This window comes from Microbacterium sp. H1-D42 (assembly GCF_022637555.1).
Classification (GTDB): Bacteria; Actinomycetota; Actinomycetes; order Actinomycetales; family Microbacteriaceae; genus Microbacterium.
On the sequence record NZ_CP093342.1, the window covers coordinates 959,241 to 1,014,879 of the forward strand.

The following is a 55,639-nucleotide window of genomic DNA, read 5'->3' on the forward strand; positions in this document are numbered from 1 at the left end:
CACAGCGACGACACGCCATTGGAAACACGATGAGCGACGACGAGAAGCCGACGCCCGCGCCGTCTCGCCCCGACGTTGAGGCCGTGTTCAGGGAAGTCATGGCATCGCGGCATGACGAGCCGAAGGGGCAAAGCGATGAGTGACGCCACGACATCCCCTCCCGCACAGACGCCAGGGCCCGCGTCTGCGTCGGCTCGTCCTGACGTGGGGATGGTGTTCGAGACCCTGCTTGCATCGGGCGACCCGGGATCGAAGGAGAAGCCGTGAATAGAGAAGCGAATCCGACTCCGCCGCCGCCCAAGCCCGCACGCCCGGACGTCGACCAGGTTTTTAAACAGGTGAGCGAGAACAAGCGTCCGCCGCGACCGCGCGAGGCTGATTCTCAGTCGGACTAGGGCCCGAGCCGCTGTTACCTCGGGCGGTTTGCGCGCTCTTGTGGGATCACATAGCCGGGAGAAGCCGTGCTTCTGATTGCCTTAGATGCGATGTTGGAGGCTTCTAGTACCCTCTTGTTTACATCGACGTGACTGGGAGTTGTTATGGATGACGATCTGGACCTCGAAATCGAGGCGATGGGGAAAGTGTCGAAGGCGATTGGCGGGCTCGAAGAAGAGGTGCGCAGCCGGGTCATTCGTTGGGCCGCAGAGCGATATGGGGTTGCCCTTGGTGCGGCACCACGCAAGCAAGCCGCTGGCGGCGGGGTGGGCGTAGGCGAGGGCCTCAACGGTGGGGGGCTCGATGATGAGGAAGCACTCGACGAGCCCAGCGTCAGCGAAGACCACACCTGGAACCATTTCGCTGAGCTCTACCACGCATCGGGCGCATCTACTCACCCAGAGGGAATGCTGGTAGCCGCCTACTGGGTCCAAGCGCTCCAGAAGCACGAGTCCTTCGGATCCTTTGAACTCAACCAGCTCCTCAAAGATCTGGGGCACGGGGTGACAGGCACTTCGAAGGTTATGACGTCGCTCATCGCCAAGAAACCCGCGCTGATCCTCCAGCTCAAGAAATCCGGTAAGACTCAGCAGGCGCGCAAGACTTACAAGCTCACGGACGCGGGCAAGAAGGCTGTCGAGCAGATGATCGCGAATGGCGCTTGACCCGAAAGAAGCGTTCAGCGCACTCCCGCCGACGCTCGTGGCGGATCTGCTCGACGCGTTTCAGCAGGTTGTCAAGAACTATGCCGAGCATCGGTGGGAGCCGTCCGAGCTGAACGGCGGGAAACTCTGCGAGGCCGCTTACACGATCCTCGCGGGTTACTTCGCGGGGGCGTATGAACAGCGTTCCCACAAGCCCAAGGACATGGTTAGCGCCTGCCGAAACCTGGAGAAGGAGCAGGGCCCGCGCTCGGCACGTATCCAGATTCCTCGTATGGTCATGGCGCTTTACGAAATCCGCAACAATCGCGGTGTCGGTCACGCAGGTGGTGACGTGGACCCGAACCACATGGACGCCACGGCAGTGATCTACATGAGCAAGTGGGTGGTAGCCGAGCTCGTCCGCCTGCTCCATGGGCTGACGACAGACGAAGCTGCCGATCTGGTAGATGCCCTCGTAGAACGTGAGGTGGCCCTGGTCTGGCGGAACGGCGACAAGCGGCGCGTATTAGCTACAGGTTTGAGCTTACGCAAGGGCACCTTATTGCTTCTGTCCGGTGTGGTGGACGCGCGAGAGTCAGACCTGGTTTCCTGGCTTGAGCAAAAACGCCCGGGCGACTACCGCAATAAGATCCTCAAGCCGATGCACAAGGAACGTCTGGTCGAGTATGACCAGGCTGCTGGGACGGTGGCACTTCTCCCGCCGGGCGTGGCGGCGGCTGAGGCGCTCATCCACGAGTTAGGGGAGCGTCGCTAGTGGCGATCAACAACTGGTGGGACTCCGACTCATCCGAGATCTACTGGATGGAAATCCGGCAGGAGCCGGTCGGTCTTGGCGACTACCTCCGAGCCCCGAAAATAGCCGGAGACGGCAATCCGTCGTGGTCGTACGAGCTTGTCTCCTACGTTCAGCCAGGTGACCGCGTCTTCCACTGGCACCGGACGAGCACTGGCGAACCTGGCATCCTCGGGTGGTCCGAAGCCACCGGACCATTGGAGACGATCACGTGGTCTTGGCAAGCGCGCGGCACGCGTGGGAGAGAACGCGGGGTGCCCACAGTTGGGCCAACCTGGGACATGCCGCTGACCAGGTATACCGAGCTGGATTCGCCCGTCACGCGATCCGCTCTGAACGCGCGCCGGGCTGACGTGTTGAGCGTGATCGAGGACGTAGCCAGGATCTACGGCAAGCCGGTCTACGCGCCATTCCAGAACTACGGCGGTCGTGAACTGCGCGCCCAGCAGGGCTACCTCACCAAGTTCCCGGCCGCCCTCGTCTCCCTGCTATTCGATCTCCCAGCCGTTGGCGAAGCCGATGCGCCAGCCACTCGGAAGCGAACAGCCCGAACAGGTCGTGGCCAGGGCTACCTCGCGGACGCCGAGAAGCGAACCGCGCTCGAACGCCACGCCGTCCGCATCGCCATCGACCACTATCGGGCGGCTGGCGCGACGAGCATTGAAGAGCTCGGGAAACCGTACGATCTGCGAGTGATCCTCGACGGAGTAGAACGCCATATCGAGGTGAAGGGGTCGGTCGGCCAGGACCTGGAGAGCGTGCAACTCACCCAGGGAGAGGTTGAACACGCTCGGAGTTATCAGCCCACTGACCTGTTCGTGGTTGACGGGATCAGCGCGACTCGTGGCGACGGTGGCAAGGTCGAGACCTCAGGCGGAAATGTTCGCATCTGGGCGGAGTGGGCTCCGAGTGACAAAGCGCTCCGCCCGACGCACTTGCGCTACAGTCTCCCGTCGTCCTAGACGTAACCGGCGCGCGTTCTCACGCGGATCGACGTACGACCGGGAAACAGGCGCGCGGGGATTGTGGCGAGGCATATGCGGATGCTGGAATGGACGGGTGCCGTTGTCGTGACGCTCCTTTCAGCGCTCCGCCCCCAGTCCTTCCCAGCTGGGGGCGGAGTCGTATCCGGCCAGAGCCCGCCCGCGCCCACCCGCTCGCGTGACGCATAGACAGAATCCCAGATGAAACGGTAAAATTGGGTCTGGCAGTGAGAGCCCTAGGGACCCTCGGAGGACGCCTACTCCGAGGGTCTCGCCATATCCCGGCGAGGGCATGCGACACGTCGGGGAGAACCGGGTTACTTGCGCTACACGTACTGGGGGTGATTTGATGGGTCCCGCAAGGCGCTCAGCGCCCCGAGAAGAAGAGACATCAGAGAGAGTCCGACCCCAGGCGTGGGCGAGGCGACGGGAACCGGCACCGTAGACCGGCGGCGAGGCACCACTCGGTGCAGTAGCTAGACGCCCTCCTAGAGGGACTCCTCCGTTGTCCGTTTCACCCACGTCCGCCGACTTCAAACCCGCTCCCATCGCTGACGCCGATCTGGCGTACCTGCTCCGGCTCCTGTTCGCTCCCGCCGAGGCGGTGGCCTCGTGACGCTCCACCAGGTCGGCGAGCGTCTGCTCATCGCGACCGGGACCACCCTCAGCGCCGGGTACCTCGCCGTCTACGCGGCCTACCTCATCCTCCGAGCTGTCGGAGGCCACTGGTGAGGCCCCCACGTCACGCGCTGGAGTCCAGCGAGCCTGGCGACAACCTAGCGCTGACCGCCGCTCTCGAATGGGCCGCGCACGGCTGGCCGGTGTTCCCGCTCCGCCGCAACGACAAGACCCCCGCGATCCCCAGCGCCCACAAGGGCGAGAAGGGTCCGAAGTGTGACGGGCGATGCGGCAAGCTCGGGCACGGCGTCCTCGACGCCTCGACCGACCCCGAGGCCATCCGGCGACTATTCGCCCGCTATCCGGACGCCAACATCGGCGGCGCGACCCTCGGACGTGTCGTCTTCGACTTCGACGTCCAACACGGTGGCAAGCAGTCCGACGTGTTCCCCACGACGAGGGAGCACCTCAGCGGGCGGGGCAACGGTAACTCGCACCTGATCTATCGGGTTGGCGGCGACCTCGCGCGCCTCATCCGGCCCGGAGCCCACGTCCTCGGGCACGGGATTGACATCCGGGCCACGCACGGCTCGTACGTGGTCCTGCCGCCGTCGCTTCACCCTGACACCCTCAAGCCCTACACGGTCGCCGACGAGTCAGTGCCGGAGCACACCCTGACTGATGACGAGGTGCGCGCGATCTTCGCCGCACACGGCAAGCCCGCCCCGGGCGAGCGGAAGACCCCCGACGCTGGGTCCTCCTTGGCCTCTCTCGACCTCCCGGAGGGCGGGGCATGGTTCGGTGGGTCCGGGGTCGTCCAGCTTCTCGGGAGCCCGCCGGAGCGCGGGACCGGAGAGATGAACGACTGGCTGACCCGCGTGGCCGGACATTACGCCCAGCAGTACCGGACGAAGCGCGACCTCTACGAATGGCACGTCAGGGACGCCGCCGCGAAGGTCGATCCCGACTACGAGGACACCGAGAAAGTCCTCGAATCGATCTGGGCAACGGAACAGGCAAAACCGGAGGATGCGGACGAGCGCCAACAGCGAGTCGCGGAGCGGGTGGAGTCAAAGCTCGTCGAGCACGAGGCGAAGGCACTGTTCGCCCGCACGCTCGCAGAACTCGAACCCGCCGAACCGTTCGACGTGGGCTCGCTCGCCGAGATCCTCGCCCGGCCCGACACTGAACGGTTCAGAGTCGACGGGCTCCTGCTCTCCGAGGGGTTTACGACCGTGGTGGCCGCACGGAAGACCGGCAAGACCACATTCAACCTGAACCTTGCAGACTCGCTCCTCAGCGGACGCGACTTCCTCGGGCAGTTCCCCGTCGAACCGGTCGAAGGGCGCATCGCGCTCCTCAACTTCGAGGTTGCGGCCAAGCAGGTGGCGCACTGGGCCAACCTCGTAGGCGTCGACCCTGACCGGTTCGACATCGTCACACTCCGAGGTCGCCGGAACCCGCTCCTGCACCCACAGGATCGAGCCGACCTCGCAGAGTACCTGCGCGGGCGGAAGGTCGAGTTCCTGTTCGTTGACCCGTTCAGCCGTGCGTTCTACGGCGAGAGCCAGCAGGACAACACCCAGGTGCAAGCATTCCTGTCAGATCTCGACGTGTTCGCCCGCTCGGAGGTCGGAGCCACGGACGTGGTACTGAACGTACACGCGGGCTGGAACGCCGACCGTTCGCGCGGCGCGTCCGCACTGGAGGACCACCCGGACTCGATCATCTGGCTCAAGCCCGGGGATCGGGAAAAGGGCGATAGGTCGACCTACATCGAGGCGAAGGGCCGCGACGTGGACATCGAGGAGATGCAACTGGCGTTCGACCCGACCACGTACCGGCTCTCGCTGACCGGCGAGGGCTCACGGCGCGAGGTGAAGCTCGCCCAGAAGCAGAGCGATCTCGAACCGGCGATCCTGCGAGCCGTCGCGGCAGAGCCCGGGATTAACACCAAGGGCGTCACCGAGAACCTGCGCACGGCGGGCGTGCCATTCCAGAAGGGTGACGAGACGAAGACCCTCAAGGCGATGCTCGAAGGTGGCCGGATCGGCTGGAAGAAGGGCGAGCGCAACGCCTCGCTGTGGTACCCGGCAGGACACCCGGACGCGGTGACGAAAGCACCTCTCGCGGGCGTCGGGGAGGTGGGGTTCTGATGCAATCTCCCCGGAATCTCCCCGCCCCAGTCTCCCCGGAATCTCCCCGAGCCGAGAGCCCCGTCATGACGGGACCTCCCCGAATCTCCCCGAGTCTCCCCGCCAGCGTCCCCACCCAATCTCCCCGCCCCCCTTTTAGGGGCGGGGAGACGGGGAGATTCACGGGGACACCGACGATGACCGCCGTTCCTGACACCTCGGCAACACCTGATGCCCACCAAGGAGGCGCGGAAATGACCGACCACCAGCAGGCCCCCGGCACTCTGCCCACCTGGCCTGCGTGGCTGGTCCCGCACGCCGACGAGGTGGCCTCATGGGGGCCTGCGCCGACCGCACCCGACTGCTGGGTGCCCGGATGCCAGAACAGCGCTCGTCTGCTCGGGCTCTGCAAGACCCACTACGCCCGGGCCGAGCGAACGTGGCGACCGCGGCCGTCGCATATCGCGCGAGGCAAGACCGGGCGCAAGCAGCCCACCACCACCGACGCGCCGAAGGACAAGAACCAGTGAGTGCCCTTCGCTTCTCGCAGGGCTCGGGGAGCTCGCACCCCGCCGAGAGTGCCCGGGTGGTGCGCGAGGTCACGGACAGCCCTACCGGAGGCCGGGGACGGTCACTCCCAAGCCTGGCTACGCCCCGGAGCCCACATGACCAGATTCCCGCCGAACAATCCGACGCGGCCCACAGCGCCGAGGAACGGCGCGTCGGCCCAGCGTCCGACTGCGAAACAAACGCGCGGGCACCTCCGCGCCGCCCGACCTTCGTTACCAACACCAACACCAACACCAACACCAACACCAACACCAACAAGGAGCACGACATGAGCAAGAACACCGAGACCCCGGTTCGGACGACCAAGATTCACACGCTGGATGACCTGCACGAGAGCGACTTTCAGGAGCTCTTACAGTGCGCCAGTGGCAACCCCGCCGCCACGCCTGCGTGGTTTGTCGAGGGTGGCTTTTTCAGTGAGGAGATGCTGGAGGACCGCCGCCGAGCTGTCCGCCACTTCGACTGCGTGACCGCTCCGGACGTCAAGCACGCGATCCGCCGTATCCGGGAGTCCCGATCTTGGAAGCTCTTCAGGCGAGTCGATGACATCGACATGGTGCTCACGTTCGCCTTCGCTGTGCTGGAGAAGATCGGGGCCGAGGACGAGTTCGCGGGTCTGGAGCAGTTCGGACCGATCAAGCGCTCGGTGAACAGGGCCCTGCGCGACTGGCAGTAACGAACTGGCCCGGTGCCGTTGCTTCGGTGGCGGCACCGGGCACCCGAGACGCTCACGAAAGGAGCACACGATGAACACGAATAACAACTGGGACAGGCTCACCCAGGAGCAGAAGGAGCGCGCCACGGGCGAGTTCGTCATGCACACCCGGGGCGGCGCAGACCCCCGGGCGCTAGCTCGGATGCTGGATCGGATGGAGTCGCTCGCGACTAGCGCGGCGCTGTGGAACCTCTGGGTAACCGAGCAGATCGAGGTCGCCTGGGACGAGGGGCACCAGGAGATCGCGTGGTACGTGCCGGAGCCTGACGAGGAGGACGAGCGATGACTGAGTCAGCGGAGAACGCGCCGAGCCTGGCAGGCATCAATATCCACCCCACGGTAAGGGGGGTGGGCCACCTCCAGCGGCTGTTGGAAGACCCCAAGTCAGTGTCAGGTTTCAAGCAGTTCTGGGGTGGCCCGAACTACCTTGACCTCGGCTACGTCGGGGGAAGCTTCTACTGGGGTATCTCTGGTCGGAGCGACTATCAGCGAGGCCTTACCGCCGCCGAGGTCGTCGTGGCGCTCACGCCGATCCTCGAACGTCCGGAGCTGGCGTGGACGTGCGCGAATTGCAGGGCGCGGATCGGCGAACGTTGCACGGGGCAGGGCGAGTCGCATGCCTCACGGGTCGCCAAGTTTGAACGGTACGAGCGCCGTCACGCCCCCGAGCCCGACGCGGTAGCCGCGTCGTGAGCGCGCTTCCCAGTCGGACTGCACCACGACCGGTGGCTACTCCGTCCGTGGCGTGTCGGGGCGCAGTTCACCGAGCGGCTCGCGACGCGACGACACGTCCGGACTGCACGGAATCTTGACGCGATATATCTCGATACATTTTGCTTGAAAGTGGATCAGGAAATACCTGGTCAGACAAAAGAACGGATACCCCATGAGCGCCAAGGCAATCGCCGTCGAGATCCCCCTCAATACCTGCGCCTGCGGCACCTGCCACGAGGCGGTCGGACCCAAGGCGATTTACCGCCCCGGGCACGACGCCCGCCACGTCTCCGCCCTGCTTGGCGGGCTCATCAACACCCAGCAGGACGGTAAGCCCGTCACCAAGGCCCTCATCAACGCGGAGGCCAAGGCCCTGCCGAGCGAGGCCCTTCGCGCGAAGTTCACCCGCGCCGCCGAGCGCCTCGTCGCCAAGCATGCCGAGGCCGACGCCCAGGAGGTGAGGGCCGAGTGAATCACGAATGGCGACCCGTCCCCGGGTTCGAAGGGCTCTACGAAGTCTCGGACTCCGGCCAGATCCGCAACGCCCGCCCCAGCCAGGGACGCCCCGCAGGGTACGTCCTGTCCACACCTGTCAACCCGACCACCGGAAACGCCATCGTGCGCCTCTACGGCCCGCAGGGCGGCAAGACCCTCGCGGTACATCGGCTGGTCGCTCGGGCGTTCCACGGGGAGCCGCCTGTGGGCGCGAGGGCCAAGCGCCTCAACGGTCACAAGGCCGACAACCGCGCCACCAACCTCGAATGGGAGGTCACATCGTGACGAAGAGCAAGATCACACGCGCCGCCGTGCTAACCCGCGTGTCAACGGATGAGCAAGCAGGGGAAGGCTCGACCTCCCTGGAGGACCAGGCCCGACTCGGAGTCGAGTTCATCGAATCGAAGGGTTGGGAGTTCACGGGCGAGGTCTACCAAGACGTGATGTCCGGCACCCTCCCGGTGAGGAGCCGACCCGAGCTCCGGCGCGCGATCCAGGACGCCGCGCGGGGCGAGTTCGACGTGCTGGTTGTGTTGAACCTGTCGCGGCTCTCCCGCAAGCTCCGAGTGTCCGCAGAAGTGGCCGACGACCTGGCCGAAGTGGGGGTCGGCATCGCGTCGGTGCAGGAATCGATGATCGACACCTCCACACCCTCGGGCCGGTTCGTATTCGCCCAGTTCTGCGCCATCGCGGAGCTCGACCGTGAGTCGATCCTCATCAAGACCGTGGCCGGTCAGCGGGCGCTCGCCCGTCAGAACCGCCTGCCCGGGGGCGAGCCGCCCTACGGGTATCGCCGAGTGGGGTCGAAGCGGGATTCTCGGGTGGTCGTCGACGAGGCAGAGCGCGAGGTCCTCCGGCTCGGGTATGACCTGTTGGTAAAACGCCGCAAGAACGCCTATCAGGTGGCCGAGCACTTCAATGATGCCGGAATCAAGCCGCGCAAGGCCGATCGGTGGTCCGCAGAGGTAGTCCGCCACATGTGGCGCAACCCGGCCCACTCCACCGGCAAGGTCATCTGGGGTCTGCCAAAGACCAGCGGAGCCGGAGGGCAACGCCGACACAAAGCCAAGGTGGACCGCCAGGGCAATCCGGTCTACGGCGCGCCAGTCGAGATCGACCTCGGCAACCCCGTGTTCACCGCCGCCGAGCACCGGGCGCTGATTCGCGCCCTCGAACGCCGGAGCACCGGGACGGTGGCAAACCCGGCGGTGTCTCGACTGCTGACGGGCAGGGTGTTCACCCACGAGGGCCACGCGATGTACGGCGTGAACTTGCCCCGTGAGGCGTGGCAGGGTGCCTACCGGTGTGCCACCCGCCGCCAGTCCGCTGGGGCCAACCGGTGCTCCTGCCCTCAACTTCGGGCGCTCCCGATTGAGGAGCTGGTCTGGGCCGAGGTGGTCCGCATCCTGTCGGACCCGGCGCGGCTGGAGGCGGCGGCTCGGGCTTACCTTGCCCTGCCAGAGGAGGGCGGCGACGCCGAGGCGGACCGGCGGGCGCTGGATGGCGTGCGGGCAGAAATCGAGCGCTTCGAACGTGGGCTCGCGAAGGCCGAACGGGGGGTGCTCCTCGCGGACTCGGATGAGGACGAGCGGCGACAGGCCGCGCTGGTGGCCGACCTCAAGCGGGAGCTTTCCGCCGCCCGCGAGCGGCTGGTCGGGTACGAGGCGTTGGTGTCCTCGGAGGAGGCGCGGAACCAGGCCCTCAGCGACGTGGCCGCGCTGGCGGACCGCGCACGGGGGCGGCTCCACACGCTGGCGGACGCGGAACGCGCCGAGGTGGTGCGGATCCTCCAGGTGTCCGTGGTCTGCTCGGGTCCGGTGGTTGCTGGGATGCCTGAATCGGTTGCGATCAGCGGGGTCATTGACCCGCGCATGTGGGGCACGGACTCGGGCACCAGCGGGTCGTCGGCTAGTCCGACCCCGGCTGATTCACCCAGCGGTGCTCAGTCAGCACCGGGGGTCGCTCCATGGCCGCGGTGGCCTTCGCCGGGTTGCTGGTCGTGATCATGCGCTCCGATGAGGTGCGTGGCATCCTCACCGATCTGGTCCGACGGGCGCTGACGGTGGCGTGATGCGCATCGGTCGGGAGAGCGACGGCGGCACGCGCGGAACACTCCGCGGTGAGCGCGGATCGGTCGCGGCCGAGCTCGCCGTCGCGCTCCCGGCGGCGCTGCTGGCACTGCTGCTCGGCGTCGGCGCCCTGAGCGCCGCGGCGACGCAGGTGTCGCTGCAGGATGCCGCTGCGGACGCCGCCCGGCTGCTCGGTCGTGGTGAGAGTCAGGCCAGGGCAGCCGGCGTCGTCTCGGCCTCCGTCGCCGGTGCCCGCTCTGACTCGCGCGCCGCCGGTGACCTGGTCTGCGTCACCGCATCGATCGATCTGAAGGTCGGCCGCATCATCTCGGTGCCGCTTCGGGCATCCAGCTGCGCGCTCGCGGGCGGCCTGTGAAGCAGACGGTCTGTGAGCGACGAGAGAAGAACGCAAGGAGGACAGGATTATGGCAGGAACAGCGCTCGCCGCGGGCGTGCTGACGGTCGCGGCGACCCTCTCACTCGGCCTCGCCGCCGTGGGCGGTGCCGCCGTCACCGCCCAGCGCGCGGCCGGCGCCGCCGATGCCGCAGCGCTCGCCGCAGCCGATGCCGCATCGGGCGCGATCACCACACCGGATGACCCCTGCGTGCTCGCGGAACGCGTCGCGGCAGCATCCGATGCGACCCTCTCGGCGTGTCGCATCGATGTATTCACGGCGACAGTCGAGGTCAGATCCGCGTACGCTGGTCTCGTCGCCGTCTCCCGGGCCCGAGCGGGCCCACCCGAGGATCCATGACGACGATTCCCTCACACCGCATCAGTGGTTTCGATGGCGCCCGTTCATCGATACTCTCGGCCCACACCGGGAATGCGGTGTGTATGGTGTGCTTCGAAGAAAGGACGCACCCTTGGCTGAAGGCAAGAAGCTCGTCATCGTCGAGTCCCCGACGAAGATGCGATCGATCCAGGGTTACCTCGGCGACGGTTACGAGGTGCTCAGCTCGGTCGGCCACATCCGCGACCTCGCCGACAAGAAGGACATCCCGGCCGACGACAAGAAGGCATACGGGAAGTACTCGATCGACGTCGAGAACGACTTCGATCCCTACTACGTCGTCTCCGACCGCAAGACCAAGACGGTCGCCGAGCTGCGCCGCGCGCTCAAGAGCGCCGACGAAGTCCTGCTCGCAACAGATGAGGACCGCGAGGGCGAAGCCATCGCGTGGCACCTGCTGGAGACGCTCAAGCCCAAGGTTCCCGTCAAGCGCATGGTCTTCCACGAGATCACCAAGGACGCGATCCAGGCAGCGGTCGGCAACACGCGCGAGCTCGACCTCGCCCTGGTCGACGCGCAGGAGACCCGACGCATCCTCGACCGCCTGTACGGCTGGGACGTCTCGCCGGTGCTCTGGTACAAGGTGAAGTCCGGGCTTTCGGCCGGCCGCGTGCAGTCCGCCGCCACCCGCATGATCGTCGAGCGCGAACGTGAGCGGATGGCCTTCGTCTCGGCCGAGTACTGGGACGTCGAGGCGATGGCAGCCGCCACCGGTCAGGCGTTCTCTACCCGCCTCGTGCGCGTCGACGGCGGCCAGCTGGCCCGCGGCACCGACTTCGACGACACCGGAAAGCTGAAGAAGGCCGTCGTCATCCTCTCGGAGGAACAGGCGAACGCCCTCGCCGCCGCGGTCGAGGCCGCAGGCAGTGCGACCGTCAGCAAGGTCGAGGCCAAACCAGGCACGCGCAGCCCCTACGCTCCCTTCACCACCTCCACCATGCAGCAGGAGGCCGGTCGCAAGCTCTCGATGAGCGCGAAGCACGCCATGGGCGTCGCCCAGCGTCTCTATGAGAAGGGGTACATCACTTATATGCGCACCGACTCGGTCGCGCTGAGCACGCAGGCGATCCAGGCCGCGCGCAGCCAGGCCGTCGCGCTGTACGGCGACGCCGCTGTGCCGCTGAAGCCCCGCGTGTACAAGTCCAAGAGCAAGAACGCGCAGGAGGCGCACGAGGCGATCCGCCCGTCCGGCGACACCTTCCGTACGCCGTCGTCGGTCTCGTCTGGCCTCGACCGCGACGAGCAGCGCCTGTACGACCTGATCTGGAAGCGCACCGTCGCGAGCCAGATGTCGGATGCCAAGTACGAGACCACCACGGTCACTCTCGAGGCCGACGCTGCCGGTCAGAAGGCCGAGTTCACGGCATCCGGCACCGTCTACACGTTCCGCGGCTTCCTCGAGGCCTACGAAGAGGGACGCGACGAGAAGCGCAACTCGCAGGACAAGGCCGATGACCAGTCGCTGCCCGCCGTCGCCGTCGGCGACGAGGTGGGGATGTCGGATGCTGTCGCCAAGGGACACCGCACCACACCGAAGCCGCGGTACACCGAGGCTTCGCTGGTGAAGGCGCTGGAGGAGCACGGCATCGGTCGTCCGTCGACCTTCGCCAGCACCATCGGCACGGTGATCGACCGAGGCTACGCCACCAAGCGCGGCCAGGCGCTCGTGCCGACCTGGCTGGCGTTCAGCGTGGTGCGGCTGCTCGAGCAGCATTTCGCCACCCTGATCGATTACGACTTCACCGCCGCTCTCGAGGACGACCTCGACGCGATCGCGCGTGGTGAGCAGAATCGCGTGGAGTGGCTGCGCCGGTTCTACTACGGTGCCGATGACCAGGTCGGGCTCCGACAGGTGGTCGACAACCTGGGTGAGATCGACGCGCGTGCGCTGAACTCCACCCGCATCACCGACACGGCCACGCTGCGCTTCGGCAAGTACGGCCCGTACCTCGAGGTCGTCGATCCGGCGAACCCGGACGCGAAGCCGCGCATCGTCAACGTGCCAGAGGATCTCGCGCCGGACGAACTGACGGCTGAGAAGGCGCAGGAGCTCGTCGACGCCCCCGTCGCCGGCGACCGCGTGCTGGGGGAGAATCCCGAGAACGGCAAGATCATCGTCGTCAAGGATGGTCGCTTCGGTCCGTACGTGCAGGAGAACGATCCCGTCTCCGAGGACGACGCCGTCGACACCGCCACCGGTGAGGTCGTCGAGGTCGAGAAGCCGAAGAAGAAGGCGAAGAAGGACACCGCTCCCAAGCCGCGCACTGGTTCGCTGTTCCGCTCGATGTCGGTCGACACCATCGACCTCGACACGGCGCTGCAGCTGCTCAGCCTGCCGCGGGTCGTGGGCAAGGACCCGGAGTCGGGTGAGGAGATCACGGCACAGAACGGCCGGTTCGGTCCGTACCTGAAGAAAGGCACCGACTCGCGCTCGCTGGAGAGCGAGTCGCAGATCTTCGACATCACGCTCGAGCAGGCTCTGGAGCTGTACGCGCAGCCGAAGTACGGTGCCCGCAAGGCATCCAGCGCGCTCGCCGAGTTCGATGCCGACCCGGTCAGCGGCAAGCCGATCCGCGTGCGCGACGGCCGGTTCGGCGCGTATGTGACCGACGGCGAGACGAACGTGACGATCCCGCGCGGGCAGACGCCGGACGACATCACGTTCGAGATCGCCGTGCAGATGCTGGCCGACAAGCGTGCCAAGGGGCCGGTCAAGCGCGGCGCGAAGAAGGCTCCAGCCAAGAAGGCTCCGGCCAAGAAGGCCGCGGCCAAGAAGCCCGCTGCGAAGAAGAAGGCGCCCGCCAAGACGGCGAAGTCGGATGCCGAGAAGGCCGCCGCCCGCTCGGCCGCGGCGAAGAAGGCCGCCGCGACCCGTGCAGCGAACCGCGTGCTGAGCGAGCGCAGTGAGTCCTAGCGAACGCGAAGGCGAATTCGTGACCCGGACCGACGGGCTCTGGGTCACGTTCGAGGGCGGTGACGGATCGGGCAAGTCGACTCAGTCGGCGCTGCTGTCCACCTGGCTCGGCGAGCAGGGACGCACCGTGCTGCACACCCGCGAGCCCGGCGGCTCCGAGGTGGGCGTGCTCATCCGCGACATCGTGCTGCATCACCGTGGCGACATCGCGCCGCGCGCCGAGGCGCTGCTGTACGCCGCCGACCGCGCACACCACGTGGCGACCGTCGTGCGACCGGCACTCGAGCGTGGCGACGTCGTCATCCAGGACCGCTATCTCGACTCGTCCGTCGCTTACCAGGGCGCGGGGCGCGTGCTGGATGCCGGCGAGGTGCGCGACCTGTCGCTCTGGGCGACCGAGGGTGCGCTGCCGGATCTGACCGTGCTGCTTGACATCGATCCTGCACTCGCGCGCCAACGGCTGGACGCGGACGACAAGCCCTTCGACCGGCTCGAGGCCGAGAAGGAGGAGTTCCACGCGCGCGTGCGGGCGGCGTTCCTTGCTCTCGCCGCGGCCGAGCCCCAGCGCTTCCTCGTCGTCGATGCGACCGCCGACCCCGATGACATCGCCGTGCTGGTGCGCGCGCGCATCGCACGCCTGCTCTGAGTGTCCATCCCGCGCGCAGGAGACTGTCGGAACTCGTGGCTAGGCTTGACGGCATGACCTCCGTCGCGACCGCCCCCTTCCCGTGGTCGGACGTGTGGGGTCAGGATGCCGCCGTGCAGACGCTGCAGCAGGCAGCATCCGACCCTGCGGCGCTGTCGCACGCCTGGCTGATCACTGGCCCCCCTGGCTCCGGTCGATCGACGCTCGCCTATGCGTTCGCCGCCGCGCTGATCGCTGAGCATCCAGGGGATGAGGCGACGATGCGCCAGGTGCTCGCCGCCACGCATCCTGACGTCACGGCGCTGCGCACCGACAAGGTGATCATCACGATCAAAGAGGCCCGCGCCCTCGTGGAGCGCTCGTACTTCGCGCCATCAGCCGGCCGCTACCGCGTGATCGTCGTCGAGGACGCGGATCGCATGGTCGAGCGCACCTCGAACGTGCTGCTGAAGGCGCTCGAAGAGCCCCCCGAGCGCACCGTCTGGGTGCTGTGCGCCCCCAGCGAGGCCGACCTGCTGCCAACGATCCGCTCGCGCGTGCGCACTTTGCGCCTGCGCGAACCCGAAGTCGACGACGTCGCACGACTGATCAGCATGCGCACGGGTGTCGATGAGGTAATCGCCGAGCAGGCCGCCCGCCATGCCCAGCGACACATCGGCATGGCGCAGCGACTGGCCGGTCATGACGACGCACGCCGACGCCGCGACGAGACTCTGCGTGCGGTGCTGAGCGTGCGCGGCGTCAGCACGGCCGTCGAGGTCGCCGGTCACATCATCCAGGCCGCCACCGACGACGCGAAGGCACTGAGCACCGAACGCGACGCCGCTGAGCGCGCAGCGCTGCTGCGCATGGTCGGCGTCGCCGAAGGGCAGGCGGTGCCTCCGGCCGTGCGCTCTCAGGTCGCTGCCCTGGAGGACGACCAGAAGAAGCGCGCGACCCGCAGCCTGCGCGACGGCATCGACCGCGTGCTCACCGACCTGCAGTCGATGTACCGCGATGTCGTGATGCTGCAGTTCGGGCGCAGCGACGACCTGATCAACCGCGAACTGCTCACCGAGCTCGAAGCGCTGGCGGAAGCCTGGCCGGTGCAGCGCACGATCCTCGTGCTCGACGCCATCGCCGACACCCGCGAGACACTCGACCGCAACGTCGCGCCTCTGCTCGCCCTCGAGAGCCTGCTCGTCACCGTCTCCAGCGGAAGGACCCCGTGAACCACCGACTCAAGCCCCGCCTGCGCCGGCTGATCACACTCGTCGCCGGCCTCGCCGTCGCGACCGTCGCCCTCTCCGGCTGCCTGTACTCGCAGATCCCCGACACTCAGCCGTCGACGACCCGCGCCCCTGACAGTGCTGGCGTCTCGCCCGAGCTGATGCCCTATTACACGCAGGAAGTCACCTGGGAGTCGTGCGGCGCGCGCTTCGACTGCACCGACCTCACGGCGCCACTGGATTGGGACAACCCCGACAAGGGCGAGATCTCGCTCGCGCTCGTGCGTCACCAGGCGACCGGCGAGTTCCAGGGGTCGCTGCTGATCAACCCGGGTGGACCGGGCAGCAGCGGCTACGATTTCGTCGCCGACTCACTCGAGTTCGCCGTCGGGCCCGACCTCATCGAGCGCTTCGACGTGATCGGCTTCGACCCGCGCGGCGTCGGCCGCTCCACTGCGGTGACGTGTCTCGACGATGCTGAGATGGACGAGTACAACTACGGCGTCGTGCCGGGCGAGCGCGGCAGCGCCGAATGGGAGGACGCGGTCACGGCGCGCAACCAGGCTTACTCCGACGCGTGCGAGGCCAACAGTGATGGCATCCTGCCGTACATCACCACGGTCAACTCCGCGCGCGATATGGATCTCATCCGCGGAGTGCTGGGCGATGAGACGCTGAACTACCTCGGCTACTCGTACGGCACGTTCCTCGGCGCCACCTACGCGAAGCTGTACCCCGAGCGCGCGCAGCGGCTCGTCCTGGATGGCGCCATCGACCCGGCCGTTCCAGGGCTGGAGGTCGGCGCCACGCAGGCAGCCGGTTTCGAGTCGGCGCTGCGCGCGTACCTGCAGGACTGCCTCGGCACCAGCGAGTGCCCGTTCAGCGGCTCGCTCGATGAGGCGCTCACCGACTTCCAGGCGCTGCTGGCGAGCATCGCCCGCACGCCGCTCGAGAACGGCGACGGTCGGATGCTGACCGTCGACACCATGGTCACCGGCACGATCACTGCGCTGTACAGCGAGCAGAGCTGGCCGTACCTCACGCAGGGCATCACGGCGGCGCTGCAGGGTGACCCGTCGGTGATGATGGCACTGGCCGACAGCTACAACAACCGCGACGTCGACGGCACCTACCTCGACAACTCGTCCGAGGCGTTCCGGGCGTACAACTGCGTGGACTACCCGGTGGAGGACGACCCCGCCGCGGAGGCCGCGGTGATGAAGCAGATCGAGAAGCAGGCCCCGACCTTCGCGCCGTACTGGGATGGGCCGGATCCGTGCAAGACCTGGCCGACGCCCCCTACTGGCACGCGCGGCGAGATCGCGGCGTCCGGCTCAGGGCCGATCATCGTCGTCGGCACCACGAACGACCCTGCGACGCCGTACGAGTGGTCGGAGTCACTGGCCGATCAGCTCGAGAACGGCGTGCTCGTCACCCGCGTCGGCGAGGGCCACACCGGCTACAACAAGGGCAACTCGTGCGTGGATGCGGCTGTCGAGGACTTCCTGATCGGCGGCACCGTGCCAGAGGACGGCCTGCGCTGCGAGTGATCGCGGTGCAGGCCCCTGCTCACAGTCGCGCGCGCTGATCAGACCAGTTCGCCGCGCAGCACGTGCTTCGTGACCTTGCCTGACGGGTTGCGAGGCAGGGTCTCGCGCACGATCAGCTCGCGCGGGATCTTGTACTTGGCGAGATGATCGGCGAGGAACGTGCGCACCTCGTCGAGATCCAGATCGCCCGTGGACTCCACGACGGCCACGACGGTCTCGCCCCACTCCGCGTGCACGCGACCGATGACGGCGGCGTCGGTGACGGCGGGATGCTGGCGCAGAGCTTCCTCCACCTCGGGGGAGTACACGTTCTCGCCGCCGGTGATCACGACGTCCTTGAGACGGTCGACGATGAAGAGGTATCCGTCGGCGTCGACCCTGGCGAGGTCGCCCGTGCGATACCAGTCGTCGACGAACACGGCATCCGTCGCCGCTTCGTCGTGCAGATAGCCGGCCATTCGCGTGGACGAGCGCATCCACAGTTCGCCGACATGGTCGGCGGCGACGTCGAGTCCGTCCTCGCTGACGACGCGGATGTCGACTCCTGGCATCCCGCCGGCTCCGATCGCGCCGGCCTTGGCGATCTGCTCGGCAGGGTACAGCGCCGAGCCCACCGGGCCCATCTCGCTCATGCCGTACACCTGGTAGAAGTTGTCGCTGCCGTAGGCAGCCTGCAGTGTGCGCACCGTGTCGGCGCCCAGCGGTGCCCCGCCGTATGCCCACAGCCGCATGGAGGAGAGGTCGAAGTCCGTCAGGCTCATGCCGACGCCGGGCAGCACCTTCAGGGGAGCGAGGTACGCGATCGGGGCGCCGAAGAACGCGGTGACCCGGTGCTGCTGCACTGCCTGCAGGAAGTGCACCGGGTGGTACTCCTTGAGCAGCACGACCGTGCCGCCGAGATACATCATCGAGAGGAACCAGTTGTTCAGCGGTGACGCGTGCCAGATCGGCATCGCGATCAGGAAGCGGTCTTCGCGCTGCAGGCCGACCGCGGCTGCGGTGTAGGCGGGCACGTTCGACAGACCCTCGTGGGTGTGCAGGCAGCCCTTCGGGCTGCTGGTGGTGCCCGAGGTGTAGAGCACCTCGGCGATCGCGTCACCGGCGACGTCGACGCCGTCCCATTCCTCGGCGGCGGCCACGAGCACGTCGAACTCGCCTGCGGCGTCGTCGGTGCAGGTCAGCACCCGGGCATCCGGCGCCCCTTCGCGCACGCGATCAGCGACGTCGACATCAGCGACGACGAGTCGCAGCCCGGCATGCTCGGCGATGTACGCCACCTCGCGGGCAGTGAGCTTGTGGTTGATCGGCACGAGGGCGGCGCCCGCTCGCCACAGGCCGAAGGCCGCGACGACGAAGGCCGGGGTGTTGAAGGCCATCACCCCGATGCGGTCGCCGGGCTGCACACCGGCGTCGCGGAACACCGCGGCCGCACGGCGCGACGCCGCGAGCAATTCGCGGTAGTCGAGGGTGCCGAGATCGGAGACGATGGCGGGCTTGTCTGCGAAGGTGCGGGCGGAGCGCTCCAGCATCCAGGTCAGGTTCATTCGGGTTCTCACATCGTCGTGGGGGGCGTCCGGGCGGCATTGCCACGTCCGTTGAATCGTGATTCAATGCCCTTATTGAATCACGATTCAATGCTCTTGGGAACCCGAGCAAGGAGGCACGGATGACACAGCGTCGAGAAGCAGGTCGGCGGGAGGATCTCATCGAGGCCGCCACGGCGATCGTGCGAGACTCCGGTTTCGGGGCCGCCTCGGTCAAAGCCGTGACCGCTCGTGCCGGCATGAGCGCCGGTCTGCTCTACAGCTACGCCGATGGGCTCGATGACCTGCTCGCCGAGGTGTTCCGCCGCTGTGCCGGCGCTGAGATGGCGGCCGTGGATCAGGCGATCGCGGCCGTGGACGCGTCGGATGCCACCGGCCGGCTGCTCGCGCTGATCGAGACATTCGCCACCCGTGCGCTGCGCGGGGGACGGCTGGCCTGGGCGCTCCTGGTCGAGCCGGTCGGCCGCGCGATCGACGAGGAGCGCCTCGCCTACCGGCGCGGCTATGCGGACATCGCCACCGAGATCGTGACCCAGGGTGTGCGTGACGGCGAGTTCGCCGTGCAGGATGCCCGGATCAGCGCGGCAGGGATCGTGGGCGCGATCGGCGAGGCGCTTGCAGGGCCACTCGCTCCCGTCACGACGGACGACGACGATCCGGATGCCATCGTCGCTGCCATCACTGGACTGTGCCTTCGGGCGGTCGGCGCGCGGTCAGCATCCGATCGGGCATCCGGCCCCACGTCCGACGACGTCAGCGAAGAAGGATCATGAGCACGCACGAGGTCTTCAACCAGGCGCCAGCACGAGTCGACATCGACGAGTACGCGGCCAACGTCGCCCTCGTCGAGGGCGTCGCGCGGTACGACGCGGCGTGGGCCGACGAGGCACTGCACGCCACAGGCGTGCACGTCGGCACGGCCGAGTTCCAGCACGATGCGCGCCGGGCGAATCGCCACAAGCCCGAGCTGCGCACGCACGACCGCTGGGGCCACCGCATCGATGAGGTCGAGTACGACCCGTCGTATCACCGCATCATCTCGGCGGCGGTCGCCGACGGCGCGCACACCAGCGCCTTCGCAGACCCGCGTCCAGGTGCCAACGTGGCCAGGGCCGCGACCTTCATGCTCTACGCGCAGATCGAGCCCGGCCACGCGTGCCCGGCGTCGATGACGCATTCGGCAGCGCCCGTGATCGCGCAGCAGCCAGAACTCGCGGCGGAGTGGATGCCGCGACTGCTCTCACGCTCGTACGACGGCAGGCTCGTGTCGGGCAAGGAAGGCGCGCTCTTCGGCATGGCGATGACCGAGAAGCAGGGTGGCTCCGACGTGCGCGCCAACACCACGGTCGCCGTGCCGATCGGCGAGGGCCGCTACGAATTGACCGGGCACAAGTGGTTCTGTTCGGCGCCGATGTCGGATGGATTCCTGGTGCTGGCGCAGGCCCCCGGTGGGCTGTCCTGCTTCCTCATGCCGCGGCTGCGCGAGGACGGCACCCGCAACGCGATGCACATCATGCGGTTGAAGGACAAACTCGGCAACGCCGCCAACGCCTCCAGCGAGGTGGAGTACCGCGGCGCCATCGGCCACCTGATCGGTGACGAGGGGCGCGGCGTGCGCACGATCATCGAGATGGTCACGAACACCCGGCTGGACTGCATCCTCGGCTCACTCGCCGGCATGCGCCAAGCGGCGGCCGAGGCCGCCTGGCACGTGCGCCACCGTGCGGCCTTCGGGCGCACGCTGATCGATCAGCCCGCCATGACCGGCGTGATCGCCGATCTGCAGCTCGAGGCCGAGGGAGTCACCGCCGCGGCACTGCGCCTGGCGCGAGCATATGACATCGACGCGTCGGCGCAGGATGCCGGATTCGCGCGCCTCGGCACCGCGGTGATGAAGTACTGGGCCTGCAAGCGCGGTCCCGCGCACGCGGCCGAGGCACTCGAGTGCCTCGGTGGCAACGGCTACACCGAGGACTTCCCACTGGCGATGCGCTACCGCGAGCAGCCGGTCATGGCCGTGTGGGAGGGTTCAGGCAACGTCATCGCGCTCGACGTGCTGCGGGCACTGGCTCGCGAGCCGTCGTCGTTCGAGGCGTTCGATGCCGAGGTGTCGCTGGCACGCGGCGCGGATGCCCGTCTCGACGCGCACCTGGACCGCACCCGCGCGCTGGTGCGGTCTGTGGCGGCGGAAATGGCATCGGATGCTGCGCCCGAGGGAGGTGCCCGCGGACTGATCAGCGCGCTGGCACTGGCGCTGCAGGGCGCGCTGCTGGTGCAGCACGCCCCGGCCTCCGTCGCGGACGGATTCGTGGCGTCGCGGCTGGGGGAGGATGCGACCGGGTTCCTGTTCGGCGAGCTGCCGACGGGAGTGGATGCCGGGGCGATCGCCGCGCGGGCATAGGCGCCCGCGGCAGCGGGACCCGCTCGGTTTCGCACTGACCGCCTCGGCATAGTAGGATCGATGATCGTGCCGCGGTTCACCGCGCACGCCACCTTAGCTCAGTGGTAGAGCATCCCACTCGTAATGGGAAGGCCGTCAGTTCAATCCTGACAGGTGGCTCGAGAAAGGCCCGGGATGTCAGCATCCCGGGCCTTTGATCGTCTCTGCGGACGGCAGCGATCAGATGATGCTGCGGCCCTCAGCCTTGGCCTGGCGGGCCTCCTTGACGAAGGCGCGCACGATGACCGTGAGCGTTCCCGCCACGATCACTGGCCAGACCAGTACGTAGGCGGTCAAAGCGATGGTCGTCAGTTCCATGTCAGTTCCTCTCGTTCTCTGCGGACAGGGGCTTCTGGGCCTCGGTGAGCTGCGCCAGCTCCGTGTTCAGCTCGCCGGTGTCGACCGAGTCGAAGTCGCCGGTGCGCTGCTTGATGAGCTCGAAGTCGAAGTCCGCCTTCTTGCTCGGCAGAGTCAGCGCGACGCAGACGATTGTCGACACCGCGTAGGCGATCAGCGAGCCCGAGAGCACCGGATAGGTGTGCAGGAACCCGATCGCGAACGGTGCCGCTGCGAGCGTGGCGACGGTTCCGACGATCAGTGCGATCCGCTTGCCGAAGAACCCGAACGACATCAGGCCGAGCACCACGCCGATGCCGATGGTCGAGAGCACGTCGGACACGATCCCGATCGGGCCGTTCAGATCGACCCATTCGAAGCGCACCGGCAGGAACGCCGCCAGCGCGACGACCACCGACACCGAGAAGGCCAGGTTGGTGACGCGGTTCCAGTAGAAGCTCGCGATCACGGGGAAAACCAGCGCGCCCCAGAGCGCACCGACGAACACCAGCAGATCGAGGATGTTGAACTGGCTGCCCGCGAAGTACAGGCCGGCCACCATCGCCACGATCATCGTGATGCGGCCGACGAGCACCATCATGCGCGGGTTGGCCTTCTTCTTGCCGGCGACGTTCTGGCCGTAGATGTCGGCCATCATGATCGACGACAGCGCAGTCAGGTCAGCATCCGCCGTCGACGACAGCGAGCCGATGATCATCACGAAGAACACGCACAGCAGCAGCGGCGACAGGTAGGTGGCCGCCATCTGCGGGATGAGGTTGTTCACGTCGCCGCCCTCGGGCGTGACACCCGCGTACAGTGCGATGACTCCCAGCATCCCGACGCCGATGATCGTCGCGCCGTACCCGAAGGTCGCCGTGATGAACGTCTTCTTGATCAGGTCCTCACGCACGGCGAACAGTCGCTGCGCGATGGTCTGGTTGCCGATCGCATACGCCAGTACGGCGGCGATGTACGGCGCTCCCTGGTTGAAGAACGCGTCGGATGAGAAGAAGTCCGCCTGCTGCGGAGTGAGGTTCGATGCCCCCGTCTCGAACAGACTCGGGCCGCCGGCGGCGAAGAACACCACGGGGATGATCACGATGACCGCCCCCAGCATGGCCACGACCTGTGCGAAGTCGGTGAGCACCGAGGCGCGGAAGCCCGACCACAGCGTGTACAGCAGCACACCGGCCCCGATGGCGAGGATGCCCTGACCGAAGCTGAACGGCGAGAGCATCGAGATCAGCGCGCCGCCGGCGATCAGGTTGGAGGTGAGGCTGATGATGCTGCCGAGCACGTTCGAGCCGGCGAGCATCAACTGGCTGGAGCGGCCGTGCCGCGCGAACATCACCTCGGCGATGGTGTGGGCCTTCGGCGCGACCTGGCGGATGCGCTTGCCGAAGGGGTAGATCAGCAGGATCATCAGGGCGCCCCACAGCCCGTAGTGGATGGGGCCGGAGATGCCGTAGGTGTATCCCGAGGTGGCGGAGGCGTACATCGATGACGCCCAGATCCAGGTGGCGGTCATGGATGCCGCCGAGATGCCGAATCCGATCTTGCCGCCGCCGGTCATATAGTCATCGGCGTTCTCGGTGCGCTTGCGGATGCGCAGCGACATGTACAGGCTGCCGCCGAAGAACAGCAGCATGAGCAGGACCACGATCGGTCCTGAGATTGTTTGCAGATTATCCACGTTGTCTCTCTCTTCTCGTCTGGCGCCGGCAGGCGCCGGGTAGTCGGGAACGAGAGAGTGCTAACGGTTGGGCAGGGTGGCCTTGAGCGGGCTCGATACGAGTGTGAAATCGGGGGAGAAGGCGGGCGTCACGCGGGCCGGCATGCAGTTCCTTTCGTCGGTGAGCACACGCGGACACACCCGTAGCCCGGGGTGGCTCGCGCATGCGCGAACGGCAGAGCCGTCCGCACGTGGCCGGAGCAGCATGCGCGCTGAGTCACACAGGGGGCGCTTCGTGGCGCACCAGCAAAACCGGGGAACTCACCCCTGCGGACCGGCGCTCGCGAGCGGCAACAGCGCTGCGAGCGCATCCGGCCCGCCCTTCCAAGGTAGCAAGCACGCCAGCCAAGTCAAATGCGCGCTCCTGCGGCGTACGCTCGAGACATGACCAGGGCACTGCTGATCGTCGACGTGCAGAACGATTTCACCGAGGGCGGAGCGCTTGCCGTCCAGGGCGGTGATGCTGTGGCATCCGCCGTCTCCGACCTGCTCGCCGCGCGCGCAGGCGACTACGCCGTCATCCTCGCCTCACGGGACTGGCATGACGTCGAGGGAGACAACGGCGGGCACTTCTCCGACACACCGGACTACGTCGACTCGTGGCCGGTGCACTGTGTGGCGGAGACCATGGGTGCCGACTACGATCCGCTGCTGGTCACGGACGCCATCACGCACCACGTGCGCAAGGGGCAGGGCATCCCGGCGTACTCGATGTTCGAGGGCATCACCGAGAGCGGTGAGACGACCGGCGAGGTGCTGGCAGCGCACGGGGTGACCGATGCCGACGTGGTCGGCATCGCGACGGATCACTGCGTGCGCGCATCGGCGTCGGATGCCATCGCGCACGGCATCCACGTGCGTGTGCTCACCGACCTCATCGCCGGCGTCGGTGCAGAATCCAGCGAGGCGGCGCTGGCCGAGCTCGCGCACGCCGGCGCGGTGCTGACGGTCAGTGCGGATGCTGTCAGCGGCGATGCCGGGTGAGCGGATGCAGTCGTGACTGAGAGCAGCCACGGTGAGCGCTGCGCGCTGCTGCTTCGAGCCGTGAACGTCTCCGGCACAGGCCGGGTGCCCATGGCCGAGCTGCGCGACCTGCTCTCCGAGCGCACCGAGTTGACCGGGGTGTCGACGTACATCGCCAGCGGCAATATCCTCTGCGACCTCGCCGGTGATCCGGCAGCCATGTGCGCCCAGGTCCGGGCGCTGATCGCGGAGCGGTTCGATGTCGACACTCCGGTGATCCTGCGCACCAACGGTGAACTGGTCGCTGCGCTGGAAGCCAACCCCTTCCCTGACGCGCCGCTCGACAAGATGCTGCATGTGATGTTCCTCGAGGGGGATCCTGCGCCCGCGGCGATCGAGCAGCTGACGCCACGACTGCAGCCGGGGGAGCGGATCGCCCTGATCGGCAAGGACCTCTGGTTCGACTACGGCGAGGGCGGAGTCGCCTCGACCAAGCTGACGAAGGCCGTGCTCGACCGTGCACTGGGCACGGCCGGCACGGCCAGGAACCTCAACACGCTGCGCAAGCTCATCGAGCTGACTGCGCCGGCGTAGCCCTTCAGTCGTCGATGTCGACCGTGACCACGGTCAGGTCTCCGGCGAGTTCGACCTCGACGTCGCGGCGATCGTCGAGGCGCAGCTCGACCTCATACGCCTTCGACGACTCGTCGTCGGTCGAGATCGACTCGATCACGCCCGCCGATCCGGCCTTCGCGGTCGCCGCGGACTGGGCCGCGGCGAGGATGTCGCCGAGCTTCGCGAGATCGAGCAGCGGCTCGCTGCTGTCGTCATCGCTGTCGTCGTCATCGTCATCCGTGCGGATCGTGCCGTCGGTGCGCACGAACAGGTCGACCTCGGTGCCGTCGGCGAGGCGCACATCGATGTCGTAGCCGCCGCGCTCCACGTCGATCGACGTGACGCCCTCTCCGCCTGCGTGGGCGATGGCCGCTTCGGCTGCATTGCGGAGCGCCGCCTCATCGGATGCTGCGCGCGGGGCCCCAGAGGTGCGCGAGTCATCGTCGCTGTCATCCGAGTGGTCGTCAGCGTCGTCGTGACGCCCGTCGTCGTCGCGCCCGCCGTCATCGGAGTGGTCGTCAGCGTCATCGGAGTGGTCGTCGGCGGACTGGCTGCCGGTGGACGATGCGTGCGTGCCCACGTCGCTTGCGTTGTCGCCGTTCGAACTGGCGAAGGCGTACGCGCCGCCACCCATCATCACGAGTGCAACCGCGGCGCCGGCGCCGATCAGCGCGTTGCGGCGCCGGCGTCCCTTCACCGGTGCGGCGGGTGCGGCATCCGCAACCAGGTCATCGGTCAGTGGCTGGGTGTTCTCGTTGCTGTTCATGCTTCTACTCTGCGACGCGGGTGGTGAAGCGCTCCTGAAGACTCCTGAAGACGTCTTCAGGAAGCACGGTTCGGCGCGTGCTCGTGCCGCTCTGCCGGTGCGCTGGGCAGCGACAGCGTGAACAGTGCTCCGCCGGCCGCGCCGCTTCCCACCGTGATCGAGCCCCCATGGGCGAGCGCGACCTCGCGGACGATCGCCAGGCCGAGGCCGCTTCCGCCGGCATCCCGCGCCCGTGCTTCGTCGAGGCGCGCGAAGCGGTCGAAGACATGCTCGCGCTGCGCTGGTGGGATGCCAGTGCCATCGTCCTCGACCTGCATCAGCACCTGGCCGTCGCGCTCGAAGACGCGGATGGTCACGAGACCGCTGGCGTGTCGGACCGCGTTGTCGACGAGGTTGCGCAGTGCCCTGGCGAGCAGGGGCTCGCTGCCGAGCACGCGCCCAGGGCTGATGCCACGACCGTCGACCTCGATGCCCATGCCGCGCAGTCGGTGCACCTCGGCGAGGGCCAGATCATCGAGGTCGGTCGGCGCAAGCGCCTGCGTGCGCCCCTCGTCCAGACGCGCGAGCACGAGCAGGCCCTCGACGAGCTCCTGCATCCGCGCGCCCTCATCGAGCACCACCTGACCGAGGCCATCCAGTGAGCTCGCCTCCGGATGGGCACGGGCGAGCTCGGCGTGCTGTCGGATCGTCGCCAACGGGGAGCGCAGCTCGTGTGAGGCATCGCTGACGAATCGGCGCTGGGTGGTCTGGGCGTGTTCGATGCGATCCAGCATCCGATTCATCGTGCGCGCGAGCGCACCCAGCTCGTCGTCGCGGCCGGCATCCACCCGCCGATCAAGGCCCGTCGCGTCGATCGCGTCGACCTGCACGCGCAGCCGCTCCACCGGGGCGAGAGCGCGGCTGGAGACCACCCACAGCACGACTCCGACCAGCGCGAGCACGAGCGGAACAGCGACGGCGAGCACCACGCTCGTCGCCGCCACCGCCTCATCCACGCCCGCCAGAGACCTGGCGACCGTGATCGTGGCGCCGTCGCTCTCGGTACCGGCGGCCAGGTACGGATCGCCGTCGACGACGATGCGCGCCGTGGTGTCCTCCGGCACGGCAGGCAGAGACCGGGCATCCGAGTCATTGACGTCGTCGCCTCTGACCTCGTCATCGTCATCATCGTCGGAGCCACCCTGCACGCGCACGAGGACGTCATCATCGATGGCATCCAGGTTCGCGCCATCATCGTCGAGCTGCGCTGAGACCGTGGCGAGGTCCTGCTGCAGGGTCGTGGCGACGCCGTCGGTGAGCGACGCGCGCACGAGCTGCACGGCCACGATCGCCCCGACGACCAGCGCGATGGCGACGACGATCAGCGCACCGAGCGTGAGCCGGGCGCGGATGGAGCGCAGCGGGGAAGCCATCAGCCGCCAGTGCCCGAGAGTCGATATCCGGTGCCGCGCACGGTCTGGATCGCCTCGCGTCCGAACGGGCGGTCGATCTTCGAGCGCAGGTGCCCGATGTACACCTCGACGATGTTCGCATCTCCGTCGAAATCGCTGCCCCAGACGTTCGCGACGACCTCGGGCTTGGTGACCACCTCGCCGCGGCGGCGCATCAGAAAGTCGAGCACGGCCATCTCACGCGCGGTCAGCGAGATCTCCGCGTCGCCGCGGAACACCCGGCGGGCGGCCGGGTCGAGGCGCAGGTCGCCGGCTTCGAGGACCGCCGGGCGCTCGCGGGCGCCGCGGCGCACCAGCGCGCGCAGGCGGGCGACCAGCACGGGATACGAGAACGGCTTCGTGAGCCAGTCGTCGCCGCCCGTGTCGAGACCCTCGACCTCGTCCCACTCGCCGTCCTTCGCGGTGAGGAAGAGCACCGGCGTCCAATCGCCCTCGGCGCGCAGCGCCTGACACACCCGGTAGCCGCTCATGCCGGGCATCATCACGTCGAGCACGATCGCGTCGTAGTCGTCGTCGCGTGCGCGATCGAGTCCGGTGAGGCCGTCGTGGGCGACGTCGACGACCATCCCTTCGGCCTCGAGACCGCGTCGGATGCCGTCGGCGAGGCGAACTTCGTCATCGACCAGAAGGATCCGCATGATGACAGTCTTGCGGGTGGATGCTGAAGCGCAACTGAAGCGCGCGGGCAGCGCCGCGTGACCGGGGGTCGTAGCCTGGGTGCATGTCCGAAGCGTCGCATCCCTTCCCTGCGACGATCGCTGCACCGGTCGATCACGAGCTGGTGATCAAGAAGTCGCGGTTTCTCACGCGCGTCGTGCCGGTCACCGCACCTGAGCACGCCGATGAGGTCATCGCCGAGGTGAAGAAGCGGTACTGGGACGCCAGGCACAACTGCAGCGCCCAGGTCACGGGGCTCCGTGGTGATCGGGCGCGGTCGTCCGATGACGGCGAGCCCTCCGGCACGGCCGGCATGCCGATGCTCGAAGTGCTGCGCCGGCGTGAGCTCACCGACGTGGTGGCGGTGGTGACGCGGTACTTCGGCGGTATCAAGCTGGGTGCCGGAGGGCTGGTGCGCGCGTACTCGACTGCGGTGTCGGAAGCGCTCGACACCGCTTCGCTCGTGGATCGGATGCTGCTCTCGCAGGCGACCCTGGCGGTATCGCACGCGGATGCCGGGCGCTTCGAGAACCTGCTGCGCATGTGGACGGCCGAGCACGGGGCTGTGCTGGAGGACACGGTCTACTCCGCCGAGGCGACGTTCGAGGTGTGGGCGCCAGGGGAGGCGCTTCCTGCGCTCGCCGCAGACGTGGCGGCGGCTTCTGGTGGATCTGTGGCGGCGCTGGCGACCGGCGCGGAGCGCGTCATCGACGTGCCGCGCTGAGGAAGCAGCGGTCGGCATCACCCGCCGGAGGCTGCCGGGCGACCGCGTCGCCTGTTCGAGCGTCCTGCGACTTCCGCGCTCTGGGGTACGGGAGGCAGGCCCGTACTGTCGTCAAGGTCGACCCGCCGGGTGCCACAGGCCGCGCAGTGGACGTACACGACCACGCCCGCGGACGTGCGATGCGAGGATTCGGTGACCCAGCCGTGCTCGTGCAGCGGCATGCGCTTCGGAATCCTGATGGGCAAGGTATGTGATGCGGTCATGCCTCCACGATGATGTAATGGCCTTATGCATCTCAACCCTTACGGCGAGTACGCTGTTCTGCTGGCGGCTTCCCTCGCCAATGACTGGCCGCAAGACCGTGAGGGCATCGAGCGGCGCGCACGCGATTTCGGCATGACCATGACGTTCGACGCGGTATCCGATGACCACGCCCGCACCCGTGCGGTCCTTGATGGCTGGCTGGCGGTTGTGGACGCCACCGACGACGCAGCGCGAGCCGCTGCGCTGAACACACAGATGGCCGCAGCGGCCGCCTACCCGCAGTTGACGGATCACGATGGGGAGGGATGGCATCTGCACTACCGTGATGCGGGTCGCTCGCTTCCGGATGTGCTGGAGGCGGTCTTCAGCGTCGGCACCGCGCTTCATCTGACCGAGCGGGGGATGCACCGGCTCGGGCGTTGCGCAGCCGCACCCTGTACGAACGTGTTCGTGGACGTGACGCGCAACGGTCGCCAGCGCTACTGCTCGGTGCGCTGCTCCAACCGCGATGCGGTGCGGAGGCACCGAGCACGTGGCTGGGAGCCGAATGCCGGCTTCGAGCCCTGAGAACCGACGTCTGGCTCCCCGCCGTCCTGCGGCCCGGTCTGCTCAGACTTGCAGGGCCGCGAGCACAGCATCCGAGAACGGCGGCCAGACCTCCGCCGCCCACGGGCCGAAGTCGCGATCGCCCAGCGCGACGCACGCGACGCCCGCCTGCGGATCCACCCACAGGAACGTGCCCGACTGCCCGAAGTGCCCGAACGTCGCGGGGGAGTTCGCGCCGCCGGTCCAGTGCGGGCTCTTGTCATCACGCAGCTCGAAGCCGAGGCCCCAGTCATTGGGGCTCTGCCGGCCGAAGCCGGGCAGCACGCCGTCCAGACCTGGGAACGCGACTGTCGTCGCCTCGGCGAGCGTCTCCGCCGCGATCAGCGTCGGATGCTGCAGCTCAGCCGCGAAGCGCGCGAGATCAGCCACGGATGCCACCGCGCCGGCCCCAGCGGAGCCGACCAGCTGCGATGCGGTCATGCCGAGCGGGGCGAAGACCGCCTCGTCGAGGTACGTCGCGAAGGGGATCTCGGCGTGTGCGGCCAGAGCATCGGCCAGCACCTGGAAGCCGTGATTGGAGTAGATCCGCCGGGTGCCTGGCGCCGCGCGCACCTTGTCTTCGGAGAAATCCAGACCGGAGGCGTGCGCGAGCAGATGCCGCACTGTCGAGCCCTCGGGGCCCGCCGGGTCATCGAGCGCGAACACGCCCTCCTCGATGGCGACGAGGGTCGCGTACGCTGTCAGCGGCTTCGTGACCGAGGCGAGCCGGTACGGCTGTGCGAGGTCGCCGTGCGAGGCGAGCACTCGGCCATCCGCCGAGATCACGGCCGCCGCCGAGTTCTCGGCCGGCCAGTCTTCGATGCGGGCCAGGACGTCGTCGAGAGTGCTCATGCGTTCGATCCTGCCACGCCGTAGATGGCGTCGCACGGGCGCCGGCCTGTCAGAATGCGGGCATGTCGACAGTCATCTCGCGCGCCGCCGCGGTCTCGGCTGGAATCGCACTGATCGTGGCACCGGTGGCAGCGGTGGTGCTGAAAGGGTCGATCTTTCCCGGCTGGATGATGTTCGTCGCGATGATGTTCAGCCCCGTGCTGCTGCTGGGCTGGGCGCTGCAGATCGTGATCGCCGTGAACGCGTTCTTGCGGGCGCGCGGGGTGTTCCGCCGGTCGCAGGGCGGGTGGCGCGCGCTGATCGCCGCCTGGCTGACCTCGGTCGGGGTTCTCGCTGTCGCCTTCTTCCTCGTCGACGGCGGAGACGACGGCACATACGGCTCGGCGTTCACCGAGTTGATGGGTACGAGCTCCACGCCTGAGGGTGAATCACTCTCCAGCGTGATCATGCTGGCGTGTGTGTTCGTTTGGCTGACGAGCTGGTTGTGGCTGGTCGTCGAGTGGATCGTGCAGCTGGTGCAGGCGCGGAAGAGGGCAGCGTCGCTCGGGTGATGCGGTGGGCCCCGTGGGGCTCGAACCCACGACCCGCGGATTAAAAGTCCGATGCTCTGCCGACTGAGCTAGAGGCCCGTCCATCTAGTCTACGGTCACGAGAATGTGCCCGCCGACGACCGTCGACGGGCACATTCCCGGGTGGACGTGATTCCCCTCGGCTCACGTCCGTCTGAGTGACCTGGAAGCTCTCCCCAGGGCTACCGGGTCGGCCTTCACTCGGCCGGGGGCATCAGCACCGAGTCGATGAGGTAGACCGTCGCATTCGCGGTCTGCACGCCGCCGCAGATGATGTTCGCGTCGTTGACCTTCCACATGTCGCCAGACCCGGTGACGTCGAGTTCCGCGCCCTGCACTGTCTTGTGCATCCCGGCGATGTCGGCAGGCTCGATCTGTCCCGGAACCACGTGGTAGGTGAGGATCGACGTCAGCGTGTCGGCGTCGGTCTTCAGCGACTCGATCGTCGCGGGGTCGATCTTCGCGAACGCGTCGTCGACCGGAGCGAAGACGGTGAACTCGTCGCCGTTGAGCGTGTCGACGAGGTTGACATCCGGATTGAGCTGGCCGCTGACCGCCGACACGAGCGTCGTCAGCAGCGGGTTGTTCGAGGCCGCGACCGCGACCGGGTCCTGTGACATTCCCTGGATTGAGCCGTCGCCGTCCGGCACCTGCTCGGCGTAGGCCGCGCACCCGGGACCCACCAGGTTCGCCGCGGGATCCATCGTGTCGGGTGCTGCTTCTGACGTCTCCGGAGCCTTCGGCTCACTCGACGGTGCCTCCGCGTCGCTGCCCATCGAGCAGCCGGCCAGAACGAGAACGCCGACGAAGCCGAGCGAGAGAGCGGCGCTGATCTTCTTCTTGGTGCTGAGCATTTCAACCTCCGGGGTTCGAATGCCGCGGCCTTCCCGCGGCGTCGAAGGTTGTTCGGAGTCCGTGCGCGATCGGATCGGAAATGAATCGGATGCCGTCTCTTCACCGCCGCGCACCCAATCCGATCCGGTGGTCGGAGCCGAAGAACCGACGACGGAAGGCGGATCATGGATCTGATCATCATCGGACTGCTCGGCGGTCTCATCACCGGCATCTCGCCGTGCATCCTGCCGGTGCTGCCGGTCATCTTCCTGACGGGGGGCGCGCAGTCGGCGAGGTTTGACGGTGAGGCACTGCCCGCACGCCGCAGCCGTCCATACCTCGTGATCGCCGGACTCATGCTGAGCTTCACACTCGTCACGCTCGCCGGGTCTCTCGTGCTCGGCCTGCTGAATCTGCCGCAGGACATCATCCGCTGGCTGGGTATCGCCGTGCTGCTGCTTCTCGGTGTCGCGCTCATCGTGCCGAAGCTGGAGGAGCTGCTCGAGAAGCCGTTCCAATGGCTTCCCCGCAAAGAGGTGAAGAACCGCGGCAGCGGATTCGGCGTCGGCATCGCGCTCGGGGCCGTGTTCGTCCCGTGTGCGGGACCAGTCCTCGCGGCGATCATCGTGGCAGGTTCCACCGGTCGCATCGGCATCGACACGGTGCTGCTCACCGTCTCGTTCGCGGTCGGCGTCGCCGTGCCACTGCTGGTCTTCGCACTGGCCGGGCGCGGGCTGGTGCAGCGGATCCGCGCGTTCCGCGCCCGAGAGCGTGGGCTGCGCATCGCCGCTGGCATCGCGATGATCGCGCTCGCCATCGGACTGGTGTTCAACGTTCCGCAGGCGCTGCAGCGGCTCGTCCCCGACTACACCGCAGGGCTGCAGCAGGGGCTCACCGAGCAGCAGGGTGATGCGCTCGATCTCGGCGGGCTGGTGACGGATGAGAACCGTGAGCTCTCCAACTGCACCGACGGCGCCACCGTGCTGGAGACCTGCGGCCAGGCGCCGGCGATCCGTGGCATCGAGGCCTGGTTGAACACGCCGGACGGTGCCGGCATCGATCTGAAGGATCTGCGCGGCCAGGTCGTGCTCATCGACTTCTGGGCATACTCGTGCATCAACTGCCAGCGTTCGATCCCGCACGTGGTGGCCTGGGACGAGGCCTACCGTGACTCCGGGCTGCGCGTCATCGGCATCCACTCTCCTGAATACGCCTTCGAGAAAGAGGTCGACAACGTCCGTGCCGGCGCCGCCGACTTCGGGATCGACTACCCGGTGGCTCTCGACAACACCCTCTCGACCTGGACGGCCTATCGGAACCGTTACTGGCCGGCGCACTACCTGATCGATGCCGAGGGGACGGTGCGACACATCGCATTCGGCGAGGGGAATTACGCCACGACCGAGAAGCTGATCCGAGAACTGCTGCAGGACGCCGACCCCGAAGCCGCGCTGCCACAGCCGACCGAGGTCGCCGATACGACTCCCGAGGTCGGATCCACGACCCGCGAGACCTTCCTCGGATCGTCCAAGGACGTGAACTACGGCGGCGACGGCCCCTACCGCGCCGGGCGGGGAGACTATGCGTTCCCGTCGGAGCAACCAGACGACTCCTTCGCCCTGGACGGCTCCTGGCAGATCGAGACCCAATACGCCACACCCGCCGACGACGCCGGCGGCAGCATCCGACTGTCGTACCGCGCCGGCGAGGTGCGGGCGGTGCTGGCCGGCACCGGAGAGATCGTGGTGCACCGTGACGACGGCAGCATCCGCAGGATAAGCGTCGAGGGCACACCACGCTCGTACGCGCTCGTCGAAGGCGATGCGCACGACGGCACGCTGACACTCGAGGTGCCGGGCGGCGTGCAGGCATACTCCTTCACCTTCGGATGACGGAGTGGCCTCCGGTGAAGGCAGAGGAGTTGCGGCATGCTTGTGGAGATGGTCATCGACGGTGAGGACGTGACGGAGGGCGGCCCAGCGGGCGACCGTGCCACCGAGCTCCTCATCCGCGTCGCCGGCGGCGATCAGACGGCGTTCGCCGAGCTCTACGACCTGCTCTCGGGGCGCGTGTTCGCGCTGATCCTGAAGGTGGCCGTCAACCGCGCTCAGAGCGAAGAGGTGCTTCAGGAGGTCTTCTTGGAGGTGTGGCAATCCGCTCACCGCTTCGCTCCGAACAAAGGACAGGGACGGACGTGGGTTCTGACCATCGCCCACAGACGTGCCGTCGATCGCGTGCGGTCGTCGCAGTCCAGCGCCGACCGGGACGTGCGCGTCGGCATCCGAGATCTCGCCGCCGCGCGTGACGTTGTGTCGGATGCTGTCGAGTCGAAGGTCGAGGGGGAGCGGGTCGTCGCGGCTCTGGCGATGCTGCCGGAAGCGCAGCAGGAAGCGCTGATCCTCGCCTACTACGGCGGTTACAGTCAGAGCGAGATCGCGGCCCTGATCGGGGCGCCGCTGGGGACGGTAAAGACGAGAATGAGGGACGGGATGTCGCGTCTTCGCGGCGAACTGGGGGTGTCGACATGAACGAGCAGGAGTTCGCAGAACTCGCCGCCGGGCACGCCCTGCACGCGCTGTCGGATGCTGACGAGCAGAGGTTCCGCGCGGCACTCGCCGAACATCCGGAGTGGCAGGATCTCGTGCAGGCGGATCGCCAGACCGCCGCGACCATCGCCGACGCACTGCCTCCGGTCGCCCCGCCCGCACATCTGCGGGCTGATCTCCTCGCCCGGATCGCCGTCACACCGCAGAATCAGCCTGAATCACAGGATCAGGCGGAACCGCAGGATCAGGCGGAACCGCAGGCTGACGGGACGCCGCCGGTGGACAGGAAGCCGCCGCGCCGCGGGAGTCGGCTGATGTTCGTGCTCGCCGCCTGCCTGGTGCTGCTCGTGGGGGCCGGGATCGGAACGGCCGTGCTCGTCTCGCAGCTGCGGCCTCCCGCATCCGTGGTCGCGCTCGATGAGATCCGCTCGGCGCCCGATGCCGCAGAGCAGACGGTGCAGCTCGCCTCTGGCGGCACGGCGACCGCGCACTGGTCAGAAGAACTGGGCAAGGCGGTGCTCGTCACCACCGGCCTGGAAGACCCTGGCCAGGGCGAGACCTACGAGCTGTGGCTGGTGCGCGATGAGGCGCCGATCGCCGCGGGCGTGTTCGAACCTGACGACGGCGAAGCTACGGCGCAGCTCGATCAGCAGATGCAGCCCGGTGATGCGATCGCCGTGACGATCGAGCAGTCCGGCGGATCGCCGACGGGCGCGCCGACCACCGACCCGATCATCGTCATCCCGACCGCGTGATCCGCCCTGGCGTTACCCTGGAGGGATGCCCGAGCAGTTCCACCGCCCCGTTCGCCGCCCGCCTACCGCCTTCGACAACCTCGTCGGGCAGGCGGATCCGGCCGAGCAGTCCAGGGTGGCGCACGCGACAGCATCCGCCCTGCTCGAACGCGCTCGCCGCGACGAGAGCGGCGCCGTGACCGAGCGACTCATCGGCTTCGCCGCCGAGCACGGCATCGACGAGATCGCCGAACTGTGGTCGCACGCGCCCGCCCGGTCACTGCCCGGCACGCTGTGGCGGCTGTATCTGCTGCAGATCGCAATCCGATCGGATGCTGCGCAGACCGCCCTGCTGTACGAGCGCGGCCGGGTCGAGCTGCACTCAGCAGATGCCGTGATCGCCGGCGCCCCCGCGCCCGCGAACCCTGAGGAGCTCGTCGCCCTGGTGGACATGATCCTGCGGGGCGCTTTCCGCGGAGACTTCGCCGTCGCGCTGGAGCGCGCCGCCGCGTACTGCCGAGTGCAGGCATCCGGAGCCACGCACATCGCCGACGACTACGAGCGCACCGAACCCGACCGTGCCGGTGAACTCACCCGCCGCGCCCTGCGCTTGACCACCTACGCCGAGGACCTGGCCGCCTCAGCCGCCGCCTGGCGACGCGGCACTCTGGTCTGATCGTCCTGAGGGCAAGAAAAAAGCCGGACCGCAAGAACGCCTCTCGGCGGAAGGCCGCTCGGAGCGGCAAATATTGGAGCCCGGGGTTATGCGGCCCGGCTGATCAAGTGTAACGCGTCGTGCGCGGCGGTATTCCCCGCGGCTCTAGGCTGGGCGCATGGCCCACCGCTTCGCTCTGATGATCACGCCCGTCGATGCGGCGGATGCCCGTGATGACTACGCCGAGACGTTCTCGACGATCGATGTCGCAGCTCCTGCCCTCAGCGTCGGCGAGCTGAGCACGCAGCGCGGAGACGGGGTGTTCGAGTCGATCGGCGTCATCGACGGGCATCCGAACGAGGTCGAGGCGCACGTGCAGCGACTCGCTCACTCGGCCGACATCTGCGACCTGCCCGCCCCGAACCTCGCGCAATGGCGGCAGGCGATCACCATCGCCGCAGCGCACGCACCTGCCGGCGAGGCCGTCATCAAGCTCATCCTCAGCCGCGGCGTCGAGCACGGCCCCGCTCCGACGGCATGGGTGACAGCATCCGTCGCCCCCGACTACGTCGCCGTGCGCCGAGACGGTGTGCGCGTCGTCACGCTGGACCGCGGCTACGACCTCGGCGCGGGGGAGCGGGCCCCGTGGCTGCTGCTGGGCGCCAAGACCCTGTCGTACGCGGTCAACATGGCCGCCCTCCGCGAGGCGCACCGCCGCGGAGCAGACGACGCGATCTTCGTCACCAACGACGGCTATGTGCTCGAGGCGCCGACCGCGTCGCTGATCATCCGCTCCGGAGACGAGTTCCTCACCACGGCGCCGTCGGCGGGCATCCTGCACGGCACCACTCAGCTGAGCGTCTTCGAGCACCTCGAGTCGCGCGGCTTCCAGACGCGCTATGCGACGCTGACGACGCGAGACCTGACGCAGGCGGATGCCGCGTGGCTGGTATCCAGCATCCGCCAGGGTGTGGCCATCACCGCCGTGGACGGCGCCCCTCTGGCATCCGACCCCATCCTCACCGCCGAACTGAACGCCTTCCTGCTCTCGCCGCGCTGATCACGCCGGAGGGAGCGCGTGCCGGATTACTGATGCTCACGCGTCCGCACGGCGTGTTGACCCGGCGACACGCCGCGAAGGTCTGGCTCTGTCAGTGATCAGACACACGACGACCGACGGGTGCCACGCGCGTTGCGGCGATCCTGGCCAGAATCGCAGCGACGACCGTCGCCCAATGGTGCACGATCATCGCGTAGTTGAAACGCAAGGTCTCATACCCGAGGGCTGCGGCCCGCGCATCACGCATCAGATCCTTGTGTCGCAGTGAGACCCATGGCTGTGAGGCATCGCCGCCCTCGTCGTCCCGGTCATCATCGTGGTTCTGCTTGCCGTCGGCCTCGATGATCAGCCAGTCCCCGATGACGAAGTCCACCTCGCCGACGCCGTCGATCTGCACCTGGGTGCACACCGAGATGCCCAGCTTGTGCAGCCTGAGCCGGATCAGTGACTCCAGACCGCTGTCAGCATCAGTTCGGGCGAATCCGAGCAGCCAGCGGACGGGGCGCGGCACCCGCTCGGCCAGCCACCGGATGTCGCCGACATGCAGCATCGACTTGCGCAGCGCTGATTCGAGAGCGCAGAAGAAGGTCTCCTCATCTGCGCATTGAGCGACTTGAAGCAGCACGTTCCGCACCGGCGGCAGATCGCCGAGTCTGACCTCGCCGTCATCCCAGTGCTGGTGCGGGTCGCACGAGCGTCGTCCGCACTGGCGGGGATTGCCCGCATGGCCGAACCAGAGATGCAGATCGTCGCCGTCCTGCAGGATCCACAGCCCCATCATCCGCCCGGCCATGACGCAACTCGGGACGGCGCCGTGTTGGGCGGCATGGATCCAGGACTCGTCGGCGTCAAGCGAGGCATACACGCCGCGGCGGACGCGGCGGATCTCACCGGCGGACGTGGCGCGCGAGATCTCGCGACTCGTCACGCCGCGCGCACGCAGATCGCAAGCGCGGACGATCGGGCCGATGCGGACCAGTGCAGCTGAGGCGAGGAGGAACGTCACGGTCCGAGCATCCGCCAACGCAGGACACCGCCTGGCCGAAAATCCCAGTGGCGGGGGACAACTCGGCTCGATCCATATTTGTGCAGGAGGAGTGGTGGTGTCTGACTACTGATGATCTGCTGACTGTACGGCGAGTCGGTGTGATGACACGCCACACAGTCCTTCGCGCGTCAGTAATCCGACACTGCGCGACAGGCGAGAGCCGGAATTCGGGCACCGCGACCCGGTGCCGTCCACCCGACCCCAAATCACCCGAAGCGGCCGGAGACGTAGTCCTCGGTGGCCTGCACGGACGGCGTGGTGAAGATCGTCGAGGTCTCGTCGAACTCGATGAGCTTGCCGGGCTTGCCGGTGCCGGCGATGTTGAAGAATGCCGTCTTGTCAGACACCCGCGAAGCCTGCTGCATGTTGTGCGTGACGATGACGACGGTGTAGTCGTTCTTCAACTCGCCGATCAGCTCTTCGATCGCGTAGGTCGAGATCGGGTCGAGAGCGGAGCACGGCTCGTCCATCAGGATCACCTCGGGAGACACGGCGATCGCGCGGGCGATGCACAGACGCTGCTGCTGGCCGCCGGACAGCCCCGATCCGGGCTTGTCGAGGCGGTCCTTGACCTCGTTCCACAGGTTCGCGCCCATCAGCGACTTCTCGACGAGAGCCTCCTGGTCGCTCTTGGACATCTTGCCGTTGTTCAGCTTGACGCCCGCCAGCACGTTCTCCTTGATCGACATCGTCGGGAACGGGTTGGGGCGCTGGAAGACCATGCCCACCTGGCGGCGCACCAGCACCGGATCGACGCCTGGACCGTAGAGGTCCTTGCCGTCGAGCAGCACCTCGCCCTCGACGCGGGCGCCTGGAATCACTTCGTGCATGCGGTTCAGCGTGCGCAGGAACGTGGACTTGCCGCAGCCGGAGGGGCCGATGAACGCGGTGACGCTGCGGGGCTGGATCTCGAGGGAGACGCCCTCGACGGCGAGGAAGTCGCCGTAGTAGACGTTGAGGTCGTTGACTTCGATGCTCTTGGACACGAGGTTCCTTCTATCGGGAGATATCGGGGTGGAATCGGGAATCGGTATTCGGCTCAGCGGCCGGAGGTCTTGGGCGCGAACCACTTCGCGATCAGGCGCGCCAGCAGGTTCAGCACCATGACGATGAGGATCAGGGTGAGAGCGGCTGCCCACGCCCTGGCGATCGACGCGTCGGCGTTGGTGCCCTGGTTCATGTACGAGTTGTAGGCGAACACCGGCAGCGTCATCATCTGGCCGTTGAACAGGTTGGTGTTCAGGCTGGCGGTGAATCCGGCGGTCAGCAGCAGCGGCGCGGTCTCGCCGATCACGCGTGAGATGGCGAGCATGACCGAGGTCATGATGCCGGCGATCGAGGTCGGCAGAACCACCTTGATGATCGTCAGCCACTTCGGCACGCCAAGGGCGTACGCGGCCTCACGCAGCTCGTTCGGCACGATGCGCAGCAGCTCTTCGCTGCCCCGAACGACCACCGGCACCATCAGCACGGCCAGCGCGAGCGAGCCCATGAAGCCCATCGAGATGCCGGGGCGGATGAGCAGAGCGAACACCGAGTAGATGAACAGACCAGCGACGATCGACGGGATGCCCGTCATCACGTCGACGAAGAAGGTGATGCCCTTGGCGATCCGCCCTCGGCCGTATTCGACGAGGTAGATCGAGGTCATCAGTCCCACCGGCACGGCGATCAGCGCCGCCATCATGGTGATCAGGACGGTGCCCCAGATGGCGTGCACGATGCCGCCGCCGTCGCCGACGACGTTGCGCATCGAGTAGCTGAAGAACTCGGCGTCGAAGCGGCCGATGCCGTTGGCTACGACCGTCCACAGCAGTGAGATCAGCGGCAGCAGAGCCACGGTGAACGCGGTGGCGACGAGCGCGGTCATCAGCCGGTCGACGGCCTTGCGACGGCTCTCGGCGATCGAGGACACGACGGTGATGAGCACCAGGTAGAGCAGCACACCGACGATGACCGTGCCGGCGATGTTGAAGTCGGCGAGGTCGCCGGTCGGCGTGGTCACCGCGAAGACCGCGGCGGAGGCGACGAGGGATGCTGCCAGCAGCGCCCAGGGCGCCCAGTGCGCCAGCCTTCCGGCGGTCAGCGATGCGGATGTGGAAGCGGGAGCGGAGGTGAGCGTGGTCATGTCAGTTCGCTCCGGAGAACTCGGCGCGGCGCGCGACGATCCAGCGCGCCAGCGCGTTGACCGCGAAGGTCACGATGAACAGGATCAGGCCGGTGGCGATCAGCGTGTTCACGCCGGTGCCGTGCGCCTCGGGGAATGCCAGCGCGATGTTCGCGGGGATCGGCGTCGGGTTGGTCGCGGTGAGCACCAGGAAGCTGTAGACGGCCGCGGGGGAGAGCACCATGGTCACGGCCATCGTCTCGCCAAGGGCGCGACCGAGTGCCAGCATCGTGGCTGAGACCATGCCGCTGCGGGCGAAGGGCAGCACGGCCATGCGCACCATCTCCCAGCGCGTGGCGCCGAGCGCGAGCGCCGCCTCCTCGTGCAGCTTCGGCGTCTGCAGGAACACCTCGCGGCAGATGGCGGTCATGATCGGGATGACCATGACCGCGAGCACGAGAGCGGCGGTCATGATCGTCTTGCCCGTCGACGAGACCTGCCCGCCGAAGAACGGCACCCAGGCCATGTACTCGTTCAGCCAGGCGTAGATCGGCTGCAGCAGCGGGGCGAGCACCAGGCCGCCCCAGAGTCCGAACACGACCGAGGGCACGGCGGCCAGCAGGTCGATGATGTAGCCGAGCAGCCCTGCGAGCTTGCGCGGCGCGTAGTGCGAGATGAAGAGCGCGATGCCGATCGAGATCGGCGCGGCGATGAGCAGGGCGATCAGCGAGACCCAGACGGTGCCGAACACCAGCGGTCCGACGTAGCTCCAGAACGAGCGGCCCTGCAGGATGTGGTTCTCGGTCGTGTCGGGCGCGAACGCGGGCAGGCTCTGGATGATCAGGAACGCCGCGACCGCTGCGAGAACGACGAGGATGATGATGCCGGCGCCGAGCGCCGTGCCCGAGAAGACCCGGTCGCCGAGGCGCTGTTTCGCCTTGATCGGGGGCGCGGCGTGGGCCTGCCTGGTCGTCGTGGTCATGTTCTCCTGCTGTTCGGGTGGAATCGGATGCCGGCTGGGCTTCCCGTGCTGACCCTCCGATGCCCTCGCGCCCGGGTGGGACGCGAGGGCATCGGCTTCAGTCAGTCGTCATCGGGATGATCAGTCGACCTTGATCGTGTCGATCGCGGCGAGGACCTTGTCGCGAAGTCCTGCCGAGATGGGGGCGCTGCCGGCGTTGTCGGCTGCGGCCTTCTGGCCCTCTTCGCTGGCCATGTACTCGAAGTACGACTTCACGATCGCGGCCTTGGCCGGGTCCTCGTACTGCTCGCAGCCGATCAGGTAGCTGACCAGAGCGATCGGGTAGGCGCCTGCGGGGGCAGCGGCCGGGTCGACGGCGAAGACGAGGTCACCGGCTCCGCGGCCCTCTTCCAGCGGCGAGTTCTCGACGAGAGCGGCAGCCGCTTCGGCCGAGTACGCCACGTACTCGCCGTCGACGCCGACGTGCACCTGGCCGAGGTCGGCGGTCTGCGAGGCGTCGGCGAAGCCGATCGCGCCGCTGCCTGCCTTGATGGCCTGCACGACACCGGAGGTGCCCTGAGCCGCCTCGCCGCCCTTGATCGGCCACACGTCGGCCGGCTCGTAGGTCCAGACATCGCCGGCCGTGGCGCTGAGGTACTTCGTGAAGGTCTCCTGCGTGCCGGACGGGTCGGAGCGGTGCACCGGCGAGATCGCCAGGTCGGGCAGCTCGACGCCCTCGTTCTGGGCGGCGATCGCCGGGTCGTTCCAGTTGGTGATTGTGCCGGCGAAGATGCCGGCGATGCTGGCCGGGTCGAGGTTGAGCGACTCGACACCGTCGAGGTTGAACGCGACCGCGACGGGCGAGATGTACAGCGGCACCTCGACGATGGCATCCGATGTGCACATCTGGAAGCCGCCCTCAGTGAACTCGTCGAGCTTGAACGCGCGGTCCGAGCCGATGAAGTCGCTGGCGCCGGAGAGGAAGTTCTCGCGGCCGGTGCCGGAGCCGGTGGGCTCGTAGTTGATGGTGACGCCCGCGTTCGCGGTCTGGAAGCCGGCGACCCAGGCCTCCTGGGCCGCGCCCTGCGAAGAGGCGCCGGTGGCGCGCAGGGTGCCTTCGAGCGTCGAGGGTGCCTCGGACGCCGGACCGTCGGCGGCCGGTGCCTCGTTCGCGGCGCAGCCGGTGAGAGCGAGGGCGGCCACGGCGCCGATGGCGCCGATACGAGCGATGCGGGAGATCTTCACTGTGGATCCGTTCGATCGGGGACTGTTGGATGCCCGGTGCTGGGCACACAGTGACGCTACGAGCGACGGTTAACGAGACTCTCCCACTCGGGTGAACGGAAGGTGAACGAATGCGGGCGCGCTGGGGTTCCGCTACAGCTTGGGTTCGTGGGTCTCGATCGCGATGATGCCGGAACCCGGGTTCGTGGCCGAGAGATGCACGACTGAGAACGCCGCGACGTTCAGCGCACTGGCGCTGCTGACGTACGAGCCACGCACGGTGCCGGTGGCAAGCGCGAGCTCGGAGACGATGCCTGGCAGCACCGGCCCGTGACTGCACAGCACCGCGGGCTTGCGTGCGCGCACGCGGTGTCCGATGACGGAGCGGATGTCGTCTGCGCCGTCCTCCCAGGCATCCTGACTGATCTTCTCGGTGATCTTGGCGGGGCGGGCGAGCTTCTTCTCCAGCGGCGCGACGGTCTCCCGGCAGCGCACGGCGTCGCTGGTGACGATCCGACGAACACCGAAGGCGCGCAGCGGCGCGACGATCGCCTTCGCCTGCCGCAGTCCCTTCTCGGTGAGCGGGCGCGCAGCATCCGCACCCTCCCAGTCCGCGCGCGAGACCGCCTTCGCATGCCGCAGCGCGATCAGGGGGAACGTGTGCAGCACGCCGTCGTCGACCAGCTTCGCGAAGTTCTCGAGGATCTCGACGTCGACCGGGTAGCTCAGGCGCTGCCGCGCCTTCTTCACGCTCACCCACTCGACCGCCGCGATCTCATTGTTCGGCACGAACGACGACGCGCGGATGGCGTCATCGGTGGCCTCCGCCGCCCAGTAGTGCACGACCTTCTGGCGCTTCGGGCGCATCCAGTACTTGCTCACGCCGACCGGCACGCCGAGAGCGACTCGGATGCCGGTCTCCTCCCGCACCTCCCGCACTGCGGTCTCGGCGAGCATCTCGCCGGGGTCGACCTTGCCCTTGGGCAGGGTCACGTCGCGGTACTTCGTGCGGTGGATCAGCAGCACGCGCAGCTTGTCGTCGACCAGGCGCCAGACGACGGCCCCGGCCGCGTAGACGGCGGTGTCAGTCATCGGCGGGTGCGCTTGCGGCGACGGCGACTCTGGACGTTCACCATCGTGCGATCCTGCAGGTCGACAAGCGGTGCACCGTCGGCACCCTCGGAGCGGGTCCAGACGCCACCCGCTCCGAGATGCCACGAATTCGTGCGCGGATCCATGGCGAGGTCGAACAGATCGTGCAGCTCCTGTCGGTGGGCTGGATCCTCCAGCCTCACCAGCGCCTCGACTCGGCGGTCGAGGTTGCGGTGCATCATGTCGGCGCTGCCGATGTACACGATCGGGTCGCCGTCGCCTTCGAACATGAATAGGCGCGAATGCTCGAGATAGCGGCCGAGGATGCTGCGCACAGTGATGTTGTCGGTGACGCCGGGCAGATCGACGCGCAGGCTGCAGATGCCGCGCACCCACACCTCCACCTTCACACCCGCGATGCTCGCACGGTACAGCGCATCGATGATCTGCTCGTCGACCATCGAGTTGACCTTGATGCGGATGCGGGCGGGCCTACCTGCCTCAGCGTTCTTGCGCTCCTTGTCGATGTGCCGCAGCAGTCCTTTGCGCAGGTGCAATGGGGCGACCAGCAGCCGCTTGAACTTCTTCTCGATCGCGTATCCGGACAGCTCGTTGAACAGCCTGGTGAGGTCGCGGCCGACGAGCGGGTCGGCGGTGAACAGCCCGAAATCCTCGTACATCCGGCTGGTCTTCGGGTTGTAGTTGCCGGTGCCTACGTGCGAGTAGTGCCGAAGCACGCCGTCCTCCTCGCGAATCACCAGGGCGAGCTTGCAGTGCGTCTTCAGCCCCACCAGGCCGTACACGACGTGCACACCCGCCTTCTCGAGCTTGCGCGCCCAGACGATGTTGTTCGCCTCGTCGAAGCGGGCCTTCACTTCGACGAGCGCGAGCACCGACTTGCCGGCCTCAGCGGCATCGATGAGGGCCTGCACGATGGGACTGTCGCCCGACGTGCGGTACAGCGTCTGCTTGATTGCCAGCACCTGCGGGTCACGGGCCGCCTGTTCCAAGAAGGCCTGCACACTTGTCGCGAAGGACTCATACGGGTGGTGCACCAGGACGTCCGCCTTGCCGATCGCCCGGAAGACGTCGGGGCGCTCGTTGCTGTCGCCCGGCTGGAAGGCCACCGCGGTGGTCGGCAAGTGGGGCGGGTAGCGCAGATCGGGGCGGTCGACGCGCGACAGGTCGAACAGGCCGCGCAGGTCGAGCGGGCCGGGCAGCCGATAGACCTCCTGGTCGGTGATGTCGAGCTCCTTGATGAGCAGCTCGAGGGTCACATCGTCCATGTCGTCGGTGATCTCGAGACGAATGGGCGGGCCGAACCGGCGCCGCAGCAACTCGGCCTCCAGTGCCTGGATGAGATTCTCGCTCTCGTCCTCCTCGATCTCCACATCTTCATTGCGGGTGAGGCGGAACGCATGGTGATCGAGCACTTCCATGCCGGGGAACAGATCGACCAGGTGGTTGGCGATGAGCTCTTCGAGGCGGATGAACCGGATGATCTCGCCCACCCGGGGCACCTCGACGAAGCGGGGCAGCATCGGCGGCACCTTCAGCCGAGCGAAGTCCTGTCGTCCGGTGCGGGCATTGCGGATGCGGATCGCGAGATTCAGCGACAGCCCCGAGATGTACGGGAACGGGTGTGCCGGATCGACGGCCAATGGCATCAGCACGGGGAACACCTGCGCCTGGAAGTACTCGCTGAGGGCACTGCGCTCGGCATCCGTGAGAGCGTCCCACTCGGTGATCTCGATGCCGGCGTCAGCCAGCGCTGGCCTGATCTGCTCGCTCCATGCCGCTGCGTGGCGCAGCTGCAGCGCGTGTGCTTCGGCGGAGATGTCGCTGAGCACATCGCTGGGCGTGCGGCCGACGTTGGTGGGCACGGCGAGGCCGGTGAGGATGCGGCGCTTGAGGCCGGCGACGCGCACCATGAAGAACTCGTCGAGATTGCTGGCGAAGATCGCGAGGAAATTCGCCCGCTCGAGCTCGGGCAGCGTGGGGTCCTCGGCCAGCTCGAGCACGCGCTGATTGAACGCCAGCCAGCTCAGCTCACGGTCGTGGTAACGATGATCGGGAAGGATCGCGTCCGGCGTCTCGAGGGCGTCGAAATCGTCGTCTTCGGCGTCTCCGAGTCCGGTGTCGACAAGTGCAGGTTCGATCATGGGGTACATCCTTGCATCCGTCGGTGACGATTGGGTGTCTCAGCCCGTTCTCGGAACCTCATCGTGCAGGTTGAACCGGTAGCCGACGTTGCGCACCGTTCCGATGATCTGCTCGGCCTCGCCGAGCTTCGCCCGCAGCCGCCGAACGTGCACGTCGACGGTGCGGGTGCCGCCGAAGTAGTCATACCCCCACACGTCGCTGAGCAGCTGCTCCCTGGTGAACACGCGGGACGGGTGGGTGGCGAGGAAGTGCAGCAGCTGGAACTCCTTGTAGGTGAGATCCAGCGGACGGCCGTGCAGCTTGGCGGAGTAGGACTGCTCGTCGATGCTGATGCCGGACGCCTGCACGTGCGTCGGCTCGTCGTTCTCGGGTCGCGACAGCGCCAGGCGGATGCGAGCGTCGATCTCCGCCGGCCCAGCGCCGACGAGGATGAGGTCGGTGAATCCCCACTCCGCCGACACCGCGCTCATCCCGCCCTCCGATACCACCAGAAGAACAGGGGTCGCGGCTCCGGTCGTGTGCAGCAGTCGACAGGCCGCGCGCGCGGCGACGAGGTCGGTGCGCCCATCGACGAGGATCGCGTCGCACTCGGGCAGTGACAGCAGATGCGTCGTGTCCATGGGATGAGGGCGGATGCTGTGTGCGAGCAGTTCGAGCGCCGGAAGCACCGGCTCCGCATCGGGAGCCGGGGTGAGTGCCAGCAGCAGGACCACGGAATCATGCTAACGGCGGATGCCTGCTGTCTTACGCCAAGAGACAAGTACCATGGCGTCATGGACGATGTTGCTCTCGCTCCGCGCAACGCCACTCACGGAGTCATCGCCGTGTGGGCGGTGTCGTTGGTGGCCGCGCTCGTGCTCGGCTTCACGCTGCCGGCCGAAGTGCGCACCGGCTGGATCCTGATCGCGTTCGGCGGCATCGTGCTGCTGTCGTTCGCCGTGCAGCTCTCGTATGCCCGACCGCAGGGCTTCATCGCCAGGGTGTCGGCGAGCGTCGGCGGTGCGCTGCTGCTGATGGGCCTCGTCTCAGCCGCGTTCGGCATCTCGGCACTCGCGGCTGCGCTCTGATCGCGCCACGCCGGTGCACGCGTGACTAGACTGTGGAGCATGGACCTCGTCGCGCTCGAATTCTTCTTCCTCGGCCTGCTGGGCCTTGCGAGCCTCGCGATCGCCTTCGTTGCCGGCGTCGTGCTCGTGAACCTGTTCCGCGGCCAGCGCTGATCCGACTGCTGTCGTGATCGAGCTGCCGACGGATCTGCCCGCCGATCTGGCGCCGCTTGCGTGGCTGCTGGGCGTGTGGGAGGGCACCGGTGTCATCGAGTACACCGCGGGCGAACAGCGCTTTCAGGGGGAGTTCACGCATCGCGTGAGCTTCAGCCATGACGGCGGGCCGTTCCTCAACTACGCGGCGGCGGCATCCTTCCGAGGTGTCGAGGGCGATGAGGAGCCGATCGCACTGCTCGCCGAGACGGGCTTCTGGCGGCTGGCACGCCCACACACAGCATCCGACCCCGGCCCGGCGCTGCTGCCGCCGGAGGGGGCTGCCGCTGCGCGCACGGTGGATGACGTCGAGGCGCTGCGCGCCGACAACGGCTTCCCGATCGAGGTCTCGGTCGCGCACTCCGACGGCACACTCGAGCTCTACCTCGGCCGCATCGACGGCCCGCGCATCGACTTCGCGACGGACTCCGTGGTGCGTCCGGCCGGCGCGAAGCAGCAGTACACGGCGGCCAGTCGCATGTACGGGCTCGTCGATGGGCATCTGCTGTGGGCGTGGGACATCGCGGCGCTTGGCGAGAACCTGAAGTCACACGCATCCGCCCGCCTGGCGAAGGTCTGACATGGCCGCGTTCGACGCCTTGCCGGGGGCCGTGCGCGACGGCGACGTCATCGCGCACTTCGGCAATCCGCTCATCGAGCAGCGGCAGCTGGCATCCGGCGATGCCCTCGCACCGTTGACCGACCGCGTGCTGATCGAGGTGACGGGTGAGGATCGGCTCACCTGGCTGGACTCGTTCATCTCGCAATCCGTGGCGCGGCTGCGCGCGGGCGACAGCACCGAGCTGCTGGTGCTCGACCCGCAGGGGCGCGTCGAGCACGCCGCTGCCGTCTTCGAGGACGGCACGACGGCCTGGCTGATCGCCGACGACGCAGACGCTGAGAAGCTCGCAGCCTGGCTGCAGCGGATGGTGTTCCGCTCGCGGGTCACCGTCACCGTGCGATCGGATGCTGCCCTCGTCGGCTTCTTCGCAGGCGGCGCTGCTGAGGGTCGCCTCTCTGCAGCCGCACTGAACGGCGTCCCGCTGATCTGGCGCGACCCCTGGCACGAGGTGCAGCCGGGCGGGCACCAGTACGCCTCGGTCGAGGGGCATCCGGCCGCCGATTACGCCTGGAGCGTCGCCGTCGTCGACGATGCCACGACCCTGACAGGACCGTTCGCCGGTTCCCTCGCCGCTGAAGCGCTGCGCATCGCCGCGTGGCGGCCGCGCTGGTCGACCGAGGTCGATGAGCGCACGATCCCGCACGAGTCCGACTGGATCCGCAGCGCCGTGCACCTGAACAAGGGCTGCTATCGCGGGCAGGAGACGGTCGCGAAGGTGCACAACCTCGGGCATCCGCCCCGCCGGCTCGCAGCCCTCCTGCTCGACGGCAGCGACGTCGTGATGCCGGCGCCAGGCGATGCCGTGTTCGCGGACGAGGTCGAGGTCGGACACCTCACCTCGGTGGCGATGCACTACGAGGACGGGCCCATCGCGCTGGCGATCCTGTCGCGGCGCGCCCCCGTCGGCGAGCTGATCGTGCGCTCGCGCGAGACCGACATCGCCGCCGCGCAACAGGTCATCGTGCCGGCCGACGCCGGATCCACCGCCGATGTGCCGCGCCTGACGCGTCTGTCGCGCCGCCCGCTGGGCGACGACCCCCGCAACGCCGGCTGAGCCGATGGCGTCCGGCCGTTAGGCTGGAGGCATGACGCGCACCCTGATTCTGCTCCGGCACGGCCAGAGCGAATGGAACCAGCTGAACCTCTTCACGGGATGGGTGGATGTCCGCCTGACCGAGCAGGGCAAGGAAGAGGCCCGTCGCGGCGGCGAGCTGCTGGCCGAGGCAGGTCTGCTGCCCGATGTGCTGCACACCTCGCTGCTGAGCCGTGCGATCCAGACGGCGAACATCGCCCTGGACGCCGCCGACCGGCTGTGGATCCCCGTCACCCGCTCGTGGCGCCTCAATGAGCGTCACTACGGCGCGCTGCAGGGCAAGGACAAGGCGCAGACCCTCGAGGAGTTCGGCCCCGAGCAGTTCCAGCTGTGGCGCCGCTCGTTCGACGTGCCGCCGCCCCTGCTCGACGACGCCAGCGAATTCAGCCAGGTGAACGACCCCCGCTACGCCGGCATCGACGGCGACGTTCCCCGCACCGAATCGCTCAAGCTCGTCATCGACCGGCTGCTGCCGTACTGGAACGACGCGATCGTCCCCGATCTCGACGCCGGAAAGACGGTGCTGGTCACGGCGCACGGAAACTCGCTGCGTGGCCTGGTCAAGCACCTCGACGGCATCAGCGATGACGACATCGCCGAGCTGAACATCCCCACTGGCATCCCGCTGGTGTACGAGCTCGACGAGAACAACATGCCGACCGCACGCGGCCGCTACCTCGACCCCGAGGCCGCTGCCGCCGGCGCTGCCGCCGTCGCCGCGCAGGGCAAGAAGTAAGTTCGACGAAGAGGGGCGGATGCTGTGCGGCATCCGCCCCTCTTCGCATCGGCTGCCGGCGGCTCAGGACTCCGGAGTCGGCGGGACGGAGTCGGTCGGGAGAGTGCCCTGTGCCTCGGCCGCGATCGCGATGTCCTCCTCCTCGACCGCCCAGTCTCCGGTGGCGAGGTAGACGACCTTCTTCGCGACGGCCACCGCGTGGTCGGCGAAGCGCTCGTGGTAGCGGCTGGCCAGCGTGGCGTCAACGGTCGCGGTGGCCTCGCCCTTCCAGTTGTCGCTGAGCACCTTCTCGAAGACGCTGGCGTGCAGCTCGTCCACGTCGTCGTCAGCGTTTCGGATGGCGTCCGCGAAGCGCAGGTCCTGGGTGCGGAGCAGATCCGCGAGGGTGCGTGAGATCTCGACGTCGAGCTCGCCCATTCGGCGGAACGTGCCCTTCAGGCCCTTCGGCACGGCCCGCTCCGGGAAGCGCAGGCGCGCCAGCTGTGCGATGTGCTCGGCCATGTCGCCCATCCGCTCCAGCGATGCGCTCACCCGCAGAGCCGTGATCACGATGCGCAGGTCGCGCGCCACCGGCTGCTGACGGGCCAGGATCTCGATCGCCTGCTCGTCGAGCGCGACGGCGAGCTCATCGATCTGCGCATCGTTCGCGATGACTTCCTCGGCCAGCGCCACATCGCTCTCGGCGAAGGCGGTCGTGGCCTTCTCGATGGCGATCGTGACGAGGTCGGCGATGTCGGTGAGCTTCGCCTGCAGATCCTCGAGGGACTGGTGGAACACTTGGCGCATGTCGCGCAACCTTTCGTCGGGTTCTCGGCACAGATCGTGGCCGGCACGGATGCCGATCGGGCACGCTCGCGCGAGGACGACACGATTGTCTTCGTCGAAGGTTAACGAATGGTGCCTGGAACGTGAATACTAGCCCTCCGGGGCCGTTACGGGGTGCTGAACGACAGGAGTCGGCTCGGCCTGGCCGTACGCTTGAGCCATGTCATCGCCCCAGCTCGCGCTGTTCGCGCTCGCCATCGGAGCGATCATCGGAGCCGGTACGGTGCTGCTGGTCGTCTGGGCGTATCGCGTGCGCGCGCTGGCCGAGCAGGAGACGTCCACCTCGGTGCCCGTCGGTGTCACCGAAGTGCTGCAGGGAATGGACGATCCGGCGTGCGTTATCGACGACTCCGGTCTGGTCGTGGCCACCTCGAAGAGCGCCGCGCGATTCAGCATCCGATCCGGTGCCGTGCTCGAGAACCGCGACCTGCGCCGACTCGTGCGCGCTGTGCGCGGCGACGGCGGCAGTGAGACCGAGACGCTGCGCCTGACGGCGGGCGGGATGCTGGATCCGCGCCTCGTGTCGGCACGAGCGAGCCGGATCGGACCGCAGCTGACCCTGCTGATCATCCGCGACGTCACCGAGCGCGAGCGCCTCGACCAGATGCGCACCGATTTCGTCTCCAATACCAGCCATGAGCTGAAGACCCCTGTCGCCTCGGTGAGTCTGCTCGCAGAGGCCATCGAATCCGCTGCCGACGACCCCGACCAGGTGCGCAAGTTCGCTGCGCGCATCACGGCCGAGGCCGGCCGGCTCGGGCAGCTCACCGGCCGCATCCTCAGCCTCTCGCGGCTGCAGGCGGCAGAGAGCCTCTCGCAGAACGAGCCTGTGTCGATCGATGAGGTTGTCACGGCGTCGGTCGAGGCGCATGCCGTCCAGGCCGATTCCGCCGGGGTTGCACTCACTCGCGGCGGCGATCGCGGCGCATGGGTGCGCGGTGACGCGCAGGTGCTCATCGAGGCGGTCGGCAACCTCGTCGCCAACGCCATCGTGTACTCGCCGAAGGGCTCCAGTGTCGGCATCGGCGTCAAGATCGACGGGGACGTCGTAGAGATCGCCGTCGCTGATCAGGGCATCGGCATCGCCGAGGCTGACGCCGAGCGCATCTTCGAGCGCTTCTACCGCGCTGACGACGCCCGCTCGCGGCGCACAGGTGGAACCGGCCTCGGCCTGTCGATCGTCAAGCATGCCACGCAGCGTCACGGCGGCGAAGTGCGCTTGTGGTCGCGGCCCGGCCGCGGATCGACCTTCACCATCCGCCTGCCGCGGATCGATGCACCGACCGCGGGCAAGAAGCGCCCCAAGAAGAAGCCCAAGAAGAAGCGCCCCGACACGAACGCCATGACGGCGCGCGGCGCTCGAAACGGAGAGATCGCATGACCCGGATCCTGCTCGTCGAGGATGAGCCCGACCTGGCCGACCCGCTGGCGTACCTGCTGCGGCGCGAAGGGTTCGAGGTGGAGATCGCTGAGGACGGCCCCGGTGCCCTCAGTGCGTTCCGCGCCCGCGGAGCCGACATCATCCTGCTTGACCTGATGCTGCCGGGGATGCCCGGAACCGAGGTGTGCCGCCAGGTGCGCCAGACCTCGAACGTGCCGATCATCATGCTCACGGCCAAGGACTCCGAAGTCGACATCGTGGTGGGCCTCGAGCTCGGGGCCGACGACTACATCACCAAGCCGTACTCTTCGCGCGAGCTGCTCGCCCGCATGCGGGCCGTGCTGCGCAGGGTGGGGCAGGCCGAGGCCGAGGTCGACGAGCGGGTGCTCGCAGGCGGGCGCGTCACGCTCGACATCGACCGGCACACGGTCGCCGTTGACGGCTCCGAGATCAGCATGCCGCTGAAGGAGTTCGAGCTGCTCGAGGTGCTGATGCGCAACTCGGGCCGCGTGCTAACGCGCGGACAGCTCATCGACCGGGTGTGGGGAAGCGACTACTTCGGCGACACCAAGACCCTTGACGTCCACATCAAGCGCATCCGCTCGCGCATCGAGGAGAACCCAGGAGATCCGGTGATGCTGGTCACCGTGCGCGGACTCGGGTACCGCTTCGAGGGTTGAGAATCGCGCGCTGAACGCCGAAGAGGCCGGTCCCGTTCGGGACCGGCCTCTTCTGTCAGCTATGGGCGAGTATCACTCGGCGGTGTCTGGCACCAGGTCGGCGTACTCGGGGAGGGTGCCGTCGAGCACCGGCACGTCAGTCGGCTCGGCATCGCCGTCACCGGAGACGAAGAGCACCTCGACCACACCGCCGGGCTTGACGTTCAGGTCCTCGATGAGCAGCGGCTCCTCGTCAGCGCCGAGGCTGACGCGCTCGCCTGCGGGAACGCGGACGGTGAGGGTGTTGCCGGCGACATCGATGTTGATGCGGCCGCTCTTGTCGCCGTTGTTGATGAATGCGCCGACCAGGTTGCCGGCCGAGCCGTCCTCGGTGGCGACGATGAGGGCGTTGCGCACGATGATGTCGCCACCGGTCGCGTTCACACTCACGCCGTCGGAGGGCGAGTAGGGGATGGTCGTCGACTGGTTGGTGAGGAACGTGCAGCCGGTTGTGCCGAGCGCGAGAGCCGCGCCGATGGCGACTGTGGCGATCAGACGCGGAGCGATGGACGCAGCAGAGCGCGAGTTCACGGATCCTCCTGAGATGCGACGGTTGTCAGCCTCCAGTCTAGTGGGTTCTGCGCCGCGCTCCGAGACCGTTCGGGGGTGGCAGCGGTCGCTTCGGCGCGAACTCTAGTACATAACCGCTGTGGTATCCTGGAGATTGCCGAAAGGACACGTTTTTATGCTTTTTGAGGTTGGCGAAACCGTCGTCTATCCGCACCACGGAGCCGCGACGATCATCGAGGTCAAGGACCGCGTGATCAAGGGCGAGACGAAGAAGTATCTGAAGCTCAATGTCACGCAGGGCGACCTGATCATCGAGGTTCCCGCAGAGAACGTCGACCTGGTCGGCGTGCGCGATGTGATCGGCCAGGAGGGACTCGACCACGTGTTCGAGGTGCTGCGCGCCCCGTTCACCGAGGAGCCCACGAACTGGTCGCGCCGCTACAAGGCGAACCTGGAGAAGCTGGCGTCGGGGGACGTCATCAAGGTGAGCGAGGTCGTGCGCGACCTGTGGCGCCGAGACCAGGATCGCGGCCTGTCCGCGGGTGAGAAGCGGATGCTGGCGAAGGCTCGCCAGATCCTCGTCTCCGAGCTCGCGCTCGCTGAGAAGACCGACGAGGACAAGGCCGGCGAGCTGCTCGATCAGGTGCTCGCCTCCTGATCGCGAGATCGACCGGAGTCTGAAGAGGGCGGATGCTGACAGCATCCGCCCTCTTTCGCGTCTGCGCCGAGGAGGCGACGGGTAACGTGTGAGCGTGACTGTGCTTCCCGCTTCCCGCACCGCGATCGTCATCGTCGCGGCCGGGTCCGGCACCCGGCTTGGCGCCGAAGGACCCAAGGCGCTCGTCGATGTCGATGGCCGATCGATCCTGCGCCATGCGCTCGACGGCGTGTTCGCCGCGCACCGGATGCAGGTGGTCGTCGTGGCGCCCGCCGGCTTCGAAGACCGTGCCGAGAGCGATCTGCTGGCCGCGGCCGGCGATCATGCCGAGCTGGGATCAGTCGTGGTCGGCGGTGCCACCAGGCAGGAGTCCGTCGCCGCTGGACTGCGCGCGCTGGCGCCTGAAGTCGAGATCGTCCTCGTGCACGACGCCGCGCGGGCGCTGACGCCCTCCGCGCTCATCGATGCCGTCGCAGAGCAGGTGTCAGATGCCGGCATCATCCCCGCACTGCCTGTCATCGACACGCTCAAGCAGGTCGACGGAGACGACATCGTGGGCGGCGTCGACCGATCGGTGCTCGCGGCAGCGCAGACACCGCAGGGTTTCCCACGGCGCGAGCTGCAGGCAGCCTACGCACGAGCCGCTGCCGACGGAGTCGACTACACAGATGACGCCGCGCTGTTCGCAGCCGACGGTGGCGGCGTGCGCCACATCGGCGGCGCCGCCCGCGCGTTCAAGATCACCACACCCGCCGACTTGGAGAGAGCTCGGATGCTGCTCGCTGATGTTCCCGCGATTCCGCCGCTGCCCCGCGTCGGCGTCGGCACCGATGTGCACGCCTTCGGCGGGGAGGGCACGCTCTGGCTCGCCGGGCTGGAGTGGCCGGGAGAGCAGCCGCTGTCCGGGCACTCCGATGGGGACGCCGTCGCGCACGCGATGGTCGACGCCCTGCTGGGAGCAGCGGGGCTCGGCGACATCGGCCAGCATTTCGGCACCGCGCACCCCGAGTACGCCGGCGCGCACGCCGATGTCTTCCTCGCCCGCACAGCAGAGCTGCTCGCCGAGGCCGGCTTCGCGATCGGCAACGTGTCGGTGCAGTTCCAGGGCAACCGTCCGCGCTTCAGTGCTCGTCGCTCGGAGGCGGAGACCGTGCTGTCGGACGCCCTGGGGGGAGCCCCGGTCAGCGTCGCGGCGACCACCACGGATGGGCTGGGCTTCACCGGCCGGGGGGAGGGCATCGCGGTCACTGCGGTCGCGCTGGTGATCCCACAGGTGTGACGGCATGCGCCCCGGTACGCTAGGGAGGTGACTCTCCGCCTCCACGACACCCGCGCACAGCAGCTGCGCGACTTCGTACCGCTCGATCCCTCGAACGTGACGATGTACGTGTGTGGACCCACGGTGCAGTCCGGTCCGCACATCGGGCACGTGCGCGCGGCGCTGAGCTTCGACCTGCTGCGCCGCTGGCTGACGCACCGCTACGGGCGCGTCACGTTCGTGCGCAACGTCACCGACATCGACGACAAGGTGCTCGTGAACGCCACGGAGACCGAGCCGTGGTGGGCGCTGGCGTACCGCATAGAGATGGAGTTCTCGCAGGCGTATGCCGCGATCGGCATCCTCGCTCCCACCTACGAGCCGCGTGCCACCGGATTCGTCCCGCAGATGCACGAGCTGATCGCCCGGCTCATCGAGCGCGGCCACGCCTATCCGGCCCCCGATGGCTCTGGTGACGTCTACTTCGACGTGCGCTCCTGGCCCGCCTACGGCGAGCTGACCCGCCAGTCCGTCGACGCCATGGAGGCTGCGGCAGACGCCGATCCCCGCGGCAAGCGCAACCCGCAGGACTTCGCGCTGTGGAAGGGTGCGAAGGGCGAAGAGCAGTCGGATGCCACGTGGGTCTCGCCCTGGGGTGCCGGGCGCCCCGGCTGGCACATCGAGTGCTCGGCGATGGCACGCCGCTACCTCGGTCCGGAGTTCGACATCCACGGGGGCGGCCTCGACCTGCGCTTCCCCCACCACGAGAACGAGCTCGCGCAGTCGACCGCGGCCGGAGACGACTTCGCCCGCTACTGGGTGCACAACGGACTGGTGACCGTCGGCGGGCAGAAGATGTCGAAGTCGCTGGGCAATTTCACCCTGGCATCCGACGTGCTCGCGCAACATGACCCTCTCGTGGTGCGCTACGCGCTCGCCGCCGCGCACTACCGCTCGAGTCTCGATCTGTCTGACTCCTCGTGGGCGGAGGCGGAGGCAGCGCTGGAGCGCATCCGCACGTTCCTGCAGCGTGCCGCGCGCGGCACGGGCAGCGATGACATCATCCCCGCAGCGGTTCCGGATGCGTTCGCCGCAGCCATGGACGACGACCTGGGCGTGCCCCAGGCCCTCGCGATCGTGCACGAGGCGGTGCGCGCCGGCAACGGCGCGCTTGACCGGGGCGACGTGGGTGCTGCCAACGCCGCCGCACAATCGGTCGCGGCCATGACGGACATCCTCGGCATCAATCCGCTGTCATCGCAGTGGAGCAGCGCATCGGGTGACGGCGCCACAGCATCCGCCCTCGACACGCTCGTGCAGACGATGATCACGCAGCGCGCCCAGGCGCG

56 protein-coding genes, 2 tRNA genes and 1 pseudogene (1 of these 59 running past the window's edge) are annotated in these 55,639 nt (G+C 67.8%); 40 read left to right on the forward strand and 19 right to left on the reverse strand.

The features are described from left to right. The first annotated feature begins 539 nt into the window (after positions 1-539). The 18 genes and pseudogenes from MNR00_RS04530 (at position 540) to MNR00_RS04615 (ending at position 17,304) form a co-directional block, all read left to right on the forward strand. Entirely contained in the window at positions 540-1,100 is a 561-nt protein-coding gene (locus MNR00_RS04530; protein WP_241927983.1) for a hypothetical protein, read from the forward strand. Then, positions 1,090-1,854, forward strand: a complete 765-nt coding sequence (locus MNR00_RS04535) for a hypothetical protein (RefSeq protein ID WP_241927984.1) — start codon at positions 1,090-1,092, stop codon at positions 1,852-1,854. The genes MNR00_RS04530 and MNR00_RS04535 overlap by 11 nt, the downstream gene beginning before the upstream one ends. Further along, entirely contained in the window at positions 1,854-2,855 is a 1,002-nt protein-coding gene (locus MNR00_RS04540; RefSeq protein ID WP_241927985.1) for a DUF3883 domain-containing protein, read from the forward strand. Before MNR00_RS04535 ends, MNR00_RS04540 begins: the two co-directional genes overlap by 1 nt. 842 nt (positions 2,856-3,697) lie before the next feature. Then, on the forward strand, positions 3,698-5,650 hold the full coding sequence (locus MNR00_RS04545) for an AAA family ATPase (protein WP_241927986.1): 1,953 nt from the start codon (positions 3,698-3,700) through the stop codon (positions 5,648-5,650). Positions 5,651-5,883: 233 nt separating this feature from the next. After that, on the forward strand, positions 5,884-6,159 hold the full coding sequence (locus MNR00_RS04550) for a hypothetical protein (protein ID WP_241927987.1): 276 nt from the start codon (positions 5,884-5,886) through the stop codon (positions 6,157-6,159). 308 nt (positions 6,160-6,467) lie between these two features. Then, positions 6,468-6,875 (forward strand): hypothetical protein, encoded by a 408-nt coding sequence (locus MNR00_RS04555; RefSeq protein ID WP_241927988.1) that lies wholly within the window; start codon positions 6,468-6,470, stop codon positions 6,873-6,875. A 70-nt stretch (positions 6,876-6,945) separates the two neighbouring features. Continuing rightward, positions 6,946-7,200 carry a hypothetical protein gene (locus tag MNR00_RS04560; RefSeq protein WP_241927989.1) on the forward strand — a complete coding sequence of 85 codons (255 nt, stop codon included), beginning with the start codon at positions 6,946-6,948 and terminating at the stop codon, positions 7,198-7,200. Then, positions 7,197-7,607 (forward strand): hypothetical protein, encoded by a 411-nt coding sequence (locus tag MNR00_RS04565; protein ID WP_241927990.1) that lies wholly within the window; start codon positions 7,197-7,199, stop codon positions 7,605-7,607. The genes MNR00_RS04560 and MNR00_RS04565 overlap by 4 nt, the downstream gene beginning before the upstream one ends. Positions 7,608-7,800: 193 nt before the next feature. After that, positions 7,801-8,100 carry a hypothetical protein gene (locus MNR00_RS04570; RefSeq protein ID WP_241927991.1) on the forward strand — a complete coding sequence of 100 codons (300 nt, stop codon included), beginning with the start codon at positions 7,801-7,803 and terminating at the stop codon, positions 8,098-8,100. Then, a complete protein-coding gene (locus tag MNR00_RS04575; RefSeq protein WP_241927992.1) occupies positions 8,097-8,408 on the forward strand; it encodes an NUMOD4 domain-containing protein in 312 nt (103 codons plus the stop codon). The genes MNR00_RS04570 and MNR00_RS04575 overlap by 4 nt, the downstream gene beginning before the upstream one ends. After that, entirely contained in the window at positions 8,390-10,126 is a 1,737-nt protein-coding gene (locus MNR00_RS04580) for a recombinase family protein (RefSeq protein WP_241927993.1), read from the forward strand. The genes MNR00_RS04575 and MNR00_RS04580 overlap by 19 nt, the downstream gene beginning before the upstream one ends. Continuing rightward, positions 10,066-10,194, forward strand: a pseudogene (locus MNR00_RS04585) (DUF4244 domain-containing protein); the annotation flags it as partial. The gene MNR00_RS04580 and the pseudogene MNR00_RS04585, both read left to right, overlap by 61 nt. Then, positions 10,194-10,568, forward strand: coding sequence for a TadE family type IV pilus minor pilin (locus tag MNR00_RS04590; protein WP_241927994.1), 375 nt, complete (start codon positions 10,194-10,196; stop codon positions 10,566-10,568). The pseudogene MNR00_RS04585 and the gene MNR00_RS04590, both read left to right, overlap by 1 nt. A gap of 49 nt (positions 10,569-10,617) precedes the next feature. Beyond that, the gene (locus MNR00_RS04595; protein ID WP_241927995.1) at positions 10,618-10,947 is read left to right on the forward strand and encodes a helicase; all 330 of its coding nucleotides are present in this window, start codon (positions 10,618-10,620) and stop codon (positions 10,945-10,947) included. A gap of 112 nt (positions 10,948-11,059) precedes the next feature. Beyond that, positions 11,060-13,900: a type I DNA topoisomerase gene (gene topA, locus MNR00_RS04600; protein ID WP_241927996.1), complete on the forward strand. Its 2,841-nt coding sequence runs from the start codon at positions 11,060-11,062 to the stop codon at positions 13,898-13,900. A gap of 19 nt (positions 13,901-13,919) precedes the next feature. Beyond that, a complete protein-coding gene (gene tmk, locus MNR00_RS04605; RefSeq protein ID WP_241927997.1) occupies positions 13,920-14,546 on the forward strand; it encodes a dTMP kinase in 627 nt (208 codons plus the stop codon). Between the two features lie 53 nt (positions 14,547-14,599). Further along, positions 14,600-15,757 (forward strand): DNA polymerase III subunit delta', encoded by a 1,158-nt coding sequence (locus MNR00_RS04610; protein ID WP_241927998.1) that lies wholly within the window; start codon positions 14,600-14,602, stop codon positions 15,755-15,757. Then, positions 15,754-17,304: an alpha/beta hydrolase gene (locus tag MNR00_RS04615; RefSeq protein WP_241927999.1), complete on the forward strand. Its 1,551-nt coding sequence runs from the start codon at positions 15,754-15,756 to the stop codon at positions 17,302-17,304. Before MNR00_RS04610 ends, MNR00_RS04615 begins: the two co-directional genes overlap by 4 nt. 38 nt (positions 17,305-17,342) lie before the next feature. Here the strand turns inward: MNR00_RS04615 and MNR00_RS04620 are convergent, their stop codons facing one another. Then, entirely contained in the window at positions 17,343-18,848 is a 1,506-nt protein-coding gene (locus MNR00_RS04620) for an AMP-binding protein (protein WP_241928000.1), read from the reverse strand. A 122-nt stretch (positions 18,849-18,970) separates the two neighbouring features. Between MNR00_RS04620 and MNR00_RS04625 the strand changes: the two genes are divergently transcribed. The 3 genes from MNR00_RS04625 to MNR00_RS04635 all read left to right on the forward strand — a co-directional run bounded on the left by MNR00_RS04625 (position 18,971) and on the right by MNR00_RS04635 (position 21,408). Continuing rightward, positions 18,971-19,621, forward strand: a complete 651-nt coding sequence (locus tag MNR00_RS04625) for a TetR/AcrR family transcriptional regulator (RefSeq protein WP_241928001.1) — start codon at positions 18,971-18,973, stop codon at positions 19,619-19,621. After that, positions 19,618-21,249, forward strand: coding sequence for an acyl-CoA dehydrogenase family protein (locus tag MNR00_RS04630; RefSeq protein ID WP_241928002.1), 1,632 nt, complete (start codon positions 19,618-19,620; stop codon positions 21,247-21,249). The genes MNR00_RS04625 and MNR00_RS04630 overlap by 4 nt, the downstream gene beginning before the upstream one ends. Positions 21,250-21,336: 87 nt before the next feature. Further along, positions 21,337-21,408 (forward strand) — tRNA-Thr (locus tag MNR00_RS04635). Between the two features lie 60 nt (positions 21,409-21,468). Here the strand turns inward: MNR00_RS04635 and MNR00_RS04640 are convergent. Next, positions 21,469-21,606: a putative transporter small subunit gene (locus MNR00_RS04640; protein ID WP_241928003.1), complete on the reverse strand. Its 138-nt coding sequence runs from the start codon at positions 21,604-21,606 to the stop codon at positions 21,469-21,471. Position 21,607: 1 nt separating this feature from the next. Next, entirely contained in the window at positions 21,608-23,275 is a 1,668-nt protein-coding gene (locus MNR00_RS04645; protein WP_241928759.1) for a sodium:solute symporter family protein, read from the reverse strand. A 468-nt stretch (positions 23,276-23,743) separates the two neighbouring features. On the opposite strand from MNR00_RS04645, the gene MNR00_RS04650 reads away from it, so the two are divergent. Together MNR00_RS04650 and MNR00_RS04655 are read left to right on the forward strand one after the other, a co-directional pair. After that, positions 23,744-24,343: an isochorismatase family protein gene (locus tag MNR00_RS04650; protein ID WP_241928004.1), complete on the forward strand. Its 600-nt coding sequence runs from the start codon at positions 23,744-23,746 to the stop codon at positions 24,341-24,343. Between the two features lie 12 nt (positions 24,344-24,355). After that, on the forward strand, positions 24,356-24,916 hold the full coding sequence (locus MNR00_RS04655; RefSeq protein WP_241928005.1) for a DUF1697 domain-containing protein: 561 nt from the start codon (positions 24,356-24,358) through the stop codon (positions 24,914-24,916). 4 nt (positions 24,917-24,920) lie between these two features. Here the strand turns inward: MNR00_RS04655 and MNR00_RS04660 are convergent, their stop codons facing one another. The 3 genes from MNR00_RS04660 to MNR00_RS04670 are packed head-to-tail and all read right to left on the reverse strand — an operon-like array spanning position 24,921 to position 27,792. Then, the gene (locus MNR00_RS04660) at positions 24,921-25,703 is read right to left on the reverse strand and encodes a hypothetical protein (protein ID WP_241928006.1); all 783 of its coding nucleotides are present in this window, start codon (positions 25,701-25,703) and stop codon (positions 24,921-24,923) included. Positions 25,704-25,759: 56 nt separating this feature from the next. Beyond that, a complete protein-coding gene (locus MNR00_RS04665; RefSeq protein ID WP_241928007.1) occupies positions 25,760-27,115 on the reverse strand; it encodes a HAMP domain-containing sensor histidine kinase in 1,356 nt (451 codons plus the stop codon). Continuing rightward, positions 27,115-27,792: a response regulator transcription factor gene (locus tag MNR00_RS04670; protein WP_241928008.1), complete on the reverse strand. Its 678-nt coding sequence runs from the start codon at positions 27,790-27,792 to the stop codon at positions 27,115-27,117. The genes MNR00_RS04665 and MNR00_RS04670 overlap by 1 nt, the downstream gene beginning before the upstream one ends. An 83-nt stretch (positions 27,793-27,875) precedes the next feature. On the opposite strand from MNR00_RS04670, the gene MNR00_RS04675 reads away from it, so the two are divergent. Next, on the forward strand, positions 27,876-28,535 hold the full coding sequence (locus tag MNR00_RS04675; protein ID WP_241928009.1) for a YigZ family protein: 660 nt from the start codon (positions 27,876-27,878) through the stop codon (positions 28,533-28,535). 288 nt (positions 28,536-28,823) lie between these two features. Continuing rightward, complete coding sequence (locus MNR00_RS04680; protein ID WP_241928010.1) at positions 28,824-29,366, forward strand: CGNR zinc finger domain-containing protein; 543 nt, start codon at positions 28,824-28,826, stop codon at positions 29,364-29,366. Between the two features lie 42 nt (positions 29,367-29,408). Here the strand turns inward: MNR00_RS04680 and MNR00_RS04685 are convergent, their stop codons facing one another. Further along, positions 29,409-30,236 carry a serine hydrolase domain-containing protein gene (locus MNR00_RS04685; RefSeq protein WP_241928011.1) on the reverse strand — a complete coding sequence of 276 codons (828 nt, stop codon included), beginning with the start codon at positions 30,234-30,236 and terminating at the stop codon, positions 29,409-29,411. A gap of 62 nt (positions 30,237-30,298) precedes the next feature. Here MNR00_RS04685 and MNR00_RS04690 point away from each other — a divergent pair, with 62 nt between their 5' ends. Further along, positions 30,299-30,787 (forward strand): hypothetical protein, encoded by a 489-nt coding sequence (locus tag MNR00_RS04690; protein ID WP_241928012.1) that lies wholly within the window; start codon positions 30,299-30,301, stop codon positions 30,785-30,787. Positions 30,788-30,792: 5 nt separating this feature from the next. Here MNR00_RS04690 and MNR00_RS04695 read toward each other — a convergent pair. Together MNR00_RS04695 and MNR00_RS04700 are read right to left on the reverse strand one after the other, a co-directional pair. Then, positions 30,793-30,865: transfer RNA gene (locus MNR00_RS04695), tRNA-Lys, on the reverse strand. 137 nt (positions 30,866-31,002) lie between these two features. Continuing rightward, entirely contained in the window at positions 31,003-31,659 is a 657-nt protein-coding gene (locus MNR00_RS04700) for a fasciclin domain-containing protein (protein WP_241928013.1), read from the reverse strand. A gap of 165 nt (positions 31,660-31,824) precedes the next feature. Here MNR00_RS04700 and MNR00_RS04705 point away from each other — a divergent pair, with 165 nt between their 5' ends. From MNR00_RS04705 to MNR00_RS04725, 5 genes are all read left to right on the forward strand, one after another. Next, positions 31,825-33,531, forward strand: a complete 1,707-nt coding sequence (locus MNR00_RS04705) for a cytochrome c biogenesis protein DipZ (RefSeq protein ID WP_241928014.1) — start codon at positions 31,825-31,827, stop codon at positions 33,529-33,531. 36 nt (positions 33,532-33,567) lie between these two features. Continuing rightward, complete coding sequence (gene sigK, locus MNR00_RS04710; RefSeq protein WP_241928015.1) at positions 33,568-34,167, forward strand: ECF RNA polymerase sigma factor SigK; 600 nt, start codon at positions 33,568-33,570, stop codon at positions 34,165-34,167. Next, complete coding sequence (locus tag MNR00_RS04715) at positions 34,164-34,940, forward strand: anti-sigma factor (RefSeq protein WP_241928016.1); 777 nt, start codon at positions 34,164-34,166, stop codon at positions 34,938-34,940. The genes sigK and MNR00_RS04715 overlap by 4 nt, the downstream gene beginning before the upstream one ends. 25 nt (positions 34,941-34,965) lie before the next feature. Further along, positions 34,966-35,595, forward strand: coding sequence for a DNA-directed RNA polymerase subunit beta (locus MNR00_RS04720; RefSeq protein ID WP_241928017.1), 630 nt, complete (start codon positions 34,966-34,968; stop codon positions 35,593-35,595). Positions 35,596-35,752: 157 nt separating this feature from the next. Then, the gene (locus MNR00_RS04725) at positions 35,753-36,634 is read left to right on the forward strand and encodes an aminodeoxychorismate lyase (protein WP_241928018.1); all 882 of its coding nucleotides are present in this window, start codon (positions 35,753-35,755) and stop codon (positions 36,632-36,634) included. Positions 36,635-36,725: 91 nt separating this feature from the next. Here the strand turns inward: MNR00_RS04725 and MNR00_RS04730 are convergent, their stop codons facing one another. From MNR00_RS04730 to MNR00_RS04765, 8 genes are all read right to left on the reverse strand, one after another. Next, positions 36,726-37,640 carry a type IV toxin-antitoxin system AbiEi family antitoxin domain-containing protein gene (locus tag MNR00_RS04730; protein ID WP_241928019.1) on the reverse strand — a complete coding sequence of 305 codons (915 nt, stop codon included), beginning with the start codon at positions 37,638-37,640 and terminating at the stop codon, positions 36,726-36,728. 248 nt (positions 37,641-37,888) lie between these two features. After that, on the reverse strand, positions 37,889-38,668 hold the full coding sequence (gene pstB, locus MNR00_RS04735; RefSeq protein ID WP_241928020.1) for a phosphate ABC transporter ATP-binding protein PstB: 780 nt from the start codon (positions 38,666-38,668) through the stop codon (positions 37,889-37,891). Between the two features lie 53 nt (positions 38,669-38,721). Beyond that, positions 38,722-39,810: a phosphate ABC transporter permease PstA gene (gene pstA, locus MNR00_RS04740; RefSeq protein ID WP_241928021.1), complete on the reverse strand. Its 1,089-nt coding sequence runs from the start codon at positions 39,808-39,810 to the stop codon at positions 38,722-38,724. Position 39,811: 1 nt separating this feature from the next. Next, the gene (gene pstC / locus MNR00_RS04745; protein WP_241928022.1) at positions 39,812-40,771 is read right to left on the reverse strand and encodes a phosphate ABC transporter permease subunit PstC; all 960 of its coding nucleotides are present in this window, start codon (positions 40,769-40,771) and stop codon (positions 39,812-39,814) included. Positions 40,772-40,891: 120 nt separating this feature from the next. Then, on the reverse strand, positions 40,892-41,995 hold the full coding sequence (locus MNR00_RS04750) for a phosphate ABC transporter substrate-binding protein PstS (protein ID WP_241928023.1): 1,104 nt from the start codon (positions 41,993-41,995) through the stop codon (positions 40,892-40,894). A 132-nt stretch (positions 41,996-42,127) separates the two neighbouring features. Further along, a complete protein-coding gene (locus MNR00_RS04755) occupies positions 42,128-43,066 on the reverse strand; it encodes an NUDIX domain-containing protein (RefSeq protein WP_241928024.1) in 939 nt (312 codons plus the stop codon). Beyond that, positions 43,063-45,228 carry an RNA degradosome polyphosphate kinase gene (locus MNR00_RS04760; protein WP_241928025.1) on the reverse strand — a complete coding sequence of 722 codons (2,166 nt, stop codon included), beginning with the start codon at positions 45,226-45,228 and terminating at the stop codon, positions 43,063-43,065. Before MNR00_RS04760 ends, MNR00_RS04755 begins: the two co-directional genes overlap by 4 nt. 39 nt (positions 45,229-45,267) lie before the next feature. Further along, positions 45,268-45,942: a response regulator transcription factor gene (locus MNR00_RS04765; RefSeq protein WP_241928026.1), complete on the reverse strand. Its 675-nt coding sequence runs from the start codon at positions 45,940-45,942 to the stop codon at positions 45,268-45,270. Between the two features lie 60 nt (positions 45,943-46,002). Between MNR00_RS04765 and MNR00_RS04770 the strand changes: the two genes are divergently transcribed. The 4 genes from MNR00_RS04770 (at position 46,003) to MNR00_RS04785 (ending at position 48,939) form a co-directional block, all read left to right on the forward strand. Next, on the forward strand, positions 46,003-46,296 hold the full coding sequence (locus MNR00_RS04770; protein ID WP_241928027.1) for a hypothetical protein: 294 nt from the start codon (positions 46,003-46,005) through the stop codon (positions 46,294-46,296). A gap of 166 nt (positions 46,297-46,462) precedes the next feature. Beyond that, complete coding sequence (locus MNR00_RS04775) at positions 46,463-47,068, forward strand: FABP family protein (RefSeq protein WP_241928028.1); 606 nt, start codon at positions 46,463-46,465, stop codon at positions 47,066-47,068. A 1-nt stretch (position 47,069) separates the two neighbouring features. Then, a complete protein-coding gene (locus MNR00_RS04780; RefSeq protein ID WP_241928029.1) occupies positions 47,070-48,164 on the forward strand; it encodes a folate-binding protein in 1,095 nt (364 codons plus the stop codon). A gap of 31 nt (positions 48,165-48,195) precedes the next feature. Next, a complete protein-coding gene (locus tag MNR00_RS04785; RefSeq protein WP_241928030.1) occupies positions 48,196-48,939 on the forward strand; it encodes a phosphoglyceromutase in 744 nt (247 codons plus the stop codon). Between the two features lie 63 nt (positions 48,940-49,002). On the opposite strand, the gene phoU is transcribed toward MNR00_RS04785, so the two are convergent. Beyond that, on the reverse strand, positions 49,003-49,725 hold the full coding sequence (gene phoU, locus MNR00_RS04790) for a phosphate signaling complex protein PhoU (RefSeq protein ID WP_241928031.1): 723 nt from the start codon (positions 49,723-49,725) through the stop codon (positions 49,003-49,005). Positions 49,726-49,924: 199 nt separating this feature from the next. Here phoU and MNR00_RS04795 point away from each other — a divergent pair, with 199 nt between their 5' ends. Beyond that, the gene (locus MNR00_RS04795) at positions 49,925-51,145 is read left to right on the forward strand and encodes an ATP-binding protein (RefSeq protein WP_241928032.1); all 1,221 of its coding nucleotides are present in this window, start codon (positions 49,925-49,927) and stop codon (positions 51,143-51,145) included. Further along, complete coding sequence (locus MNR00_RS04800; RefSeq protein WP_241928033.1) at positions 51,142-51,825, forward strand: response regulator transcription factor; 684 nt, start codon at positions 51,142-51,144, stop codon at positions 51,823-51,825. Before MNR00_RS04795 ends, MNR00_RS04800 begins: the two co-directional genes overlap by 4 nt. A 72-nt stretch (positions 51,826-51,897) precedes the next feature. Here MNR00_RS04800 and MNR00_RS04805 read toward each other — a convergent pair whose 3' ends face one another. Then, a complete protein-coding gene (locus MNR00_RS04805; protein ID WP_241928034.1) occupies positions 51,898-52,395 on the reverse strand; it encodes a DNA modification methylase in 498 nt (165 codons plus the stop codon). 154 nt (positions 52,396-52,549) lie between these two features. On the opposite strand from MNR00_RS04805, the gene MNR00_RS04810 reads away from it, so the two are divergent. From MNR00_RS04810 to cysS, 3 genes are all read left to right on the forward strand, one after another. After that, complete coding sequence (locus tag MNR00_RS04810) at positions 52,550-53,032, forward strand: CarD family transcriptional regulator (RefSeq protein WP_241928035.1); 483 nt, start codon at positions 52,550-52,552, stop codon at positions 53,030-53,032. 94 nt (positions 53,033-53,126) lie between these two features. After that, entirely contained in the window at positions 53,127-54,311 is a 1,185-nt protein-coding gene (gene ispD / locus MNR00_RS04815) for a 2-C-methyl-D-erythritol 4-phosphate cytidylyltransferase (RefSeq protein ID WP_241928036.1), read from the forward strand. A gap of 27 nt (positions 54,312-54,338) precedes the next feature. Further along, positions 54,339-55,639, forward strand: the 5' portion of a protein-coding gene (gene cysS, locus MNR00_RS04820; protein WP_241928037.1) for a cysteine--tRNA ligase. Its footprint extends 109 nt past the window's final position; the window shows 1,301 of its 1,410 coding nt (coding positions 1-1,301); the start codon lies at positions 54,339-54,341; its stop codon lies off the right edge, out of view.

Excerpts from the sequence above, each read along its gene's own strand:
- MNR00_RS04530 (WP_241927983.1), top strand. The coding sequence starts at position 540 with ATGGATGACGATCTGGACCTCGAAATCGAGGCGATGGGGAAAGTGTCG.
- MNR00_RS04535 (WP_241927984.1), top strand. The coding sequence starts at position 1,090 with ATGGCGCTTGACCCGAAAGAAGCGTTCAGCGCACTCCCGCCGACGCTC.
- MNR00_RS04550 (WP_241927987.1), top strand. The coding sequence starts at position 5,884 with ATGACCGACCACCAGCAGGCCCCCGGCACTCTGCCCACCTGGCCTGCG.
- MNR00_RS04555 (WP_241927988.1), top strand. The coding sequence starts at position 6,468 with ATGAGCAAGAACACCGAGACCCCGGTTCGGACGACCAAGATTCACACG.
- MNR00_RS04560 (WP_241927989.1), top strand. The coding sequence starts at position 6,946 with ATGAACACGAATAACAACTGGGACAGGCTCACCCAGGAGCAGAAGGAG.
- MNR00_RS04565 (WP_241927990.1), top strand. The coding sequence starts at position 7,197 with ATGACTGAGTCAGCGGAGAACGCGCCGAGCCTGGCAGGCATCAATATC.
- MNR00_RS04570 (WP_241927991.1), top strand. The coding sequence starts at position 7,801 with ATGAGCGCCAAGGCAATCGCCGTCGAGATCCCCCTCAATACCTGCGCC.
- MNR00_RS04580 (WP_241927993.1), top strand. The coding sequence starts at position 8,390 with ATGGGAGGTCACATCGTGACGAAGAGCAAGATCACACGCGCCGCCGTG.
- MNR00_RS04590 (WP_241927994.1), top strand. The coding sequence starts at position 10,194 with ATGCGCATCGGTCGGGAGAGCGACGGCGGCACGCGCGGAACACTCCGC.
- MNR00_RS04595 (WP_241927995.1), top strand. The coding sequence starts at position 10,618 with ATGGCAGGAACAGCGCTCGCCGCGGGCGTGCTGACGGTCGCGGCGACC.
- MNR00_RS04610 (WP_241927998.1), top strand. The coding sequence starts at position 14,600 with ATGACCTCCGTCGCGACCGCCCCCTTCCCGTGGTCGGACGTGTGGGGT.
- MNR00_RS04620 (WP_241928000.1), bottom strand. The coding sequence starts at position 18,848 with ATGAACCTGACCTGGATGCTGGAGCGCTCCGCCCGCACCTTCGCAGAC.
- MNR00_RS04625 (WP_241928001.1), top strand. The coding sequence starts at position 18,971 with ATGACACAGCGTCGAGAAGCAGGTCGGCGGGAGGATCTCATCGAGGCC.
- MNR00_RS04630 (WP_241928002.1), top strand. The coding sequence starts at position 19,618 with ATGAGCACGCACGAGGTCTTCAACCAGGCGCCAGCACGAGTCGACATC.
- MNR00_RS04640 (WP_241928003.1), bottom strand. The coding sequence starts at position 21,606 with ATGGAACTGACGACCATCGCTTTGACCGCCTACGTACTGGTCTGGCCA.
- MNR00_RS04645 (WP_241928759.1), bottom strand. The coding sequence starts at position 23,275 with ATGCTGCTGTTCTTCGGCGGCAGCCTGTACATGTCGCTGCGCATCCGC.
- MNR00_RS04650 (WP_241928004.1), top strand. The coding sequence starts at position 23,744 with ATGACCAGGGCACTGCTGATCGTCGACGTGCAGAACGATTTCACCGAG.
- MNR00_RS04660 (WP_241928006.1), bottom strand. The coding sequence starts at position 25,703 with ATGAACAGCAACGAGAACACCCAGCCACTGACCGATGACCTGGTTGCG.
- MNR00_RS04665 (WP_241928007.1), bottom strand. The coding sequence starts at position 27,115 with ATGGCTTCCCCGCTGCGCTCCATCCGCGCCCGGCTCACGCTCGGTGCG.
- MNR00_RS04670 (WP_241928008.1), bottom strand. The coding sequence starts at position 27,792 with ATGCGGATCCTTCTGGTCGATGACGAAGTTCGCCTCGCCGACGGCATC.
- MNR00_RS04675 (WP_241928009.1), top strand. The coding sequence starts at position 27,876 with ATGTCCGAAGCGTCGCATCCCTTCCCTGCGACGATCGCTGCACCGGTC.
- MNR00_RS04680 (WP_241928010.1), top strand. The coding sequence starts at position 28,824 with ATGCATCTCAACCCTTACGGCGAGTACGCTGTTCTGCTGGCGGCTTCC.
- MNR00_RS04685 (WP_241928011.1), bottom strand. The coding sequence starts at position 30,236 with ATGAGCACTCTCGACGACGTCCTGGCCCGCATCGAAGACTGGCCGGCC.
- MNR00_RS04690 (WP_241928012.1), top strand. The coding sequence starts at position 30,299 with ATGTCGACAGTCATCTCGCGCGCCGCCGCGGTCTCGGCTGGAATCGCA.
- MNR00_RS04700 (WP_241928013.1), bottom strand. The coding sequence starts at position 31,659 with ATGCTCAGCACCAAGAAGAAGATCAGCGCCGCTCTCTCGCTCGGCTTC.
- MNR00_RS04705 (WP_241928014.1), top strand. The coding sequence starts at position 31,825 with ATGGATCTGATCATCATCGGACTGCTCGGCGGTCTCATCACCGGCATC.
- sigK (WP_241928015.1), top strand. The coding sequence starts at position 33,568 with ATGCTTGTGGAGATGGTCATCGACGGTGAGGACGTGACGGAGGGCGGC.
- MNR00_RS04715 (WP_241928016.1), top strand. The coding sequence starts at position 34,164 with ATGAACGAGCAGGAGTTCGCAGAACTCGCCGCCGGGCACGCCCTGCAC.
- MNR00_RS04720 (WP_241928017.1), top strand. The coding sequence starts at position 34,966 with ATGCCCGAGCAGTTCCACCGCCCCGTTCGCCGCCCGCCTACCGCCTTC.
- MNR00_RS04725 (WP_241928018.1), top strand. The coding sequence starts at position 35,753 with ATGGCCCACCGCTTCGCTCTGATGATCACGCCCGTCGATGCGGCGGAT.
- pstA (WP_241928021.1), bottom strand. The coding sequence starts at position 39,810 with ATGACCACGCTCACCTCCGCTCCCGCTTCCACATCCGCATCGCTGACC.
- pstC (WP_241928022.1), bottom strand. The coding sequence starts at position 40,771 with ATGACCACGACGACCAGGCAGGCCCACGCCGCGCCCCCGATCAAGGCG.
- MNR00_RS04755 (WP_241928024.1), bottom strand. The coding sequence starts at position 43,066 with ATGACTGACACCGCCGTCTACGCGGCCGGGGCCGTCGTCTGGCGCCTG.
- MNR00_RS04760 (WP_241928025.1), bottom strand. The coding sequence starts at position 45,228 with ATGATCGAACCTGCACTTGTCGACACCGGACTCGGAGACGCCGAAGAC.
- MNR00_RS04770 (WP_241928027.1), top strand. The coding sequence starts at position 46,003 with ATGGACGATGTTGCTCTCGCTCCGCGCAACGCCACTCACGGAGTCATC.
- MNR00_RS04780 (WP_241928029.1), top strand. The coding sequence starts at position 47,070 with ATGGCCGCGTTCGACGCCTTGCCGGGGGCCGTGCGCGACGGCGACGTC.
- MNR00_RS04785 (WP_241928030.1), top strand. The coding sequence starts at position 48,196 with ATGACGCGCACCCTGATTCTGCTCCGGCACGGCCAGAGCGAATGGAAC.
- phoU (WP_241928031.1), bottom strand. The coding sequence starts at position 49,725 with ATGCGCCAAGTGTTCCACCAGTCCCTCGAGGATCTGCAGGCGAAGCTC.
- MNR00_RS04795 (WP_241928032.1), top strand. The coding sequence starts at position 49,925 with ATGTCATCGCCCCAGCTCGCGCTGTTCGCGCTCGCCATCGGAGCGATC.
- MNR00_RS04800 (WP_241928033.1), top strand. The coding sequence starts at position 51,142 with ATGACCCGGATCCTGCTCGTCGAGGATGAGCCCGACCTGGCCGACCCG.
- MNR00_RS04810 (WP_241928035.1), top strand. The coding sequence starts at position 52,550 with ATGCTTTTTGAGGTTGGCGAAACCGTCGTCTATCCGCACCACGGAGCC.